The organism is Pseudomonas sp. PS02288 (assembly GCF_029959715.1).
Classification (GTDB): Bacteria; Pseudomonadota; Gammaproteobacteria; order Pseudomonadales; family Pseudomonadaceae; genus Pseudomonas_O; species Pseudomonas_O kuykendallii.
Genome location: NZ_JASCPA010000003.1, coordinates 1 through 56,376, shown reverse-complemented (window position 1 = coordinate 56,376; position 56,376 = coordinate 1). Strand labels below are relative to the sequence as shown.

Sequence of the window (56,376 nt, the reverse complement as noted above, 5' to 3'; positions counted from 1 at the left end):
CCATGCGGTTCGTAGGGTGCGCCGTGCGCACCGGCCGGTGTTGCGGTGCGCATGGCGCACCCTACGTCCATGTACGTCCGCGCCTTCGGCAGTTTGTAGGGTGGGCTTCAGCCCACCAAGGTTGCCGCAAGATCCGGTTGGTGGGCTGAAGCCCACCCTACGGCATGCGGTGTCCATGCAGTTCGTAGGGTGCGCCGTGCGCACCGGCCGGTGTTGCGGTGCGCATGGCGCACCCTACGTCCACGTACGTCGCGCCTTCGGCAATTTGTAGGATACGCGGCAGCGGCATCAGCCGGCGGTCTTTTCCTTGCCGCCGTGCGGCAGTTCGCCGACCGGGCAATCGGCGACGCCGATGCTGCGGCGGGTGAGTTTTTCCACGTCGTCGCGGGCCTTTTCGGCGTCCATCACCCAGGTGCGGTAGAACTCGAACGGGCAGTCGGCGACGCCGCGGTCGCCATCGCCGGAGTTGTACACGCCGGTGTAGCCGCGGTGCAGCAGCTTGAACAGGTGGTTCTGCGACTGGTCGTTGGCGCGCGCGTCGCGAATCTGCGAGATCGACAGCTGGGCGTACTGGATGCCCATTTCCTCCTCGCCGCACTCGCCGAGGGTGCGCCCGTCGAAGCCGATGATCGCCGAATGGCCGAAGTAGCTGTACACGCCGTCGAAGCCGGCGGCGTTGGCCACAGCGACGTAGCAGTTGTTGGCCCAGGCCATGGTTTTGGACATCAGCACCTGCTGCTCCTTGGCCGGGTACATGTAGCCCTGGCAGCGCACGATCAGCTCGGCGCCCTTCATCGCGCAGTCACGCCAGATCTCCGGGTAGTTGCCGTCGTCGCAGATGATCAGGCTGATCTTCATGCCCTTCGGGCCTTCGCTGACGTAGGTGCGGTCGCCCGGATACCAGCCTTCAATGGGACACCAGGGGATGCACTTGCGGTACTTCTGCACGATCTCGCCCGCATCGTTGATCAGGACGAGGGTGTTGTACGGCGCCTTCTCCGGCGACTCGTTGCGCTCGCCGGTGAGCGAGAAGATGCCCCAGGTTTTTGCCTCGCGGCAGGCGGCGGAGAAGATCGCCGTTTCCTCGCCGGGGATGGTCGCCGCGGTGGCCATCATCTCGTCGCGGTCGTACATGATCCCCATGGTGCTGTATTCGGGGAACACCACCAGGTCCATGCCCGGCAGGCCGAGCTTCATGCCCTTGATCATCTCGGCGATCCTGCGCGCGTTGTCGAGGACTTCGGCCTTGCTGTGCAGGCGCGGCATCTTGTAGTTGACGACGGCGACACCGACGGTGTCCGGGCTGCTGGAAATATCACCGTGACGCATGGGGCTCTCCTCGGATTTCGGGCGCGTTGAGATCGCGGGGTGGTTGGTGGGCTGAAGCCCAGGCTACGGAAGGCCCGGACGCAGCGATCCAGGCGCAGCCTCAGTGGCTGATCATCCACGGCCGTCCCGCCGGCTTGCCCTTGAGGGCGTGGGGGTTGGCCTTGGTCGGCAGGTTCGGCTTGCTCGGCGCGCAGCAGCTGCAGCCGGCCGCGTGTTTGCGCTTACTGGCGTACTCGGCGACGGTCTGCGGCGCATGGGCGGCGCGCTCGTTGGTCTCGATGGCGGCGCGGGTGTTGCCGGCCATGGTCGCCAGCCGCGGCGCGGAGCGGATCACCCGGCGGCTTTCGCCGGCGCAGTAGGGGCACGCGCAGGGCTGGTCGCGCTCGGCCATCGGCCGCAGCATGGTGAAGTCGCCGCATTCGGCGCAGTCGTATTCGTAGATCGGCATGCTCACCTCGGGGGTTCGGGACGCGCGCAGCGCCCCTTTGCCAATGCGGGTGTCCGCCACCCGGACCGCCCTGGCCGCCGTCCAAAGCACCAGGCCGCTCCGGGCGGAGAACTCATTTGTCCAGGGCGATCGGCAGGTCGATGCTGCCATCGAGGTGCTTGATCGGGCCGGACGCGCTCGGGTTGATGTCGAATTCGAAGATTTCCGTGGGCAGCCACAGCGTCGCGCAGGCGTTGGGGATGTCCACCACGCCGCTGATGTGCCCCTGCACCGGCGCCGAGCCGAGCAGCGAGTAGCCCTGGGCCGGCGAGTAGCCGAACTTGGTCAGGTAGTTGATGGCGTTGAGGCAGGCCTGCTTGTACGCCAGGTTGACGTCCAGGTAGTGCTGCTTGCCGGCCTCGTCTACCGAGATGCCTTCGAAGATCAGGTAGTTGTTGTAGGTGGGCACGATCGGGCTGGGCTTGAAGATCGGGTTCTTGATCCCGTACTTGGCCATGCCGCCCTTGATCAGCTCGACCTTCATGTGCACCCAGCCGGCCATTTCGATGGCGCCGCAGAAGGTGATCTCGCCGTCGCCCTGGCTGAAGTGCAGGTCACCCACCGACAGGCCGGCGCCGTCGACATAGACCGGGAAGAAGATTTTCGAGCCGCGCGACAGGTCCTTGATGTCGCAGTTGCCGCCGTGTTCGCGCGGCGGCACGGTGCGCGCACCGGTCAGCGCAGCCTTGTCGCGGGCCTCGCCGGTGAGCTTGCCCATGTGCGCGGTGGCGGCCAGCGGCGGGTTGGCCAGCGGCGGTACGCGGGTCGGGTTGGTGTCGATCAGCTCCTGCTCGCGCTTGTTCCAGTCGGCGAGCATCTTGTGGTCCGGCAGGCAGCCGATCAGGCCGGGGTGGATCAGGCCGGCGAAGTTCACGCCCGGAATGTGCCGCGAGCTGGTGAACATGCCCTTGAAGTCCCAGATCGACTTCTGCGCGTGGGGGAAGTGATCGGTGAGGAAACCGCCGCCGTTCTGCTGCGAGAAGAAGCCGTTGAAGCCCCAGAGCGAATCCTGCCGCGCGCCGATGTCGAGCAGGTCGACCACCAGCAGGTCACCCGGCTCGGCGCCCTGCACGCCCACCGGGCCGGACAGGTAGTGCACGGTGGAGAGGTCGACGTCGCGCACGTCACTGGCGTCGTCGTCGTTCTTGATCGCGCCGGCGGTCCAGTCGTAGGTTTCGAGGATGAAGTCGTCACCCGGCTTGACCCAGCAGGCCATCGGGATGTCCGGATGCCAGCGGTTGTGGATCTGCTCGTTGTCGGTGGCGGCCTGATTGAGGTCGACCTTGATCAGCGTTTCGGTCATGACAAAGCTCCTGGGACCTTGAGGGTTTCGGCGCAGCGGCCGGGTCGGGAGCTAGTCTTGATTCAGCGGGCGATGCGGGAAATACGTCGGATGACGTAGGCACAAGCGGCGCGCGCCAACGGCCTGAAAACGCCACGCGCAGGCCATTTTCGCGCGCCGGGCGCGGGGCCGCAAAGCCGCGCGGCATGCGGCGTTCAGGCCTCGCCGGCGCGCTTCAGCGCCTCGATCAGATCGACCTTGTTCATCCGCGAACGGCCGGCGATGTTGCGCTCGGCGGCGCGCCTGAGCAGCTCGGGTTTGGCCAGGCGGCCCAGCGACGGCTCGCGCTCGGCGGCGGTCTTGCGCGCGATGTCTTCCGGCTGCGCGGAATGTTGCTGGCCGCGACGACTGTCGGCGCGTTTCTTGCGCGAGGTGCGCGCGTACTCGGCGCGGCTCAGCGACGCGCGGGCACGCTCGGGCAGGTAGCGCTCGCCGGTTTCGCCGGACGGCTTGCCCGAGCGCGTGCCCCAGTCCTCCTCGGTCCAGTGCGCGAGGGCGTTGTCGGCCGGCTTGTCGCCGACGTAGCCGCCGCCCTCGCGCTGGTATTCGCGCACCGCCAACTGGGCCTTGCGCGCGGACCACTGGCCGGGCTTGCCCCCCTTGTCGCCGGCGGTGACACGCTGTTTGACGGTTTCCCACAGTGCCGGATCGGTTTTCTTCGCGGTACCGGACATGGCGCTTTCCTCCACGCTCTACCTGTGAAGGAAAGACCCCTGCGGCCCGCGCGACGTTCTGCGCCCAGGGACGAGCGGGCGTCGGCCGGACAGCCAGAGGGCGTAACGGGCTCAGACCGAGAGGTAGCGGCTGATGGTCTGCTCATCCACCTTGTCGCGGGTTTCCTCGACGACGAACTTGCCCTTCTCGATCACCAGGAAACGGTCGGCGATCTCCATGGTGAAGGACAGCACCTGCTCGGAGACGACGATGGTCAGGTCGCGCAGGTTGCGGATCTCCTTCAGCTTGTGGGCGATGTCCTTGATGATCGACGGCTGGATGCCTTCGGTGGGTTCGTCGAGCAGCAGCACCTTGGGGTTGGTCGCCAGCGCACGGGCGATGGCCAGCTGTTGCTGCTGACCGCCGGAGAGGTTGCCGCCCTTGCGCGAACGCATCTCGTGGAGCACCGGGAACAGTGCGTAGAGGTCGTCCGGCACCTTGCCCCTGGCCGACGCCGGCAGGCCGGTCTGGATGTTCTCCAGCACGCTCATGTGGGAAAAGATCATCCGCCCCTGCGGCACGTAGGCGATGCCACGCTCGACGCGCTGATGGGTGTCCAGCGCGGAGATGTCGGCGCCGTCGACGCTGATCTGCCCGCCCCATTGCGGCAGCACGCCCATCAGGCTCTTGAACAGGGTGGTCTTGCCCATGCCGTTGCGGCCCATGACCGCGACGATCTCTTTTTTCGCCACGGTCAGGTTCAACTCGTGGAGGATCTGGCTCTGGCCGTAGCCGGAAACGAGGTTGCTGATCTGGAACATGTGTGTCACTCCAACGTAGGGTGCGCCACGCGCACCATTGCGTATGTGTAGGAGCCAGCTTGCTGGCGATCCGCGGACCGTCAGTAGATCGATGGTCACTGACTCTTCGGTGCGCGCGGCGCCCCCTACAAAGCCGGTATCCCGGCCTCAGATCACCTTCGGATTGCTCTGCACCAACGCCATGCCGCCGTAGGGTGCGCCATGCGCACCGCTGGCCATGACGTGGCGGACTCTTCGGTGCGCACGGCGCGCCCTACAAAAGCCTGCATCGCGGGCCTCAATGCCCCAGGTACACCTCGATCACCTTCGGGTTGCTCTGCACGGATTCCATGCTGCCCTCGGCCAGCACCTTGCCCTGGTGCAGCACGGTGACCTTGTGGGCGATGCTCTTGACGAACTCCATGTCGTGCTCGATGACCAGCACCGAACGCCCCTGGCTGATGCGGTTGAGCAGCTCGGCGGTCTGCACGCGCTCGCTGACGCTCATGCCGGCCACCGGCTCGTCGAGCATCAGCAGCTCCGGGCCCTGCATCAGCAGCATGCCGATCTCCAGCCACTGCTTCTGCCCGTGGGAGAGCAGGTCGGCCTGCTTGTCGAGGAAGTCGCTGAGGAAGATCTCTCCCGCCACTTCCTCGACCCGCGCGATGACCTCGGGCGAGCGCTTGAAGAACAGCGCGCCGAACACCTTGCGCCCGCTCGGGTAGGACATTTCCAGGTTCTCGAACACCGTCAGGTTCTCGTAGATCGACGGGTTCTGGAACTTGCGCCCGACCCCGGCGCGGACGATGTCGAACTCCTTCATCCTGGTCAGCTCGCGGCCGTCGAACTCGATGCTGCCGGAGGTCGCCCTGGTCTTGCCGCAGATGAGGTCGAGCACCGTGGTCTTGCCGGCGCCGTTGGGGCCGATCACCACGTGCACTTCGTTGCGGTCGACGTAGAGGTTGAGGTCGTTGACCGCCTTGAAGCCGTCGAAGGACACGGTCAGCCCCTCGATGGCGAGGACCGGTTTGGCGGCCTGGAATCCTGCTGGGCTGTTCATGGCGCGGTCTCCAGTTCACGGGCGGGCGAGGCGGCGGGCGGCTTGGCGGCGAACACGCGAACCTTGGGCGGCGGCACGCCGAACAGCTGCTTGCCGAGCGGGAAGCGCGCGATCCATTTGCGCCCGTGGCTTTCCCAGAGGCCGGCGATGCCGTTGGGGAAGTACATGACCACGACGATGAAGAGGCCGCCCATCAGGTACAGCCACAGCTCGGGGAAGCTCTCGGAGAAGTAGGTCTTGCCGAAGCTCACCAGCAGCGTGCCGTACACCGCGCCGAGCAGCGACATGCGCCCGCCCACCGCGGCGAAGATGACCATCTCGATCGACGGCACGATGCCGACGAAGCTCGGCGACATGAAGCCGACCTGCAGGGCGAACATCGCCCCGCCGATGGCCGAGAAGGCCGCCGCCAGGCAGAACACGAAGATCTTGAAGCTGGCCACGTCATAGCCGGAGAAGCGCACACGTTCCTCCTTGTCGCGCATCGCCATCAGCAGGCGGCCGAGCTTGGAGGTCAGCACGAAGCGGCCGATGAGGATGCAGCCCAGCAGCAGGAAGGCGTTGACGAAGTAGAGGATGACCTTCGCCGAGTTGTCGCGGATGTCCCAGCCGAGCAGCGTCTTCAGGTCAGTGATGCCGTTGACGCCGCCGGTGAGGCCCTGCTGGCCGATGATCAGGATGGTCAGGATGGCCGCGATGGCCTGGGTGACGATGGAGAAGTACACGTCGCCGACGCGGCGCTTGAACATGGCGATGCCGATGATCAGCGCCAGCAGTACGGGCACCGCGACCACCGCGACCAGGGTGAAGCCGAAGCTGTGGAACGGCTGCCACATCATCGGCAGCTCGGTCAGCTGGTTCCAGTCCATGAAATCCGGGATGCCGGGGGTGGACTGGATCTTGGTGCTCTCCGGGTCGGACGCCTCCAGCTTGAGGAACATCGCCATGCAGTAGCCGCCGACACCGAAGAAGATGCCCTGGCCGAGGCTGAGGATGCCGCCATAGCCCCAGCACAGCACCAGGCCGACGGCGACGAAGGCATAGGTCAGGTACTTGCCGACCATGTTCAGGCGGAAGGTGTCCAGCGCCAGCGGGAACACCACCAGGATCAGCGCGGCCAGCACCAGCAGGCCGATGGCCCCCTGTTTGCCGCCGAGCAGGTTTTCGTAGGCGTTTTTCATCAGCAAATCTCCCGGCGGACAAAAAGTCGCTTTGAACCGTAGCGAGCAGCTCCAGCTGCAAGAAGCCCGGAGCGCAGTGACGAAGGCGTACATCGAGTACGTTGAGGAAACGAGCACTGCGCGACGCCGCAGATGGGGCGCGCAGTAGGTTGAAAGCGACTTTTCACTTCCGGACCTTTATCGAGAACAGCCCCTGCGGACGCAGCATCAGGATCAGGATCACCGCCGACAGGGTCAGCACCTTGGCCATCGAGCCGGAGAGGAAGAACTCCATGATCGATTGCGCCTGGGCGATGGTGAACGCCGAGGCGATGGTGCCGATCAGGCTGGCGGCGCCGCCGAAGACCACGGTGAGGAAGGTGTCGACGATGTACAGCGAACCCGCGGTCGGCCCGGTGGAACCGATGGTGGTGAAGGCCGCGCCGGCGACCCCGGCGACGCCGCAGCCGAGGGCGAAGGTCATGCGGTCGACCTTGCGGGTGTTGATCCCCACGGCGCGGCTCATCACCCGGTTCTGCATGGTGGCGCGCACGTGCAGGCCCCAGCGCGAGCGGTACAGCATGATGAACAGCGTGGCGGTGCAGAGCACGGTCAGGCCCATCACGAACAGGCCGTTCTTCGGAATGTCGATGGTCTCGGTGGGGTTCCACGAACCCATGATCCACTCCGGCATTTCCGCGCCGACCTCGCGCGCGCCGAAGATCGAGCGGAACGCCTGCTGCATCACCAGGGACAGGCCCCAGGTCGCCAGCAGGGTGTCCAGCGGACGGTGGTAGAGCTTGCTGATCATCGCCCACTCCACCAGCCAGCCCAGGGCGCCGGCGATGAAGAACGAAGCGATGATGGCGAAGAAGAAGTAGTACGGCTGCATCGCCGGTACGTAGTGCAGGGTCAGCGTCGAGATCACGTAGGTGGTGTACGCGCCGACGGTGAGGAACTCGCCGTGGGCCATGTTGATCACGCCCATCTGGCCGAAGATGATCGCCAGGCCGAGTGCCATCAACAGCAGCACGCAGAACACCGACAAGCCGTTGAAGCCCTGCATGACGGCGATGGCGCCGAAGTCGGATAGCCACTCCATGATTGGTCTCCTGGGTGGGGTGGTGGAATTCGTGGCGGAGCCGTCCCCCGTTCACCGGCCCTCTCCCGAGGGGAGAGGGGGGATGGGAGCCTGTCGACGGTAAGCGCGGCGCCCGTCGGTCCCCTCCCCTATCGGGGAGAGGGGGCTTGCGCTCGAAGCTCGCCGTCAAACCGTCACTGATAGCCTTTCGGGAACGGGTTCGGCTCGATCAGCTCGGACTCGTGGACCACCTTGAAGGTACCGTCGCCCTGGATTTCGGCGATGCGTGCCTTACTCCACAGGTGATGGTTCTCGTGGACCTTCACGTAGCCCTCCGGCGCGGTGGTCAGCTCGATGCCTGGGGACGCGGCGACGACCTTGTCGACGTCGAAGCTGCCGGCCTTCTCGACCGCCGCCTTCCACAGCCATGGGCCGAGGTAGCCGGCCTGGGTGACGTCGCCGATGACCGAGTCCTTGCCGTACTTGGCCTTGAATTCCTCAACGAATTTCTTGTTGTTGGGGTTATCCAGGGTCTGGAAGTACTTCATCGAGGAGTAGAAGCCCTTCATGTTCTCGCCACCGATGCCGAGCATTTCATCCTCGGTTACGGAGATGGTCAGCAGGGTCTGCTTGTCGCTGGTGATACCGGCGGCCTTCAGTTGCTTGTAGAAGGCCACGTTGGAACCGCCGACCACGGCGGCGAACACCACGTCGGGTTTCTTCAGCTTGATCTTGTTGGTCAGCGAGCCGAACTGGGTGTTGCCCAGCGGGTAATACTCTTCGCCGACGACCTTGCCGCCGAGCACGTTCTCGATGTGCTTGCGCGCGATCTTCATCGAGGTACGCGGCCAGATGTAGTCGGAGCCGAGCAGATAGAAGGTCTTGGCGCCCTTCTCCTTGGCGATCCAGTCGAGGCTGGCGAGGATCTGCTGGGTCGCTTCCTGGCCGGTGTAGATGACGTTCTTGGACTGCTCGAGGCCTTCGTAGAAGGTCGGGTAGTAGAGCAGGCCGTTGTCCTTCTCGAAGATCGGCAGCACGGCCTTGCGCGAGGCGGAGGTCCAGCAGCCGAACACGGCGGCGACCTTGTCGCTTTCCAGCAGCTTCTTGGCTTTTTCGGCGAAGGTCGGCCAGTCGGACGCACCATCTTCCTGGATCACCTTGATCTGCCGGCCGAGGATGCCGCCCGAGGCGTTGATCTGGTCGATGGCCAGGCGTTCGGCCTGGATGGAACCGGTTTCCGAGATCGCCATGGTGCCGGTCGCCGAGTGCAGCTGGCCGACGGTCACGGTGGTGTCGGTGACCGCCAGACCGGTGGTGTTGGCATCGTCGGCCTGCGCCATCTGGCCGAATACGCTGGCGGCCAGCAGCGAGATCGCCGCGGCGCCCAGCGCCAGCCGCCGGGGAAGGTGGCGTGTGGCTCCCGTGAGTCTTGATTCCATCGTCTTGCTCCTCTGGTGGTTGGCGCGATCGGCTCGCCTTGCGGGTGCCGGTCTCGGTTCGGGGCAAGAATGCGTTTGCGACGCGAACGGGGGGTATACGCAGATTGACGTAAGCGCATACGTCATCTGACGTACAGGCGCAGCGCTCTGCCTCGGGCATCCTGAGCCCCGCCACGCGCGCAGGCGTCCCGCCTCCTGTAGGCGGATGCAAGGTCCCGGTGCGCGCGGCGCACCCTACGGCGGCACGCTTCACGGAGCACTCGTAGGGTGCGCCATGCGCACCAGGGAACCACCGGACTCCCCGGCGCAGGAAAACCCCCGGGCGCGCGGCGCACCCACGGCAACACGCTTCACGGGCATTCGTAGGGTGCGCCATGCGCACCGCAGAGCTGCCCGACGGGTCACGCCGGGGCATGGAAGTTGCTGTCGAGAACCACCGCCAACCAGGAGCGCGCCCGTGCAGCCCACCGGCACTCAACGCATCGCCAAGATCCGCCGCGACTACAACAGCTGGGTCGCCGACGAGACGCTGGAAGACTACGCGCTGCGCTTCACGCCGAAGTCGTTCCGCAAGTGGTCGGAGTTCCGTATCGCCAACACCGCCCTGGGCGCGGTGTCGTTCCTCGCCCTGGAAGCGATCGGCGGCGCGCTGGCGATCAGCTACGGCTTCAACAACACGCTGTGGGCGATCATCGCCGTGGCCCTGGTGATCTTCCTCACCGGCCTGCCGATCAGCTACTACGCCGCCCGCTATGGCGTGGACATGGACCTGCTGACCCGCGGCGCCGGCTTCGGATACATCGGCTCGACCATCACCTCGCTGATCTACGCCAGCTTCACCTTCCTGTTCTTCGCCCTCGAGGCGGCGATCATGGCGCTGGCGCTGGAGCTGTACTTCAACATCCCGCTGGCGCTGGCCTATGTGATCTGTTCAATCCTGATCATCCCGCTGGTGACCTACGGCATCACCCTGATCAACCGCCTGCAGCTGTGGACGCAGCCGCTGTGGATCGTTTTGCTGTTCCTGCCCTACGTGTTCGTCATGCTGAAAAACCCCGAGGCGCTCAGCGACCTCACCGGCTTCGTCGGCCGTGAGGGCGAGGCCGGGCGCTTCAACCTGCTGCATTTCGGCGCCGCCTGCACCGTGGCGCTGGCGCTGGTCACGCAGATCGGCGAGCAGGTCGACTACCTGCGCTTCCTGCCGGCCAGGACCCGCGCCAACCGCAAGCGCTGGTGGGCGGCGATGCTGCTGGCCGGGCCGGGCTGGATCATCCCCGGCGCGCTGAAGATGTTCGCCGGCGCCTTTCTCGCCTTCCTCGCCCTGCAGCACGAGATTCCCATCGAGCGCGCCGCCGAGCCGACGCAGATGTACCTGGTGGCCTACGGCTACGTGTTCGACTCGCCGCAATGGGCGCTCGGCGCGATGGTGCTGTTCGTCATCGTCTCGCAGGTGAAGATCAACGTGACCAACGCCTACGCCGGCTCGCTGGCCTGGTCAAACTTCTTCGCCCGCGTCACCCACAGCCATCCGGGGCGCGTAGTGTGGCTGGTGTTCAACGTCGCCATCGCGCTGATGCTGATGGAGCTGGGCGTGTTCGAGGCCATCGAGCAGGTGCTCGGGCTCTACTCCAACATCGCCATCGCCTGGATCGGCGCGGTGGTCGCGGACCTTGTGATCAACAAGCCGCTGGGGCTCTCGCCGAAGCAGATCGAGTTCAAGCGCGCGCACCTGTACGACATCAACCCGGTCGGCGTCGGCGCCATGCTGATCGCCTCGCTGCTCTCGGTGGCGGCGCACGGCGGCCTGTTCGGCGCCCTCGCCCAGGCCGCGTCGCCGGCCGTGGCGCTGGGCTCGGCGCTGATCGTCGCGCCGCTGATCGCCTGGCTGACCAAGGGCCGCTACTACATCGCCCGGCAGCGCCAGCCGGAGCTGCTCTACCCGTACACGGTCAAGGGCAAGGTGCCCTGCGTGCTCTGCAGCAATGCCTTCGAGGAGCCGGACACCGCCTTCTGCCCGGCCTACGGCGCGCCGATCTGCTCGCTGTGCTGCTCGCTGGACGCGCGCTGCGGCGACCTCTGCAAGCCGCGCGCGCGGCTCGCAGAGCAGTTCGACGACCTGATCCACTGGATCTTCCCCAACGTCTCCATCCCGCGCCTGCACACCCGGCTGGCGCACTACCTCGGCGTACTGACGGTGATCGTCGCGCTGCTGTCCTGCGCTCTGGCGCTGGTCTACAGCCAGGTTTCCCAGGGCATCGGCGAGGCCTCGCCGGAAGGGGTGCAGACGCTCTACCAGGCGTTCCTAAAGGCGTTCCTGGTACTCACCCTGTTCGCCAGCCTGCTCGCCTGGTGGGTGGTGCTGACCCGCGAGAGCCGCCGCGTCGCGCAGGAGGAGTCGCACCGCCAGACGCAGTTGCTGATGCAGGAGATCGAGGCCCACCGGCGCACCGACGAAGAACTGCAGAAGGCCAAGGAGGCCAGCGAGTCGGCCAACGCGGCGAAGAGCCGCTACGTCACCGGGCTCTCCCACGAATTGCGCACGCCGCTCAACAGTATCCTCGGCTACACGCAGATCCTGCAGCGCGACGGCGCCATGGCAGTCCAGCACAAGGACGCCCTGGCGACCATATTCCGCAGCGGCTCGCACCTGCTCTCGCTGATCGACGGGCTGCTCGACGTGGCCAAGATCGAGGCCGGCAAGCTGAATCTGGAGCAGGTGGAAATCCCCTTCCCCGAGTTCGTCCGGCAATTGCAGCAGATGATCACCCCGCAGGCCCAGGAGAAGGGCCTGGGCTTTCGCCTCGACGTGCGCGGGCGGCTGCCCAGCGTGGTGCGCGGCGACGACAAGCGCATCCGCCAGATCCTCATCAACCTGCTCGGCAACGCGGTGCGCTTCACCGAGCGCGGCGAGGTCGCCCTCGCCGTCAGCTACCTGCGCGAGACCGCCACCTTCGAGATCATCGATACCGGCATCGGCATCGCGCCGGAACAGATCGAGCGGATCTTCCAGCCCTTCGAGCGCGGCGACCCGCTGCGCCAGGACAACGGCGTCGGCCTCGGCCTGACCATCACCCGCATGCTCACCTCGCTGATGGGCGGCGAACTGTCGGTGACCAGCCGCCCCGGCGAGGGCACCCGCTTCCAGGTGCGCCTGTTCCTGTCCGAGGTGCGCGTGCCGCAGGCCGTGGTGCACGTCGAGCACGACATCGTCGGCTACCAGGGCGAGCGCCGGCTGATCCTGGTGGTCGACGATCACCTGGAGCACCGCAAGGTGCTCTCCGGCATGCTCGCGCCGCTGGGCTTCGCCATCGCCGAGGCGAGCAACGGCCAGGAGGCGGTGCGCCAGGTCGCCCTGCTCAACCCGGACCTGATCCTGATGGACCTGTCGATGCCGCTGATGGACGGCTGGGAAACCAGCCGGATGATCCGCCGCAACGTGATGTCGCAGGCGCCGATCATCGTCATCTCGGCCAACGCCTTCACCGACGACCGCGAGCGCAGCGTAGGCGCCGAATGCAGCGATTACCTGGCCAAGCCGGTGCACACCCCCGAGCTGCTGGAGAAGATCAAGGTCCAGCTCGGCCTGCAATGGCTCAAACGCCCCACCGAAGCGCCGCCCGGAAACGGGCCCTGGCGGCTACCCAGCGACCAGGCCCTGGCCGAGCTCAGCGAGCTGGGCGCACAGGGCTACGTGAAAGGCATCGTCGAACGCCTCGACGCGCTGGAGGGTACCGAACCGGAAGCCGCCGCCTTCGTCGCCGGCATGCGCCAACTGGTCAAGCGCTTCCAGCTCAACGAATTCAACCGCCTGCTCAAGGATGCCCAGAGCCGGCGCCGTTCCGTGCCCGAACAGGAGATCGCCCGTCGTGATTGATTCCCAGCCGTCCGCCCCACCCACCGCCAAGGCCCTCCGGCCGGTCCACGAGCAGGGTGTGGTCCTGATCGTCGACGACGTTCCGGACAACCTCGCCCTGCTTTCCGACGCCCTCGACGAGGCCGGCTACATGGTGCTGGTCGCCCTCGACGGCGCCAGCGCGCTGGAGCGCATGCAGCGCCGCCGCCCGGACGTGATCCTGCTGGACGCAATGATGCCCGGCATGGACGGCTTCGAGACCTGCCGGCGGATCAAGGCGCAGGCCGGCATCGCGGATATCCCGGTGCTGTTCATGACCGCGCTGACGGACAGCGAGCACGTCGTCGAAGGCTTCGCCGCCGGCGGCATCGACTACGTGACCAAGCCGATCCGCCCCGACGAGGTGCTCGCCCGCGTCGCCGCCCACCTGCGCACCGCGCGCACCCTGCAGACCGCGCGCAACGCTCCGGGCGCCGCCCCGAGCCTGGACGACGAACAGGTCCGCGAAGCCCTCGCGGCACGCTTCCAGCTCACCGGCCGCGAAGTCGAAGTGCTGCACTGGGTCGCCTGCGGCAAGACCAACCGCGATATCGGCGACATCCTCGGCCTCAGCCCGCGCACGGTGAACAAGCACCTGGAGCACGTCTACGTGAAGCTCGGCGTGGAAACCCGCACCGCCGCGGCGGCCGTGGCGATGGCGACGGGCGGACGCTAGTCCTGCGCGGCGCCGGGCTCAGCGCAGGCGGTGCCGGTCGATCAGCCGGTCGTAGCTGCCGTCGGCCTTCATCTCCTCGATCGCGCGGTCGAAACCTTCGATGATCTCGGCGTAGTTCTTCAGGCTGCGCCGCACGAGGATGTGCAGGCCGTTCTCGGACAACGGCGGGGAAAGGAACTCCAGCCCCGCGCGCAGGCTGCGCAGCGAGCGACTGAAATGAAAGCCGGCGGCGTACTCATCCTCCACGGCCAGGTCGACGCGGCCGGCGGCGAGCATGTTGGCGGCGACCTCGAAGCTGCGCACGGGAACCCGCCTGAGCTTCTCGTCGGCGTCGAAGGCGGGGTCGTAGGCGTAGTCGCGCACCACGGCAATGCTGTAGGGATACAGGTCCTGGATACGCCGGAAGCTGATGTCGCTGCCCTTGCGCGCGAGCAGGCGCACCCGGTTCGACAGGTAGGGCGCGGAAAACGCCCCGTAGGTGGCGCGTTCCTCGCTGTACCAGGCGCTGATGACGACGTCGTACTGGTCCTGCTGGAGGCCGCGGATCGCCCGCGCCCAGGGCACCTCGACGTACTCGCTGTCGTAGCCGGCGCGCTTCAGCGCGGTGCTCACCAGATCGGTGGCCAGCCCGTTGTTGAGCAAGCGGTGATCGGTATAGGGCGCCCAGGCATTGGCCACCAGGCGCAAGGGTTCGGCGGGCGCCAGGCCGGCGTACAACAGACTGGCGAACAGCAGGGTTCTGGAAGCCCTGACCGGCCATGAGTCCGCGAGGCACTGCTTCATCGACACATGCTCCCTACTGGAACGACTTCGTGTAGGTGCGGATAACCGCGCCAATCTCGTGGCAAGAAGCAGGCCACGCCGGACGGCATTCGGCGGCGAACGGGCATCGGTTACCATGCGCGGCCGCCGGCACGCTTCCGGCCAGGCTTGTACGTGGAGGTCGACGGGTGCGCAATACGGATGTGGTGATCATAGGTGCCGGTGCCGCCGGTCTGATGTGTGCGTTGACCGCAGGCGCGCGAGGCCGGCGTGTGCTGTTGCTCGACCATGCGAACAAGGCTGGGAAGAAAATTCTCATGTCCGGCGGCGGCCGCTGCAATTTCACCAACCTCTACAGCGAGCCGGGCAATTTCCTCTCTCGTAACCCGCATTTCTGCAAATCGGCGCTGGCGCGCTACACCCAGTGGGATTTCATCGCCCTGGTGGAAGCCCACAAGGTGCCCTACCACGAGAAGAAACTCGGCCAGCTGTTCTGCGATGACAAGGCCGGCGACATCCTGCAGATGCTCCTCGACGAATGCCGGCAGGCGAACGTCGAGCTGCACCTGGACACGCCGGTGAACGTCATCGAGAAAAGCGAGGGCGGCTATCGGTTGCAGACCGGCCTCGGCGAGCTGCAATGCGCCTCGCTGGTGATCGCCACCGGCGGCCTGTCGATACCGACCCTCGGCGCCACTGGCTTCGGCTACCAGGTCGCCCGCCAGTTCGGCCACGAGGTGCTGCCGACCCGCGCCGGCCTGGTGCCCTTCACCATCACCGACAGCCTCAAGGACCTGTGCGGCGAACTCTCCGGCACCTCGCTGGACTGCGCGGTGAGCTGCAACGGCGAACGCTTCCGCGAGAACCTGCTGTTCACCCACCGCGGCCTGAGCGGGCCGGCGATCCTGCAGATCTCCTCCTACTGGGAGCCGGGCGACGTCGTCGAGATCGACCTGCTACCCGACCGCGACGCCGAGGCCTGGCTGCTGGAGGCGCAACGCGCCCACCCGGACCGTGAACTGAAGACGCTGCTCGCCGAGGTGTTCACCAAGAAGATGGCCGGGCTGCTCGCCGAACGCTGGTTCGTGTCCAAACCGCTGCGCCAGTACACCCCGGCCGAAATCGCCGAGATCGCTGCGCGCCTGGGCGGCTGGCGCCTGGTGCCGTCGGGCACCGAGGGTTATCGCACCGCCGAGGTCACCCTGGGCGGCGTGAGCACCGACGAGGTGTCGTCGAAGACCATGGAATCGCAGCGCTCGCCGGGGCTGTACTTCGTCGGCGAGGTGCTCGACGTCAGCGGCCATCTGGGCGGTTTCAACTTCCAGTGGGCCTGGGCCTCGGGACACGCCGCCGGGGAGTGCGTCTGAGCTGGCGAAGAAATCCGCCGAACGCGTGGCTTTAATTCGTTTTCGCTAGTCTGATGCCTATCCAACGGAGACCGAACCGAGCCATGCCCCGATCTTCCCTCAACCACACCCTGCGCCGCCTCTGGGGCCGCGACAAGTTCGCCTTCAGCCTGAGGGTGCTGATCGCGCTGACCGGCGCCATGGCGCTGTGCTGGTACGAGGAACGCCTGGAGCTGGTGATCCCGCTGTTCCTCGGGGTGATCGCCAGCGCCCTGGCGGAAACCGACGACAACTGGTTCGGCCGCCTCAAGGCACTGGCGGTGACGCTGGTCTGCTTCGCCATCGCCGCCAGCTCGGTGGAACTGCTGTTCCCCTACCCCTGGCTGTTCGTCTCCGGGCTGGCGCTGTCGACCTTCGGCATGACCCTGCTCGGCGCGCTGAGCGCACGCTACGCGACCATCGCCCAGGCGACGCTGATCCTGTCCATCTACACCATGATCGGCGTCGACCAGCGCGGCGGCAACGCCGGCAGTTTCTGGCACGAACCGCTGCTGCTGATCGCCGGCGCCACCTGGTACGGCCTGCTCTCGGTGGCGTGGAACGCGGTGTTCTCCAACCAGCCGGTGCAGATCGGCCTGGCCGTGCTGTTCCGCGAGCTCGGTCTCTACCTCAAGCTGAAGGCGTCGCTGCTGGAGCCGCTGCGCCAGCTCGACCTGGAGGATCGGCGCCTGGAACTGGCCAAGCAGAACGGCAAGGTGGTGAGCGCGCTGAACCAGGCCAAGGAAATCCTCCTGCACCGCCTCGGCGGCCGGCCGGGACCGAAGGTGAAGCGCTACCTGCGTCTTTATTTCACCGCCCAGGACATCCACGAGCGCGCCAGTTCCTCGCACTACCCGTACAACGCGCTGACCGAGGCGTTCTTCCACAGCGACGTGCTGTTCCGCTGCCAGCGCCTGCTGCACCAGCAAGGCTCGGCGTGCCAGGCGCTGGGCCGCGCGATCCAGTTGCGCCAGCCGTTCGAGCACGGTGAAAGCCAGCAGGCGCTGAGCGACCTGCAGGCCTCGCTGGACTACCTGCGCGCGCAGAACAATCCGACCTGGCGCAGCCTGCTGCGCTCGCTCGGGGCGCTGGCGGCCAACCTCGGCACGCTGGAGAAGAAGCTGGCTGACGCGAGCAACCCGGATGCGCCGCTGGATGAGCAGGACAGCACGTTGTTCGACCGTTCGCCGCGCTCCTTCAAGGACGCCGCCGAACGCATCCGCCAGCAGTTCACGCCGACCTCGCTGGTGTTCCGCCACGCGCTGCGCATGGCCATCGCGCTGGTCGCCGGCTACGCCATGCTGCACTGGATCCACCCCAGCCAGGGCTACTGGATCCTGCTCACAACGGTATTCGTCTGCCAGCCGAACTACGGCGCCACCCGCGTGCGCCTGGTGCAGCGGATCCTCGGCACCATCGCCGGGCTGGTCGGCGGCTGGGCGCTGATCACGCTGTTCCCCAACGCCCTGATCCAGTCGTTCCTGGCGGTGATCGCCGGGGTGCTGTTCGCCGCCACGCGCAGTTCGCGCTACACCCTGGCGACCGCCGCGATGACCCTGCTGGTGCTGCTCTGCTTCAACCAGATCGGCGATGGCTACGGGCTGATCTGGCCGCGCCTGTTCGATACCCTGGTCGGCAGCCTGATCGCCGGCGCGGCGGTGTTCCTGATCCTGCCGGACTGGCAGGGCCGGCGCCTGAACCGGATGATCGGCACCGCGCTGAGCAGCAATGCGCGTTACCTGCGCCAACTGATGCAGCAGTACCGCAGCGGCAAGCGCGACGACCTCGAGTACCGCATCGCCCGGCGCAACGCGCACAACGCCGATGCCGCGCTGTCGAGCACACTGTCGAACATGCTCATGGAGCCCGGCCATTTCCGTAAGGACGCCGAGCTGGGTTTCCGCTTCCTGCTGCTCAGCCACACGCTGCTCAGTTACCTCTCGGCCCTCGGCGCGCACCGCGGCAGTCTGCCCCAGGAGCTCTACGACGAACTGATCGAAAGCGCCTCGGTGCGTATCGCCGACAGCCTCGACCAGCTGGCCACCGCCCTGACCGAGCAGCGCAGCGTCGCCGTGCACGACGAGGAAGAAGAAGCGCTGGCCGCCCAGCTCGAACAATCCCCCGACGAACAGCACGACGTGCAGCGCCTGGTGAAAACCCAGCTGGCGCTGATCTGCCGCCAACTGGCGCCCCTGCGCACGCTCTCGGCGCATCTGCTGAAACCCGCCAAAGCCAATTGAGGGTGGTTCTCAGCCGCTGCGCGGCGAGAGAATTCCTCGACACTGCATGCTATTGTCCTCCACCGAAACCGGGTCTTGAGCCCGGTTTTTTAATGGAAGAAGCGCACGCGCCTGCCGCGGCCCCAGACCTGCGAGGACCCCATGTCAGTACCAGTGATTGCCGAACTACTGAAAAAACACGAAAGCGAGCTCCTTCAGGAGTGGATCGTGAGCCAGCGCGCCGCCGGTTTCCGCACCGACCTGATCGATGAAGGCACCGTACAGAACAACTCGCGCGAGCTGCTCAAGCTACTCAGCATCGCCGCGCTCAGCGGCATCGACGACCTCGGCAGCGCCGAGTGGAAGCCGGTGCGCAACATGATCGAGGCGCTGTCGCGCACGCAGAGCCGGCAAGGTTTCAGCCCCAGCGAAACCGCCACCTTCGTGTTCTCGCTCAAGGAGCCGCTGTTCGCCAAGATCCAGGCGAGCTGCGCCGATCCGGCAAGCGAAATGCTCAAGGCCAGCCAGTTGCTCGACAAGCTCGGCCTGTACAGCATGGAGAGCTACATGACCGGCCGCGAGTCGGTGATCCGCGAGCAGCAGGAGAGCATGCTCGAGCTGTCCACCCCGGTCGTCGAGCTGTGGAAAGGCGTGCTGGCGATCCCGCTGATCGGCTCGCTGGACAGCAACCGCACGCAGATCGTGATGGAAGCGCTGCTGGAAAAGATCGTCCAGACCGAATCCGAAATCGCCATCATCGACATCACCGGCGTGCCGACCGTCGACACCATGGTCGCCCAGCACCTGCTCAAGACCGTCACCGCCGCAAAGCTGATGGGCGCCCGCTGCATCATCAGCGGTATCCGTCCGCAGATCGCCGCGACCATCGTCCACCTGGGCGTGGAGCTGGGCGACGTGATCACCAAGTCGTCCCTGGCGGATGCGTTCTCCGTCGCGCTGAAAGAGCTCGATATACGTCTGGTCAAAGGCTCGCTGAGGTAAACGCCATGGTGGACAAGATCCCGATTCTGAAAATGGGAAAATTCCTGCTCCTGTCGATCCAGGTCGACATGCACGACCAACTGGCGATGGACCTCCAGGAAGATCTCACGCACCAGATCGTCCTGCACCGCTCCAAGGGCGTGCTGATCGACATTTCCTCGCTGGACATCGTCGACTCGTTCATCGGTCGCATGCTGTCGCACATCGCCCATGTCTCCCGCATCCTCGACGCGAAGATCATCGTCGTCGGCATGCAGCCGGCGGTGGCGATCACCCTGGTCGAGCTGGGCCTGTCGCTGGACGGCATCGCCACGGCATTGAACGTCGAGAAGGGCATGCGTCGCCTGGAACAAATGGTCGAAGACGACCTCAGCCTGGAGCTAGAAAGTGGGGAAGACCGAGATTTTTCCGCTGAAGCAGGAGACTGACATCGTCATCGTCCGACAGCGCGTGCGCAAAGCGGCGGAAGCCGTGCGGCTAGGTCTGGTTTCGCAGACCAAGATCGTCACCGCGGCCAGCGAAATCGCGCGTAACGCGTTGATCTACGGCGGCGGCGGCGAGTGCGTGATCGAAGAGACGACCAAGGACGGGCGCGGCGCCGTTCGCCTGGTGATTTCCGACCAGGGCGAAGGCATCGCGAACCTCGACCGGGCCATGGTCGATGGATACACCTCGGGCAGCGGCATGGGCCTGGGACTCGGCGGCGCCAAGCGCCTGGTCGACCAGTTCGCCATCGAAAGCCAACCCGGGCAAGGCACCCGCATCGAATTATGGAAGTGGCGTTGAACACCGACTGCTGTACCCGCTCGTTCGTGGTCAACGAGGTCGCCCATGTCGACGCGGTGCGCCGCGCGACCATCAGGCAGGCCGAGGCGCAGGGGTTCGACGAGGATGCCCTGGGCCGGCTGACCATTGTCATCCAGGAAATGGCCCGCAACCTGGTCAACCACGCCGGCGAAGGCGAGATCCTGCTCAACGGCGACGGCGGCACGCTGGACGTGCTGGCCGTCGACCGCGGACCGGGCATGGTCAACGTTGCCCAGTGCATGGCCGACAGCTACTCCAGCAAGGGCACCATGGGCGCCGGCCTGGGTGCGATCAAGCGCCTCTCGGACAGCTTCGACATCTATTCACAGCCGGGCCAGGGCACCGTGGTGCTGGCACGCTTCCAGCTCGAAAAGTCGCCGCCCTCGGCGCTGATCAGCGGCGCGCTGTGCCTGCCGCACCCCAAGGAAGAGCTCTGCGGCGACGCCTGGGCGATTCGGGACAACCGGGTGATGCTCTGCGACGGCCTCGGTCATGGTCCGCAGGCCAACGAAGCCAGCCAGCGGGCACGCCGGCTGTTCCTCGAGCACGACCCGAAGATCGGCCTGGTCGAACTCATGGAGCGCACCCACCATGCGCTGCAGAGCACTCGTGGCGGCGCCCTGGCGTTCGCCGAGGTGGACGTCGAACAGGGCCAGGTGACCTTCTGCGGCGTGGGCAACATCGCCGGCGCGCTCTACGCGGAACAGTCACGCGGCATGGTTTCTTCGAACGGAACGGTGGGCTACAAGGTCGGAAGGGTACAGACCTTCTCTTACCCCTGGGACGAGCACACCCTGTTGATCATGTCTTCCGATGGCATCACCACCAAATCCAGCCTGAACCCCTACCCCGGCATTCGCGCCCGCCACCCGGCCCTGGTCGCCGGCGCCATCATGCGCGACTTCCGCCGGCTGAACGACGACGCCACGGTGGTGGTGCTTCGTCATGCGTGACGCGCTGCCGATCTCCAGCGTACCCATCCTTTCCGAAATCGACGTGGTGCTCTGTCGTCAGCGCGCCAAGCAGATCGCCGGCTGGGTGGGCATGTCGCAGCTGGAGCAGATTCGCCTGGCCACCGGCGTGTCCGAGCTGGCGCGCAACATCTTCCAGTACGCCAGCCAGGGGAGATTCAATTTCTACCTGCAGCGCGACGCCCGCGGTCAGCTCAACGGCATCGCCTTCGACGCGATAGACCAGGGCAAGGGCATCGCCCAGCTGCAGGAGATCCTCGACGGCAGCTACGTCTCCACCACCGGTATGGGCGTCGGCCTGGTCGGCGCCAAGCGGCTGATGGACGATTTCCAGATCGAGTCCTCGACCAACGGCACGCGGATACGCGCGATCAAGTACATGGGCCAACCCCGACCATTCCCGGACGAGGCGCAGATCGTCGCCTTCCGCCAGCAGCTCAGCGCGGGCGGCGAGCTCGATCCGTACCGGGAACTGCAACTGCAGAGCGAGGACCTGCTGCTCACCAACAACGAGCTTCGCATCCGCCAGCAGGAGCTGGAGGACACCGCCCAGGAGCTGGAAAACACCAACAAGGGCGTGGTAGCGCTGTATTCCGAGCTGGAGAAGACCGCTCAGGAATTGAAGGAGGCCGGCGAATCGAAGAGCCGCTTCTTCTCCAACATGACCCACGAATTCCGCACCCCGATCAACATCATCGAGAACATCTCCAAGCTGCTGGCCAGTGGCGTCGACGGCCAGCTGAACGCCGAGCAACTGAAGCAGGTGAAGTTCATCAGCGACGCCGCCGCCGAGCTGGCCAACCTGATCACCGAGCTGCTCGACCTCGCCGAGGTGCAGTCCGGGCGCATCGAGATCGCGCCGACGCGTTTCAGCTTGTTCGCCTTCATGGAGGAGATCGAGACCCTGACGACCTCGCTGGCGATCCGCTATCCGGGCGTCACTCCGCTGATCCAGCTGCCGACCAGCGACGTGAGCCTGAACACCGACCACGGCCGGCTGTTTCAGATCCTGCGCAACCTGATTTCCAACGCGTTCAAGTACACCCCGGCCGGCAACGTGAAGATCAAGGTGTTCCAGCCGGACGACGCGCACCTGGAGTTCCTCGTCGAGGACACCGGCATCGGTATCTCCGCGGAGAACCAGGCGCGGGTGTTCGAGGAGTTCTGCCGGATCAAGTCGCCGAACCTGAAGAACATCGAGGGCACCGGCCTGGGCCTGCCGCTGGCGCAGAAGCTGGCGACCCTGCTCAACGGGCGCATCAGCCTGTCCAGCCGCGAAGGCCAGGGCAGCCGCTTCTACGTGCAGATTCCGCTGGAACTGGACGGTGAGGAAAGCGACGGCCGGGACCTCGACCTCAGCGGGACGACTATCCTGATCATCGATGACAGCGACGCCGACCGTTACCTGATCCGCCGCACCCTGGAACCCTACGATCCGGTGCTGATCGAGGCGGACAGCGCCCGCGCCAGCATCGACAAGCTCAACGCGGTACGCCCGGACATCATCTTCCTCGACCTCGAGCTTCCGGACATCAGCGGCGAGGACCTGCTCGCCAGCATGGACTGGAGCATGCACCAGCGGGTGGTGATCAACACGGCGAAACCGCTTGGCGACGAAGAGCGCGCCCGCCTGGAGCCCCACTGCCATGCGCTGTTGCTGAAGACCCAGGCGGATTATTCCGAACGCCTGCTGCAATGCGTCAGAGCCCTCGCGTGGAGGCAGGAATGAAGACCCGCAAGCGCATCCTTGTCATCGACGACACCGACGCCAACCGCTATGTGCTGAAGAAGATCCTCGCCACCCAGCCGTCCTACGAAATCATCGAGGCCGGCAGTGGCGAAGAGGGCCTGGCGCTGATGGACGCCGACGTCGACCTGATGATCATCGACATCAACCTGCCGGACATGACCGGGTTCGATCTCATCCAGGCCGCCGAGAAGAAGCTCGGCCGCGGCAAGCTGCCGTCGGTCATCAACATCTCCGCAACCTTCGTCACCGGCAAGGACAAGGCCACCGGGCTCAACAGTGGCGCGCAGGCCTACCTGACGCATCCGATCAACCCGGACGAAGTGGTCGCGACCATTTCTTCGCTGCTCAAGACCAACCACCGCATCGAACGCGTCGAACAGCAGCGCAACGTGGCGATTGCCCTCAGCCAGAACCTGCAGACCGAGAAGATCATGCTTGAGCGCTTCATGCGCTCGCTCAGCCACGACCTGCGCTCGCCGCTCACCGCCGCCTCGATGGTGGTAGGGCTGATGCAGAAGAGCCCTACCCGGCGCAGCGACGAGATGCTGGATATTCTCGAAAAGAACCTGCAGCGCATGAGCCAGATGATCACCAATGTGCTCGACATCTCCCACGTCAGCCTCGGTGGTGGCCTTCAACTCAACGGCGAGACCTTCACCGTCGGCATGCTGCTCGAGGGTGCGGTCGCCGATCTGCGCATCCAGATCGGCAACGAGCTGCGCGTCGACCTGGAAACCCCCGAAGAGCAGGTGTTCTGGGATCGCCATGCGTTCCTGCGGATCATCGACAACCTGGTGATCAACGCCGCCAAGCACGGCAGCAAGACCGCGCCGATCTTCATCGAACAGCGCCACCTCGAGGGCGAAATGCTGATCCGCGTACGCAATGGCGGCAGCATTCCCAGCGACGTGCTGGCGAACCTGGCGACGCCCTACTTCATCTCCACCAAGAGCGACGTGCAGGGTTGGGGGCTTGGCCTGCCGACGGTGAAGGCGCTGTGCGAAAGCTTCGGCGGGCGCGTCGAGTTCAGCAGCGGGGGCGAGGAAGTGATCGTCGACGTGTTCCTCCCGGTCAGCCTGCCGCGCGCGCGAACCTGAACCCGATGGACAAGGCCCGTCTGCGCGAGCGCCTGCTGGAGCGCCTGGAAAGCGACCTCGAACTGGCGCGCCGCGCCGCGCAAACCGCCTACGAGGCGGCGACCCACGAAGAGAACATCGCCGAAAACAAGTACGACACCCTCGGTCTGGAGGCGTCGTACCTGGCCGCAGGCCAGTCGCGCCGCGTCGAGGAAATCCACCAGGCCCTCGCCGCCTGGCGCCAGTTGCCGCTGCAACCCTACGCCGCGCCGCGCGGCATCACCCTCGGCACGCTGGTGCAACTGGCCGACGACAACGGCGACGAGCAGTGGCTGCTGCTCGGCCCCGACGGCGCCGGTCTCAAGCTCAGCGACGAGCAGCGCGACGTGCTGGTGATCACCGCCCGCTCGCCGCTCGGCGCCGCCCTGCTCGGGCAGCACGCAGGCGATGAATTCGAGCGTGAGATCGCCGGGCGCAAACGCCGCTTCGAGATTCTCGCGGCCTTCTGAGCCCCGCTACCCGCAAGAGCCCCAGGACGAAGGCACCGCTACGCAAATTCGCCGGCTCAGGATTTCGTCTGCAGGTCGCGCCAGGTCAGGTGGATGCGCAGGTCGAACTCCAGTTGGTGGTAGCCGGGCAGCATGTGCTCGCAGAGCTGGTAGAACGCCTTGTTGTGATCGAACTCGCGCAGGTGCGCCAGCTCGTGAACCACGATCATGTTGAGGAACTGCGGCGCCGTATCGCGGAACAGCGCGGCGATGCGGATTTCCTTCTTCGCCCTGAGCTTTCCGCCCTGCACGCGCGACACCGCCGTGTGCAGGCCGAGGGCCTTCTGCAACACGTCGAGCCTGGCGTCGTAGAGCACCTTGTCCAGCCCCGGCGCGTTGCGCAGGAACTCCTGTTTGAGCGCCATGGTGTAGGCGTACAACGCTTTGTCGCTCTGCACCGCATGGCGCTCGGGATAGCGCTGGCGCAGGTACTCCTCGAGGCGTTCCTGGGCGATCAGCGTGCGCACCTTTTCCTGCAGCGCGGGCGGATAGGCAGCGAGGTATTTCAGCGGCGTCATGGCGGGCGGGACGGGTAATCGGGGAGCGCGCAGTCTAGCAAGCGGCCGCCTTTCGCGGTCGACTCGACGACGGGGCGCAGCGGGTTGATCGACGTGAAAGTTTCCGGAACGGACCCTGGCGCTGGCGGTCGTATGCGGGGAATATTCAACCCCATCGAAAAATCCCCCTTAGCAGTCCCGGGCGCCACCAATGAGTCAGGCAAAAAGCAAAATCGTTCTGCTGGTCGAGGATGAGCCGGACGTCCGGCTTCTGCTCGCCGAATACCTCGAAGAAGAAGGCTACGACGTGCTGCAGGCCGCGTCCGCCGCGGAGGCGTTCGCAATACTGGCGAGCAAACCCCGCCTCGATCTGCTGGTCAGCGACTTCCGCCTGCCGGACGGAGTCTCCGGCGTGATGATCGCCGAACCCGCGCTCAAGCTGCGGCCGGACCTCAAGGTCATTTTCATCAGCGGCTACCCGGCGGAAATTCTCGACTCCGGCAGCCCCATCGCGCACCAGGCGCCGGTGCTGGCCAAGCCGTTCTCCTTCGACACCCTGCAGGACCAGATCCAGCGCCTGCTCGCCTGAGTCGCATGCCCCGGCGGCACCGCCTGAACTACGCTGCGCGCTTCTCCCCGAGCAAGGATGCTCCCGATGAAGCGCTGGATCGCCGCCACGCCGTTCTGCCTGCCTTTCACCCTGCTCGCCGCGCCCTGCCCCGACTGGCAGCCCGAGCGCGCCCGCGCCGAGCTCGACGGCCTGTCCCGCCGGATCGCCGAATGGGACGCCACCTACCACCGCCAGGGCCGCTCGCCGATCGCCGACGAACTCTATGACCAGGCCCGCGAACGGCTCGCCGGCTGGCGCGACTGTTTCCACGGGCAGGCGCCGCTCGCCGCCGATCCGCTGGCCGGCGCCGCCGGGCAGATCGCCCATCCGGTGCCGCAGACCGGTCTCGACAAGCTCGCCGACGAAGCCCGCGTCGAAGCCTGGATGGCCGACCGCGAAGGGCTCTGGGTGCAGCCGAAGGTCGATGGCGTGGCGGTGACGCTGATCTATCGCGACGGCCAGCTGCTGCAAGCGATCAGCCGCGGCGATGGCCGCTTCGGCCAGGACTGGACGGCGCGGGTGCGCGCGCTTCCCGGCGTGCCGGCGCGGCTGCCCGACAACCGCCGGCTGCTGCTCCAGGGCGAGCTGTACTGGAAGCTGACGGAGCACGTGCAGGCCAGCCACGGCAGCGCCGGCGCGCGGGGCAAGGTCGCCGGGCTGCTGGCGCGGCAGAGCCTCGGCGAGGCCGATGCCGCCGGCATCGGCCTGTTCGTCTGGGAATGGCCGGACGGCCCTGCCGACATGCGCGCCCGCCTCGACGAACTGCGCCGCCTGGGTTTCGCCGACAGCGCGCGTTTCAGCGAACCGGCGGCCTCCTTCGCCGAGGCTCGCAAATGGCGGGAGCACTGGTACCGGGCCGCATTGCCGTTCGCCAGCGACGGCGTGGTGATCAAGCAGGGCCGGCGTCCGCCGGGCGAGCGCTGGAGCGCCAGCGCACCGGCCTGGGCGATCGCCTGGAAGTACCCGCTCGCCCAGGTGCTCGCCGAGGTGCGCGCGGTGGAGTTCAAGGTCGGCCGCAGCGGGCGCATCACCCCGCTGCTGCAGCTGCAACCGGTTCAGCTGGATGACCGTCGCGTGCAGCGCGTGTCGGCCGGATCGTTGCGTCGCCTGCGCGAACTGGATATCCAGCCCGGCGACCAGGTATCGGTCAGTCTCGCCGGGCTGACCATCCCGCGCCTCGACGGCGTGGTCTGGCATGCCGCCGTGCGCAAGCCGCTGGAGCTACCCGCCGCCTCGCGCTATCACCCGCTGAGCTGCTGGCAGCCCACGCCCGACTGCCGCAGCCAGTTCGCCGCGCGCCTGGAATGGCTGGGCGGCAAGCACGGCCTGGGGCTCGCCGGAGTCGGAGCGGGGAGCTGGCAGACGCTGATCGACGCGGGACTGGTGGAGCACCTGCTCGACTGGATGGACCTGCGCGAGGGGCAGTTGCTCGCCCTGCCCGGCTTCGGCGAGAAGCGCGCCAAACGCCTGCTGGCGAGTTTCGCCGAGGCCCGCGCCCAGCCGTTCGGCCGCTGGCTGGGCGCCCTTGGCTTGCCGCCCAGCGGCGCGGCGAATCTCGGTACGGACTGGCAGCAACTGGCCGGACGCAGCCAGGCCGACTGGCAGCGCGAGCCCGGTGTCGGCCCGGGCCGCGCGCGTGCCTTGGTGGCCTTCTTCGCCGACCCGCAGGTCCGCGCCCTTCGCCAGCGGCTGAAGGAGGCCGGCGTGGCGGGCTTCTGACGGGCCGCGATCAGTAGTCGCGGAACTCCTTGTGGCAGGCTTCGCAGGCGTCTTCCACCTTCTGCAGCGGCGCGGCGACCGTCTCGGGCGCCAACGGCCCGCTGGTGCTGGCAGCGACCAGGGCGGCGGTGCTGGCTTCCAGGTCGCGGGCCAGTTCGTCGAAGCGCTCCTGGCGCTGCCACACCTCGTCACGCGCGTTGCTGTGCTCTTCCTTGACCGTCGGAAAGTGCTTCCACGGCTGGCGCGACAGCTCGTCCAGATGCGCGGCGCCGGTGGCGAACGCCTTGCTGTCGAACTTCAGCCGGCCGCGCAGCATGCCGCCGAGGTCTTCGCTGGTCTTCAGCATCTGCTTGAAGATCGCCTGGCGCTGGCCGAGCGGGGAGTTGGGGTCAATCTTGTTGCAACCACCGAGCACGAGCAGCGCGGCGAATACGATGAACAATGATTTGGAAGGCATGGGCGTTTTCGCGAGGGTTGGGCGGGACGCGGATTATCCGCCCCCGTCCGTGTCGCTGCCAAACTGATCCGTCGGCACGGCGCCCTCACCTGGCGACAGGTTGACGCAGGTCACGCCCGCCGCGGGAGACTCAACGGGCGGGATCGGTGGGCGCGTCCTCTTCCTTGAACTGGTCGCGGATGTAGGTGATTTCGCTCTTGCCGTGCGGCGCCGGCAGGCCGTCCGAGCCAAGGTTGACGAACACCATGCGCTCGATGGTCAGCAGGCTCTTGCGGGTGATCTTGTTGCGCACTTCGCAGCGCAGGGTGATCGAGGTGCGGCCGAATTCGGTGGCGGTGATGCCCAGCTCGATGATGTCGCTCTGCCGCGCCGAGCTGACGAAATTGATCTCGGAAATGAATTTGGTCACCACCCGCTGGTTGCCCAGCTGGACGATGGCGTAGATCGCCGCCTCCTCGTCCACCCATTTCAGCAGGCTGCCGCCAAACAGCGTGCCGTTGGGGTTGAGGTCTTCGGGCTTCACCCATTTGCGCGTATGGAAGTTCATAGACACTCCTGTCGGGGGTTAGGAATCGCCAGCATGATCGCAGGCCGGCGCCTGAGTGTCGCGACCGGAAATGCGATGGAAAAGTTCACAAGAACCTAATTGCCCTACTCCCGCGCATGGGTTTAAATCCCCGTCGATCATTTTCCAAGGACTTCACTCGGTATTGCCACCCTTCGCGCCGCCGAGCGACCCGACACTGAGGTTGAACCCATGCGTTTTCTGCCCCTTTCCGCCGCCGTTCTGCTTGCCGCCTTTCACCTGCCGGCCCAGGCACTGGACTTCGGCGCCCTCGCCAACGGCGTGGCAAGCGTCGCCAATGCGGTGAACGGCACCCCGGCCAACACCGCGAATACGGCAAATACGGTGAGCAGCACCGGCAACAGCGCCTGCGACGCCAAGCTTCGCGAGTACCAGGACCAACTGGCCCTGGCACAGGCTGCCGGCAAGGCCGCCAACAACAGCAACGTGCAGAAGCTCCTGCTGCAGGCCAACACCCTCTGCGCACAGACCGCCAGCACTCAGCAGCCGGTCCAGGCCGTCCCGGCCGCCGCCCCGCAGACCGCCCAGGAAACCGCGGTCAACGCCGGCGTCAAGCTGCTCGGCACCATGCTCAGCAAGTGACGGCGCGCGCCATCCGGCGCGCACCTTCGCTGCCCTATTGGGTAGTCGCGCCGGCATCGCTATAATCCTTCGCCTCACACGCCCGGTTTACGGTCGTGCCCGCCACCCGGGCGAGGGGCGCTGCAGCAGGCCGGGCCGCTTCGATCGATTCGAGGCAGCCTACCTGTCAGGCTCGCACGGGGCGTTTCCCAGACGCAGCAACGGCGCCCATTCGCACTCGAACGAATGGAGAACTCATCCCATGAGCGCTGTTTCTACGCCTGCCGGTTTCACCGATTTCAAAGTCGCCGACATTTCCCTGGCCGATTGGGGCCGCAAAGAGCTGATCATCGCCGAGTCCGAGATGCCGGCCCTGATGGGTCTGCGCCGCAAATACGCCGCCAGCCAGCCGCTGAAAGGCGCGAAGATCCTCGGCTGCATCCACATGACCATCCAGACCGGCGTACTGATCGAGACGCTGACCGCCCTGGGCGCCGAAGTGCGCTGGTCGTCGTGCAACATCTTCTCGACCCAGGACCAGGCCGCCGCCGCCATCGCCGCCGCCGGCATCCCGGTGTTCGCCTGGAAAGGCGAGACCGAGCAGGAGTACGAGTGGTGCATCGAGCAGACCATCCTCAAGGATGGCCAGCCGTGGGACGCCAACATGGTGCTGGACGACGGCGGTGACCTGACTGAAATCCTGCACAAGAAATACCCGCAGATGCTCGAACGCATCCACGGCGTCACCGAAGAGACCACCACCGGCGTGCACCGCCTGCTCGACATGCTCAAGGCCGGCACCCTGAAAGTCCCGGCGATCAACGTCAATGACGCGGTCACCAAGAGCAAGAACGACAACAAGTACGGCTGCCGCCACAGCCTCAACGACGCCATCAAGCGCGGTACCGACCACCTGCTGTCCGGCAAGCAGGCGCTGGTGATCGGCTACGGCGACGTGGGCAAGGGCTCGGCGGCCTCGCTGCGCCAGGAAGGCATGATCGTCAAGGTCAGCGAAGTCGACCCGATCTGCGCCATGCAGGCCTGCATGGACGGCTACGAGCTGGTTTCGCCCTACAAGGACGGCGTCAACGACGGCAGCGAAGGCTGCGTCGACGCCGCGTTGCTGGGCAGGATCGACCTGATCGTCACCACCACCGGCAACGTCAACGTCTGCGACGCCGGCATGCTCAAGGCGCTGAAGAAGCGCGCCGTGGTCTGCAACATCGGCCACTTCGACAACGAGATCGACACCGCCTTCATGCGCAAGAACTGGGCCTGGGAAGAGGTCAAGCCGCAGGTGCACAAGATCCACCGCACCGGCGCCGGCGGCTTCGACGCGCAGAACGACGACTACCTGATCCTTCTCGCCGAAGGCCGCCTGGTGAACCTGGGCAACGCCACCGGCCACCCGAGCCGGATCATGGACGGTTCCTTCGCCAACCAAGTGCTGGCGCAGATCTTCCTGTTCGAGCAGAAGTTCGCCGAACTCTCCGCCGAGAAGAAGGCCGAGCGCCTGACCGTGGAAGTGCTGCCGAAGAAACTCGACGAGGAAGTCGCCCTGGAGATGGTCAAGGGCTTCGGTGGCGTGGTCACCCGCCTGACGCCGAAGCAAGCCGAGTACATCGGTGTGAGCACCGAAGGCCCGTTCAAGCCGGACGCCTACCGCTACTGATCCACACCGAAGGGTGGGTTTTAGCCGCGCAGCGGCGTAACCCACCCTCGCTTACAACGGGTTTCTAGCGCGGTCTCGACTGTCGCCTGGCGGGTTACGCGCCGCGTAGAAACCATGATTAGCCTTCACGTATGGGGCCGGCGTCGCCAACCCGCCCTACGAAGAGAAGCGTCTCCATGACCCAGAAAAAAACCAACGTCAGCTTCGAGTTCTTCCCGGCGAAGACCGAGGCCGGGCATGAAAAACTGCTGGCCAACGCGCGCCGACTGGCCGCGGAACGCCCGCACTTCTTCTCCTGCACCTACGGCGCCGGCGGTTCGACCCGCGACCGTACGCTGAACACCGTGCTGCAGCTGGACGGCGAAGTGAAGGTGCCGACCGCACCGCATCTGTCCTGCGTCGGCGACAGTAAGGACGACCTGCGCAGCCTGCTCACGCAGTACCAGGCCGCCGGTATCCGCCGCATCGTCGCGCTGCGTGGCGACCTGCCGTCGGGCATGGGCATGGCCAGCGGCGAGCTGCGCTACGCCAACGAACTGGTCGAGTTCATCCGCCGCGAAACCGGCGACCACTTCCATATCGAAATCGCCGCCTATCCGGAAATGCACCCGCAGGCACGCGGCTTCGAGGACGACCTGGCGAACTTCGTGCGCAAGGCCCGGTCCGGCGCCGACAGCGCCATCACCCAGTACTTCTTCAACGCCGACGCCTACTTTTACTTCGTCGAGCGGGTGCGCAGGGCCGGCGTCGACACGCCGATCGTGCCGGGCATCATGCCGGTGACCAACTACAGCAAACTGGCGCGCTTCTCCGACGCCTGCGGCGCGGAACTGCCGCGCTGGATGCGCAAGCAGCTCGAAGCCTACGGCGACGACGTGCAGAGCATCCAGGCCTACGGCGAACAGGTGATCAGCGCAATGTGCGAACGCTTGCTGGCCGGTGGCGCGCCGGGGCTGCACTTCTACACCCTGAACCAGGCCGAACCGAGCCTGGCGATCTGCAGCAACCTGGGTCTCGGCGCCTGACCCGGCAGGGACTGTCCGGCAGCGCGACGCGAGCGGCCGCGATCCCTGGCGCATGACTTGCTTCCATCGCCCGCACGACCGCGGGCGCGGGTAACAGGAAAAGGGAGCTGTAGATGGCGAAAAGGATCTGCTGGGCATTGCTGTTCTGCACCGCCTGCGTGGTCGCGCAGGCCGATCCGCTGCGCATCGTCAGCGAAGCCTGGGCGCCCTACGTCTACGAAGAGAACGGCGTGGTGCGCGGCCTGGACTACGAGCTCACCGCAACGGTGCTCGAACGCCTCGGCATCACCCACGAGCTGCAACTGCTGCCGTGGAAGCGCAGCCTGGCGGAGTTCGACGAGGGCCGCGCCGACGCGATCCTCGACATCTTCCGCAACCCGGACCGCGAGCAAAGCATGGTGTTCATCGACGAGCCGCTGTCCAGCAGCGAGTTCGTGCTCTTCTACGCCCGCCAGCGACCGTTCCCGTACAGCGACCTGAACAGCCTGAAGGGCCTTCGCATCGGTGTGTCGCCGGGCTACTGGTATTCCAACGAAGCCTTTCGCCAATCCAAGGACTTCGTCCGCGAGAACGCCCCCAGCCATGCCGCCAATTTCGGCAAGTTGATGCTTGGACGCGTCGACATGGTGCTGATCGAGCGACGCGTCGGGCTGTACCTGGCGCAGCAGATGGGCATCCTCGATCAGTTGGACTACCACCGTCAGTTGATCAGCCACGACGACCTCTACCTGGCGCTGCGCAGAACCCCGGAGTTCGAGCGCCTGGCCGCACGCTTCACCGTCGAGCTGCGCAGGCTCAAGGCCGAACGCGCCGCCACGCCCGCGCGCTGATCGACAGCCTGCGTACAGCAAAAGGCCGCGAAGAACGCGGCCTTTTTCGTTTCTGCGGTGTCCGCCTCAGGGCTCCAGGCCGATGCCACGCAGAACCACCGCAGTGATGGTCTGCACCGCCTGCTCAAACTGCTGGTCGCTGAGCGGCTTATGGTCGTTCAGCGCCGTGACCTGGTAGTCGAAGTCAGCGTAGTGCTGGGTCGAGGCCCAGATCAGGTAGAGCAGCGCAAAGGGCTCAACCGGGCGGATGCGCTTCTCCTCGACCCACTGGCGAATCTTGTTCTCCTTGAACTTGGCGCCGGCGAACAGGTGCTCGTCGAGAATGTCGCGAAACAGCGGCGCGCCATGCATGATCTCGTTGGCCCACAGCTTGGAGCCGTGCGGACGGGTCCGCGAGTGGGTCATCTTCTCGCGCACATAGCTGGTCAGCACCACGCGCGGGTCGTCGAAATGCACGAAGCAGGCCCCCTCCAGCTCCCACACGCTGAGCAGGTTGACCAGCACCTCGCGGTACAGCTCGTCCTTGGTGGTGAAGTAGTAGTGCAGGTTCGAGCGCGGCAGCTCGGCGCGCTTGGCGATGTCGGCCATCGAGGTGCCGGCGTGACCCTGTTCGGCGAACACCTGCTCGGCGGCCAGGAGAATCTTCTCGACGTTCTTTCGGCGGATTTTGATCTTGTGATTGGTCATTCCATTCCAGGCCTGGCTCCCGTGGAGCAAAGACTACTCGAAACAGCGGTTGAGTTCGTAAGGCTCTGACGAGAGATATTCCCCCTCACGCCACACCCCTTGAGAATGATCGTCGTCAGATTGCCGCAGATTTCCTCCATCTCGCACTCAATGCCGCCGGGCTGGCCGAGAATCGAGCCGATCTGAGTGGCGAAGTCGGCGTAATGCTGGGTGCTCGACCACAGCAGGAAGATCAGGTGGATGGGGGCCACCGGGTCCATCTTGCCTGCTGCCGACCAGGCATGGAACACCTGCGCGCGACCGCGGAACCAGTCGCGGAAATCCTGATTGAAATGCGCCTCGAGGCACGCTCCACCGCTGATCACCTCCATGGCGAAGACTTTCGAGGCCAGCGGATTGCGCCAGGAGAATTCGAGCTTATTGCGGATGTAGCGCGACAGCGCTTCGGCCGGCTCGTCGTCGATGCACAGGGTATCGAAGCTCTGCGTCCAGAGTTGCAGGATGCGCCCAAGTACGGCCATGTAAAGCGTCTGCTTGTTGCCGAAGTAGTAGTGCAGGTTGGCCTTCGGCAGCCCGGCGCGCAGGGCGATCATGCCCATGCTGGCGCCCTTGAAACCGTATTCGGCGAAGGTCGCCTCGGCGGCAGCGAGGATCAGCGCCTCGTTGTCCTGGCGCACCCGCCCGCCACTGCGCTGCGCCAGACCGCTCATCGTGGCTGGGCCAGCCGCACCTGCCAGGTGTGGGCGCTGGCGAGCAGCTGCGCCTCGTCCTGGCGCAGCAGGCGGCGATCGTCGAGCAGTTGCTCGCCGGCGACCCAGACATGCCGCACGCAATCCCGGCCGCTGGCGTAGATCAGCTGCGAGACCGGATCGTAGAGCGGCTGCTGGGCCAGCCCCGAGAGATCGAAGGCGACCAGGTCGGCAGCCTTGCCCACCTCCAGCGAGCCGGCCACATCGCCCATGCCCAGTGCCCGCGCGCCGTTCAGCGTGGCCATGCGCAGCGCATTGTGCGCATTCAGCGCAGTGGCCGAACCGGCCACGGCCTTGGCCAGCAGCGCCGCGGTGCGGGTCTCGCCGAGCAGGTCGAGGTCGTTGTTGCTGGCCGCGCCGTCGGTGCCGACAGCGACGTTGACGCCTGCCTGCCAGAGTTTCTCGACGGGGCAGAAACCGCTGGCCAGCTTGAGGTTGGATTCCGGGCAATGCAGCACATGCGCGCCGCTGGCTTGCAGCAGGGCGATGTCGCTGTCGTCGATCTGGGTCATGTGCACCGCCTGGAAATGCGGCCCGAGCAGGCCCAGCCGCGCCACCCGCGCCAGCGGCCGCTCGCCGCCGGCCTGCACGGCGGTGGCGACTTCGTCGGCGGTTTCATGAACGTGCATCTGGATGCCGGCGTCGAACTCGGCGGCCAGCTCGCGCACCCGGATCATGCTGGCATCGCCCACCGTGTAGGGCGCGTGCGGGCCGAAGGCCATGCGCATCCGCGGGTGCCCGCGCAGGCGCTCGAACAACGGCAGGCCGGCGTTGAGCGCGGCGTCGATGTCCGCCGCACCAGGCACCGGGAAGTCCAGCACAGGGAGGGTGATCTGTGCCCGTACGCCGGTCGCTTCGACCAGCTCGGCGACCACTTCAGGGTAGAAGTACATGTCTGAGAAACAGGTGACGCCGCCCTTGAGCTGCTCGGCAATCGCCAGCGCGGTGCCGTCGCGGACGAACTCGGCATCCACCCACTGCTTCTCCGCCGGCCAGATGTGCCCCTCCAGCCAGGTCATCAGCGGCAGGTCGTCGGCCAGCCCGCGGAACAGGCTCATCGCCGCATGCCCGTGGGTGTTCACCAGGCCCGGCGCGAGCAACATGCCGGGCAGCTCGCGCACCTCGTCGGCGGCGTCGATGCTCAGCTCTTCGCGCGGGGCGATGCGGGCGATACGCCCGTCGCGCACCACCAGCCCGTGGCCGGTGAGCACCACGCCCGCCGGCTCGACCGGGACCAGCCAGGTCGGAAACAGAATCAGGTCGCTCACAGCATTCTCCTAGGGCCTGGCCCGGTAGATTTCCGCGTACAGCGGCCAGTGGTCGGACACGCCGTCGTCGTGTTTGCCGTCATCGAAGCGCGACGGCGAGCCCCACTTGTTCACCTGGTAACGGCTCTGGTGGGCGAGGCGGATGCTCGCCGGATCGACCTTCCAGCCGTTGAAGCCGGCGGCGGTCATCTGCGGCGGGAACAGGAGGATGTCGAAGAACGACCACTGGCGCAGCGCGTGGTAGTAGTAGCTGCCCTTGCATTCGGCGCAGCCGATCAAGTGCGAGACGCTCCAGGTACTGGCCAGGTTGCCGGCGATGTAGCGGTGCTGCCGTTCTTCGCCGGCGTTGATGTTGAAGTCGCCGCCGACGATCGGCAGCACGTCGGCCGGCAGCTGGCTCTTCAGCACCGCGAGGTAATCCACCGCCTGCCGGCGCAGGTAGCCGGGGCCGCCGCCAGACGGCAGGTGCACAGCGAACACCGAAGCCTTCTGGCCGCCCGGTAGCAGCAGGCGCACTTCGAGAATGCCGCGGGTCTTGCCGGTCTTGTCTGACCGGTCCTCGCCCTCGGCGTGGTACGGCACCTGGTGTAGGATCGGTGCGTCCCACTGTGGCAGGCGGCTGAGCACCGCGGTGTCGATGCCGCGCTCATCCCAGCCTTCGAGCAGCACGCGGGTCTGGTAGGCGGACTTGCCGAGGCGCGCGTTGAGCATCTCGACCACCTTGAGGTTTTCCACCTCGTCGAGCATCAGGATGTCCGGGCCGCGACCGTCATCGATCTGGCCGATCACGTCGGCCAGGCGGGTGAGCTTCTCGTCCAGCTTGGCCTCGGTCCAGTCGGTCTTCTCGCACTGCTCGCGCCAGGCCGGCACCGTGATCTTCGCGCAGGTCGCCAGGTATTCCGGGTGCGCCTGCTTGACCGCCAGCGGCAGGTAGGCGAAGTCGTCCTTGCCCTGGTCATGCACGGTGTCGAAGAGGTTCTCGACGTTGTAGGTCATCAGCGACACGCGCAGTTCGCTGGCGTCGTGGCTGGAGGTGGACATGCAACCGGCCAGCCCGAGGGCGGTCAGCAACAACAGGGGACGCAGGCGCGAGTAATTCATGGCGACTCACTTTCGTCAGGCAAAGGGGTGGCGCGCCGGCCCGGGAAAAATGCCGGCCGGCGGGTTATCGGTAGTGATGCGTCAGGGTGCCGGGCGGCCGGCTACCAGGGCGTCGTTGAGCAATTGCGCCAGGCGCACCGAGGCCAGTTCGACCTGCTGCTCGGCGACCGGAACGAACTTCTTCATGTAGCTGGCATTGATGGTGTTGCCATCGCGCTTATCGCCGCTGTCGCTCATCAGCTTGTCGCCGCGGCTGTAGTCTTTGCCGGTGCGGTTGTACTCCATGTTCTTCGCCGCGCTGTCGAAGTCGCCGTCATCGTCGTCGTACTGCTTGGTCGGCAGCTTCCGCGTGCTGACCGCCTTCGGGTAGATGTCGCCGTCGCGGACGATCCGACAGGCCTGCTGCGACCATGCCGCCGGGCTGTTCGAGTCGACTGCCGGCAGGTTCTTCTGCAGCTTGTCGGCGTAGGCCTTGACGTCCAGCTGCGCGGCGCTGAGAAGAAAATCGTCCCAGGTCTTGCGCAGGTTGTAGGTGCGACCGCCCGCCTTCACCGGGAAGTCGTAGCCGCCCTTGTCGTCCTTGAAGCTGTTGTTCAGCGGCGAGCTGGCGTCGGCGACGTGGTGAATGAGGAACAGCAGCGCCATCAGGCGGGCCTGGTTGGGCGCCTTGGGATCGGCCAGGGTGGCGCGGTTGCGCTCGATGGCGGCCACGGTACACACCCCATCCGGGCAGTCGCGCGGTGGCTGGTACTGGCAGTCGTCGACCTTGTAGATCACCAGCCGTTCGTTCTTGGTCTTCTCCCAGAGCGCCTTGGTCTGCGGGTTCTGGTCCAGACTGCCGGCCCAGTTGGCGACCACCGAGAAATCGCTCTGCTTAATCAGCCCGAGCAGCCGCGCCGCTTCGGCCTTGGCATCGGCATCCAGCTGGCGCTGCGCCAGCTCGCCGACCAGGGCAGTGCCCTGCTGGCCCCAGGCCAATACCTGGCCAGCCCACAGGCCGGCCACCAGCAGCAGGCCGTTACGCAAGGTTTTGCTCGCATTCATTTGCACGTTTCTCCTTCTGGAGGCGGCACGTCGTCGGCCGCCGTGGCGTTGATCAGGCCTGGCACAGCGCATCGAGGGTCAGGCGCAGCATGTCGTGGAAGTCTTCCTGGCGCTGCTCGGCGCTGAGCTTCTCGCCGGTGAGGATGTGGTCGCTGACGGTCAGCACGGTCAGCGCCTGCTTGCCCAGCTCGGCGGCGACGCCGTAGAGCCCGGCCGCCTCCATCTCCACGGCAAGGATGCCCATTTTGGTCATGCGCTCGAACATCACCGGGTCCGGCTCGTAGAACAGATCGGCGGAGAACACGTTGCCCACATGGATGGCCTGGCCGCGCGCGTCGGCGGTCCGCACCACGCGTTCGAGCAGCCGGTAATCGGCGATGGCGGCGAAGTCGAAACCGCCCAAGCGCTTGCGGTTGACCACCGAGTCGGTGCTGGCCCCCATGCCGATCACCAGATCGTGCACCTTGACGTGCGGCTGGGTGGCGCCGCAGCTGCCGACGCGGATGATGCGCTGCACGCCGAACTGGCTGAACAGCTCGTGGGCGTAGATCGACAGCGACGGGATGCCCATCCCGGAGCCCATCACCGAGATGCGCTGGCCCTGGTAAAAGCCGGTGTAGCCGAGCATGTTGCGCACGCCGTTGACCTGTACGACCTCCGACAAATAGGTGTCGGCGAGCATCTTGGCGCGCAGCGGATCGCCGGGCATCAGCACGGTTTCGGCGAAATCGCCCATTTGGGCGGCGATGTGAGGGGTCGGCATGTCAGACGCCTTCGATCAATGAGGAGGAAAGAAAAGACCGTCCATGGGAGCACGACGGCAGTCCGAAGAAGTCGGCCAGGCTCTGGCCGATGTCGGCAAAGGTTTCGCGCTCGCCGAGGCTGCCGGCGGCGACGCCGTTGCCCCAGGCGAGCACGGGGATGTGCTCGCGGGTGTGGTCGCTGCCCGGTGTGCTCGGATCGCAGCCGTGGTCGGCGGCGAGCATCAGCAGGTCGCCTGGCTGCATCTGCGCCAGCAGCTCGGGCAGGCGGCAGTCGAAGGCCTCCAGCGCGGCGGCGTAGCCGGCGATGTCGCGGCGGTGGCCGTAGAGCATGTCGAAGTCGACGAAATTGCTGAACACCAGGGTGCGGTCCGGCGCCTCGCGCAGGGCCTGCAGCGTGGCGTCGAACAGCGCGTGGTTGCCGTCGGCCTTGTACAGTTTGCTGATGCCCCGGTGGGCGAAGATGTCCCCGATCTTACCCACCGCGTACACCTGGCCGCCGGCCGCGCAGAGGCGGTCGAGCAGGGTTGGCGCCGGCGGCGGAACGGCGTAGTCGCGGCGGTTGCCGGTGCGCACGTAGTTGCTCGGGCCGTTACCGCGGAACGGCCGGGCGATGACTCGGCCGATGTTGTAGGGGTCGCACAGCTCGCGCGCCAGTTCGCAGAGCGCGAGCAGGCGCTCCAGGCCGAAGTGTTCCTCGTGCGCGGCGATCTGCAGCACGCTGTCGGCCGAGGTATAGAGAATGGGTTTTCCCGTCGCTACATGCTCGTCGCCGAGCTGTTCGAGAATGGTGGTGCCCGAGGCATGGCAATTGCCCAGGATGCCGGGCAGGTCGCCACGGGCGATCAGTGCGTCGAGCAGCTCGACGGGAAAACTGTTCTCGCGCGCCTCGAAATAGCCCCAGTCGAACAGCACCGGCACGCCGGCCATTTCCCAGTGGCCGGACGGTGTGTCCTTGCCACTGGAAAGCTCGCGGGCATAGCCGTAGGCACCGTCGACCTCGATGTCGGCACCGAAGCCCGGCGGGAATTCCCCGCCGCTCAGCGCCGCGGCATGACCGAGACCGAGTCGCGCCAGGTTCGGCAGTTTCAACACGCCGTGGCGTATCGCGTTGTCCGCCTCGCCACGGGCACAGGCCTCGGCGATGTGCAGCAGGGTGTTCGCCCCGGCATCGCCGAAGCGCTCGGCATCGGCGCTGGCACCGATGCCGAAGGAGTCGAGGACCAGCAAGAGGGTGCGCTTCATCACGCCTCCAGGCACAGGCGTGAGATCAGCGCCGGCACTTCGCGCGGCTCAATGGCGACCTGGTAGGCGGCCAGCACTGCAGAGGCGGCCTGCTCGGCCTGAGCCAGATCGCGGGCATGCACCATCGCCAGCGGGCGATTCGGACCGACGCGCTCGCCGGGAAAGGCCAGCTCGCTGAGGCCAACCGCCGGGTCGATGCTGTCCTGCGGACGCCGCCGACCGCCACCGAGGGCGACCACCGCGATGCCCACCGCGCGCGTATCGATGGATTGCACCAGTCCTTCGAGCGGGGCGTAGACCGGCATGACTACGGGTGCAGCCGGCAGGTAGTTATCCGGGCGCTCGACCAGGTCCGCCGGGCCGCCAAGGGCCTTGACCATCTGCGCGAAGCATTCCAGCGCGGCGCCGCTCTGCCAGGCCGCGAGCAGTTGCTCGCGGGCCAGCTCGGCGCTGCTCGCCAGGCCGGCGCAGAGCAGCGTCTGCTCGGCCAGGGCAAGAGTCACGTCCCACAGGCGCTGGCTGCGCACTTCGCCGCGCAGCAGGGCGATAGCCTCTTCCACTTCCAGGGCGTTGCCCGCCGAACGGGCCAGCGGCTGGCTCATGTCGGTGATCAGCGCGCGGGTGCGCACGCCGGCGCCGTTAGCCACCGCGACGATGCTCTCGGCCAGCGCCAGGGCATCGTCGGCCTGGGCCATGAAGGCGCCGTTGCCAACCTTCACGTCGATCAGCAGCACGTCGAGGCCGGCCGCCAGCTTCTTGCTGAGGATCGAAGCGACAATCAGGTCGATGGATTCCACCGTGGCGGTGACGTCGCGGATCGCATAGAGGCGCTTGTCCGCCGGGGCCAGGTCGTTGGTCTGGCCGATGATCGCGCAGCCGACCTGCGCCACCACCTCGTGCAGGCGCGCCATGCTCGGCTGGCTGTCGTAGCCGGGGATGCTGTCCAGCTTGTCCAGGGTGCCGCCGGTGTGGCCGAGGCCGCGCCCGGAGATCATCGGCACGTAGCAGCCGCACGCGGCCAGCAACGGTGCCAGCGGCAGGCTGACGAGGTCGCCGATGCCGCCGGTGGAATGCTTGTCGACCACCGGACCGGGCAGATTCCAGCTCAGCACGCGGCCGGAATCGCGCATGGCGGAGGCCAGGGCGATGCGTTCCTCGACGTTCATGCCCTTGAGCAGCACGGCCATGGCGAACGCCGCGGCCTGTCCTTCGCTGATGCTGAAATCGGTGATGCCGGCGACGAAGCGCTGGATATCGGCCTCGCTGAGCACCTTTCCGTCGCGCTTTCGACGGATCACTTCCTGCGGTAACCAGCCCATCAGTACGCTCCCCCCATCGCCGGTGGCGAGGCCTGGCCGAGCCGGCGCAACAAATCGTTCAGCAGGCTGGAGGCGCCGAAGCGCAGGTGCCGCGGAGTGATCCACTCGTGCCCGTTGAGGCGCTCGGCGAGCCACAGGTAGACCAGCGCCTCAGGCAGCGTCTTCATCCCGCCCGCCGGTTTGAAGCCCACCGCGCCGCCCGAATCGGCGATGCAGGCGAGCATGATTTCCGCCGCCTCGGCGGTGGCGTTGGTCCTGACCTTGCCCGTGCTGGTCTTGATGAAGTCGGCGCCCGCGGCGATGGCGTCCTGGCTGGCCCTGCGGATCAGCAGCGGATCGGCCAGCTCGCCGGTCTCAAGGATCACCTTGAGCAGCGCGCGCCCTTCGCAGAGTGCCTTGCAGGCCTGCACCAGGGCGATGCCGCTGGCGGCGTCGCCGGCCAGCAGCGCGCGGTACGGGTAGACCACGTCGATCTCGTCGGCGCCGTCTTCCAGCGCCTGCCGGGTCTCGGCGAGCACCTCGTCGGGCGCCGCGCTGCCGGCCGGGAAGTTGGTCACCGTGGCCACCGCCACGGCCTGGCCGCCCAGTGCGTCGAGGGTATGCCGCGCCAGCGCGACGAAACGCGGGAACACGCACACTGCGGCAACCGGGCCGGCCGGTGTCATCGCCTTGTGGCACAGCTCGACGATGCGCGCAGCGTCGTCATCGTCGTTCAGCGAAGTCAGGTCGAGCAGCGCAATCACCTTGCGCGCGAGGGTTTCATCGTTGTCGGTCATTTCTTATTCACACTAATGCAGTAAGTTCTGTTCATATCGAGACGAATACGCCAGCGATCGCCGCACTCATCAGGTTAGACAAGGTGCCCGCGACCACCGCTTTGAGGCCGAGCCGGGCGAGGTCCTGGCGACGATTGGGGGCCATTACGCCGAGGCCGCCGAGCAGGATGCCGATCGACGACAGGTTGGCGAATCCACACAGGGCAAAGGTGATGATCACCTGCGTGTGCGCGGAAAGTACCGACAACCCCTTGGCCGCCGCCTGGGACGGATCGATATGGGCGGCGAAATCGACATAGGCGACGAACTCGTTGAGCACCAGTTTCTCCCCGATGAAACCGCCGGCGGTCACCGCCTCGCTCCACGGCACGCCGAGCACCAGGGCCAGCGGCGCAAGCAGATAGCCGAGCAGCAACTGCAAGCTCAGGTGCGGTAAGCCGAACCAGGCACCCGCCCAGCCGAGGATGCCGTTGAGCAACGCGATCAGGGCGATAAAGGCGAGCAGCATGGCGCCGACGTTGAGCGCCAGCTGCAGGCCACCGGACGCCCCCAGCGCCGCGGCGTCGATAACGTTGACCGGCTTGTCGTCGAGGTCCACGGGGATATCGTCGGGGTCGTCGTTTGGCCTTTCGGTCTCCGGCTCCATCAGCTTGGCCATCAGCAGTCCGCCTGGAGCGGCCATGAAGCTCGCGGCGATCAGGTACTTGAGTTCGATACCGAGGCTGGCATAGCCGATCAGCACGGAGCCGGCCACCGAGGCGAGCCCGCCGACCATCACCGCGAAGAGTTCGGAGCGGGTCATCCGCGGGAGGAATGGACGGATCACCATCGGCGCCTCGGTCTGCCCGACGAAGATGTTGGCTGTCGCGGACATCGACTCGGTGCGGCTGGTCCCGAGCAGCCGCTGCAGCGCGCCGCCGAGGACGCGAATGACCAGATTCATCACACCGAGGTGATAGAGCACGGCAATGAAACTGCTGAAGAACACGATCAGCGGCAGCACCTTGATGGCGAAGACGAAACCGCCGTTGCCGAACACCTCGAACATCCGGCTGCTGCTCAGGCCACCGAAGAGGAAGTCGATCCCCTGGTTAGCATAGCCCTGCAGCGATGACACCGAATTGGAAACGCCGCTCAGCGCATCCTGTCCCCAGGGTACGTAAAGCGCGAACGCCCCAAGGCCGGCCTGGATCAGGAAAGCCCCGCCCACGGTGCGCAGACGAATCGCCCGACGGTTGCTGGACAGCGCCACCGCCAGCAGCAACAACACCACAATACCGATGAGACCCATCGATCACTCCCCATACGCACGACTCAAGTAGGCCCCCGGCGCTTGTGGCCGGTTGGGCGTGTGCCTTCAGAACTCGCTGAAGGCGCCGGGTAACAGTTGCTCCACCGTCCAGTCGCGCGTCGCCGTCTCGTCGTGCCCGACACAGAACACCGGGCAGCCCTTGTCGAGCAGTTCGACCATCACCTGGCGGCAGGCGCCGCAGGGCGAGATCAGCGCCACCTTCGGTGCATACACCAACATCGCCCGGAAGCTCTTCGGCTTCTCGCCCTGGCAGATGGCGCTGAACAGCGCGGTGCGTTCCGCGCAGTTGGTCAGCCCGTAGGACACGTTCTCCACGTTGCAGCCTTGGATGACCGCACCATCTGCGGTCATCAGTGCCGCGCCCACCGGGAATTCCGAGTGCGGGCACCAGGCCTTCTCGGAGGCCGCGATGGCCTCGGGCAGCAGGCGTTCGTACAACGCCTGCGATTCGCTGCTGCGTTTCATCGATCGCTCCCGGCTAGGCTCTCGCCGACCCTCTGAATGCGTTGTCCGGCCTCGACCGGCCCCGCCGGCTCCCCGGCCTGGTCGCGACCCTGCAGGTAGACGATCAGCGCTTCGAGGTCATTGAGCCCGGTGTCCAGCCGCTGGCCTGTCTTCAATACGGTGAAGTTGTCGCCACCGTCGGCGAGGAAGGAGTTCACGGTGATCCGGTATTGCTGCTCCGGCTGCACCGGTTGACCGTCGATCGTCAGGCTGTCGGCGATGACGTGCTGGCCCTTCGGCCGCGCCGCGTCCCAGCGATAGCTCAGCGACGCCGAAGGCTGCAGCGGATAGAAGCCCATGCTGCCGCTCTGCCACTGCTGCTCCAGCAGCTCGCGCAGCTGCGCGCCGGTCAGGGTGATGATGTTCAGCGTGTTGTTGAACGGCTGCACGCTCGCCACCTGGCCGTAGTTGACCTTGTCCTGGCCCTCCTCCAGCACCAGGTCCGTGCGCATGCCGCCGAGGTTCATCAGCGCCACCTGCGCACCGAGGGCACGGGTGGCCGCCAGTTGCGCATCGGCGATCAGATCGCCCATGGCGGACTCGCCGGCATCGTTGGTCTCGCGCTGCACCTGGCGCGCGCCCAAACGTGCCAACGGCTGGCCGAGCTGCGCCTGGCTGCGGGTTTCCACTTCCTTCTGCAGCGCGGCGATTTCCGGCGTGGCGCTGTAGCGCTGCGGATCGACCACCAGGTTCTCCGCCTTCACGTCGAGCAACTGGTGCTTGCGCGTGTCGATGATCAGGGTGAGATGGGTCATCAGGCGGCCGAAGGAGGCGCCCTGGGTGACCAGCTTGTCGCCGACGCGGCACAAGTAGCCCTGGTGCGTATGCGCGCTGACCACCACCTTGATCAGCGGATCGAGGCGCTTGACCACGTCGACCACGTCGCCGCCGAGCTGCTTGCAATCCGGCTGGTCGAAGCGTTCCGGGGTCTCGCCGCCCTGGTGGATGACCCCCACGATGGCATCGACCTTCTGTTCCTTCAGCTCCGGCAGCAGCGCGTTGATCGCGTCCGCTTCGTCGATGGTGTACAGACCGTCCATGCTCTTGGCACTGACGTAGGCGGAGACATCCTTCAGCGTCGCGCCGACGAAGGCGATCTTCGCGCCGTGCGCCTGCTCGATGCGGTAGGCCTGGAACACCGGCTTGCCGGTCTGCTTGTCCATCAGGTTGGCGGAGATGTACGGAAAGCTGGTGCCCTTGTAGGCCTTGTCGAACTGGCAGGCCTTGTCCGGCCGGGTCGACTCGCAACCGCCCGCGATCTGCCGCAGCAGCTCCGTCTTGCCCTGGTCCAGCTCGTGGTTGCCCACGGCGGTGAACTTCAGGCCGATCAGGTCGAGCGCATCCAGCGTCGGCTCGTCGGCCCACATCGACGAAATCGGCGGGCTGCCACCGATCATGTCGCCCGCACCGATCAGCAGCAGCTCCGGATCCTGCTGCCGCAGTTGCGCGACCAGACCGCTCAGCGCGCCGATCCCGCCGGCCTTCAGCTTGACCACGCCGCCCTCGGCGGCGGCATCCTGGTAGCTGAACGGATTGCTCAGCAGGTTGCCGTGGAAGTCGTTGATGGCCGCGACGTTGACTTCAACCGGCGCAGTCGCCTTCTCGCAGCCGGCCAGCAGCAGCGCTGCGAGCAACAGGGACAGCGGGCGAATTGCGGTACTCGCGTGCGACATGAGAACTCCCTGGATCACTCAGGCGTGCTGCAGGCTGGACGCCTGCGCGGCGACCGGCTTGGCGGCGAAAGCGGTCCCCATGCCGGCACGCAGCAGGAGCATTTTCAGGTGATCGTTGATCAGCTCGAGGCGATCCTGCAGGTGGCTGTTGCAGACCAGGCCGACCAGCGCGATGGAGATCCCCAGGGCGGTGGCGTACAGCGCGGTGCCGATGCCACGGGAAACTTCGCCCGGATCGGACACGCCGGCCTCGGCGAGTGCCTTGAAGGTGTCGATGATGCCGAGGATGGTGCCGAGCAGGCCGAGCAGCGGCGCACCGGCGACCACCGCCTCGAGAATCCACAGACCGTGCGAGAGCTTTCCGCGCATGGAGATGTAGATGGCCTGGCCGAGGTCTTCCAGTTCGTTGTGCGAGTGCAGGCCGACCCGCCCCTGGAACAGCTGGCGCAGCAACTGCAGGGGCAGGCTGTCGCGCTTGCGCAGGTCTTCGGGCAGTTCGTCGAAGCTGCGCACCTTGCTGTGCAGGGCGGCTTCCAGCTTGCGCGCCTTGCTCAGGTTGTAGGAGAAGAAAATACCGCGTTCCACGACCACGAAGGCGGCCAGCGCAGCCGCGCCGTACATGATGTAGAAGGTAATGTCGTGGAGCAGATCCATATTCATTGCAGGGTCACCTCTGTCAATCAGGCGGCGGACCGGCCGGCTGGCCGGTCCTTTCTCGGGATCAGAAGGAAGCTTCGAGCGAGACCGCGACGGTCTGCTCCTCGCCGATGGTGTAATACGGGGTTTGCGCGCCGGCGAAGGCGCTGCCTTCACCGTTGTAGCGAACCGAGTTGAAGGTCACGGTGCGTACGCCGCTCAGGTATTCGCGGTTGAACAGGTTGTTAACCGACAGACGTACCGTCGCGCTCTTCACGTATTCCTTGCTAACCGGAAGGCGATAACCGACGTTCAGGTCAACCACGGTGTAATGCGGAATGCTTTGGTCGTTGGTCAGGTCGCCGTACTGGTTATCGACGTACTTGCCGATCACGTTGCCGTAGAAACGCCCGTCGTCGTAACCGAGACTGAGGTTGAACATGTTCTTCGGAACGCCTGCCACCTGCTTGCCCTTGGTCGGCACGTAAACGCCGTAGTACAGCGTGTCGTTCTGCTGCTCCGCCTCGGTGTAGGTGTAGGAGGCGTAGTAGTTGAAGTCATGCGGCAACAGGCCGCTGAACTCGAACTCGACGCCACGGTTCTCTACCTCGCCAACGTTGAGCATCTCGTAGTCGCCCGTGACTTCGTCGCGGCTGGATACCTGGCGATTCTTGAACTTGAGGTAGAACAGCGTGGCGCTGAGGGACATGTCGTCGGTCGCATAGCGCCAGCCCAGCTCGTTGTTCCAGCTCAGCTCCGGTTTGAGGCTGATCGAATCCTCGGTGTTGTAGAGCACGTAGTTCTGCGGCGTACGCATGTTGCGGGTCAGGTTGTAGAACGCCTGGTTTTCTTCGTTGATCTGGTACTTGGCACTGAAGCTCGGCAGGAACTCGTGGTAGGTGGCGGTGCGCTTCTCGGGGACGTCGTAAAGGCTCGCCTTCATGTTGCCCTTGCGCTCCGAATGCTCGTAGGCGACACCACCGGTGAGCGTCAGATCGGGCGTGGCGTACCAGGTGTCCTGCACGAACAGTTTGTGCGCCGGGGTGATGGTGAAGTAGTTGCGCCCCTGAATGGTCTTTCCGTTGGCATCCACAGCGCCGTGCTTGCCCCAGATGTCGGTGGGGCTGCCATCGGACTCCAGCGCGATGAACGGCTGGGTCTGGCGCTGACGCGCGCGCTCGTACCAGTAGCCGACGTCCAGCGTGTGCTCGTCGTTCAGGGTCCAGGTGACCTTGGTGTTGATGCCTGGGCGCCAGGTCTCGGTGATCGAGGGGCGGTAGTAGCGGCCGCTGACCGGATCACCGTCGGCGTTGTATTGCCCCGAGGTCTGCAAGTTGCTCAGGTCGTAGTTGCCCGAGCTGTTGGTGGTGCTGTACAGCGTGGCCGGTGAGCCATAGGCGCTGTAGCTGCCTCCGTTCGCCCAGTAGTAGTAGGGCGCGACGGTAAGCAACACGTCGTCACGCAACTGGAAGCGGCCGGTCAGCGAGGTGGTCACGTTCTCGAACGGGTTGCGCGAAGTCTTGTAGCTGGCGGTAGTCAGCTTGCCGGTGGTCGGGTTGTAGGTCGGCACCTCGGGGAAGTCGTAGTCGTGGTCGGACTCGTACTGCGCCAGGCTGGGAGACACGTAGTTGTAGTTCTCCTGCTTGTGGTACTTGACGATGCCGTTGATGCTGTTGCCTTCGCCGAACTTGAACAGGCTGTTCAGCTCGAATTTCTGCGCATCCAGGTCGCCCTTGCCCTTCCACTTGTCGCTGTTGGTCTTCGAGGCCGAGATGTAGTTGGAAAGCCCCATGTACTCGCCGGTGTTCACCCGGACGAAGGTCTTGTCGAGATTGTTGCTGCCCACGGTCTGCTTGACGAAGACACCGAAGTCTTCGGTCGGACGCATGGAAACCAGACCGATGTTGCCGCCGGACGAACCGATGTGCGGGGCATCCATTTCCGAAGATCCCTGGGTGGCGAACACCTCTTCCAGGTTCTCCGGATCGCCCAGCAGGTTCGGGTACATGTTGTAGTTGCCCGAATCGTTCACCGGGATGCCGTCCATGGTCACGCCGATCTGATCGGACTGCATACCTCGCATGGTGAAGTTGAAGCCAGACAGGCCGGTACTGTCGTCGCTGGAAACGTTGATGCCGGGCGTGTACTTGAGCTTGTCGATGCCGTTGCTGGTAGGCGACATCTTTTCCAACGCTTCCTTGGTCACGGTGGAACGCCCCTTCGGCGCCTCCTCCTGGACCATCTGACCATTGCCAAGGCTCTTCCCGGTCACTTCGACATCACCGACGTCGACCGAATCCTCGGCCAACGCAGCGGCCGTCCATCCCCCGAGACCGGCTGCCAGAAACACCGCATAAATTGGGTTGAGTTTCACGTATTAACTCCTGGTTTTATTTCGGCAGGTGCTTGTTTTACTTATGATTTCTAGTTTTCTACGTTGTAGACGAAGGTGGCGGTGAAGCGATATCTGTCCTTGCCCCCGAAGGCCTCCGAAGGAAACGGATTGACCTTCTCCAAACGCCGCAGACTCGTCTGTGCCGCCTTGTTGAGCAGCATGTTCTTGGCCTTGGTCTCGATGCCCGAGTCCAGAACGTTGCCGCTTCGATCAACCATCAGCCAGATCACTACGTTGCCCTCCGGGCGCTGAAGCGAGGCTTCGCGACCGCGCGGGTACTGCTTGTAGCGCTCCAACTCCGCGCGCAGAGCAGCGGTGTAACGGCTTTCCAGCGCCGCCGCGTCGGCCTTCGGCGCGGCAGGTGGTGCGGGTACCGCTGCCGGCGCAGGTGTCGGTGCAGGCACGGCGGGAGGGGCCTTCGCCACTACTGGCTGTGCGGGTGGCGGTGTCGGTGTCGGCTTGCTCACCACTTGCGGCTTGGGCTTCGGCGGCTGCGGTTTGGGCTCCGGAGGCTTGGGCTTGGGTTTCGGCGGCGGCTCGGGCAGCTCGACCACAGGCTCCGGGTCGGGCTCCGGCGGCGGCTCGGGTATCGGTTCGGGCTCCGGCGGCGGCTCGGGAATCGGCTCGGGCGGCAGTAGTTCGGCCGGATCGATCAGCGCGACCTCGACGGTGCTGTCGTCATACTTGGGCGTGATCTTCAGGTCCGACTTCAGCGCGCTCTGCACGGCCAGCGCCAACAGGCAAATGGCGGGCAGGCTGGCGAGTGCTTTCCGGGATTTGAAAAAGATCGACATGACTTACAGCTTTCGCGTGGCGATCGAGACGGAAGAGAAGCCATTGCTCTTGAGCAGATCCATGACCGCCACCAGCCGACCGACTTCCACGTCCTGATCGCTGTTGAGGATGATCACCAGCTTCTCGCTGGTGTTCTCCAGCGTCTTCAGCTGGGCAACCAGGGCGTCTTCGGCGAGGTCCTGGCCATCGAGTTGCAGGCGGTCGTCGAGGCCGAGGGTGATCACCGCCTTGTTCTGCGGCTTCAACTGCTGCGCATGGGCCGCGCCGGGCAACTGGGTCTTGATGCCCAGGGCCGGAATCACGTTCAGGCTGATCAGTACGAAGAACACCAGCAGGAACATCATCACGTCGATCATCGGGATGATCTCGATATGCAGGCGCTTCTTCTTCGGCTCTTCCCAACTACGCATCGCTGATTACTCCACCGTTTCCTGTGTGCGCCACTCGATCGGCAGGCACGTCGTTTCGTTGCGATTAGCCAGAGCACAGAGCATGCCAAAGCTGACATCGGCGTCAGGAATACGATAGAAGCAGCGCGTTACAGTTTGATTAAAGGGCGCTGAGGGGAAAATTCGTCGGTGGTGCGGACTGAGAATCAGGCAAACGCCGCGAAGCCAAGGCTGTAAAAAGCCCGAAAATGATCATTCGATGATCAAGTCTGCACCAATAGCGACCGCTCCGTACAAGCCGAGAGCGAAATGACGGCGCTCGCAATGTATCTGACACTACTGTCAGGTATATAAGAGCACCGAAAGCCTCTCGTATCCGCCCGGATACCGTTATCGGCATGCAGCTTGCTCACGACCGAGGCTCATTTCACTGATCGCGAGGTCCTTGTGCGAACCCCAACCCTTTTGCTGATGACTGTTCTTTCACTGCTGCTGGTCGGCTGCGCGCCGCACAAGACACAGCCCGAGGTGCGCTGGATCGACGTTGCCGATGTCGCCGCCAGTGTTCTGGGCAAGGCGCCGATGGCGGTGGGCTTCGATATCGACGACACCGTGCTGTTCTCCAGCCCGTGCTTTCATTACGGCCAGCAGAAGTACTCGCCGGGCTCCGACGATTACCTGAAGAACACCAATTTCTGGACCGAAACCAATGCTGGCTGCGACCGCTACTCGCTGCCCAAGGACGTGGCGAGGAAGCTAATCGACATGCACCAGAAGCGCGGCGACACTCTCTACTTCATCACCGGTCGCCCGCATACCGAAGGCGAGCAACTGACCGCGATCCTGCAGCAGACCTTCGCCATCCGCGACATGCAGCCGGTGGTGTTCACCTCAGGCCCGGAGAAGACCCGCTTCATCCACGACCGCGGCCTGGGCATCTATTACGGCGACTCGGATGCCGACATCACCTCGGCCCGCGCCGCCGGTGCACGGCCGATCCGCGTGATGCGCGCGAGCAACTCCACCTACCAGCCGCTACCAGTGAACGGCGCGCTGGGCGAGGAAGTGCTGATCGACTCCACCCACTGACGCGCCGCTTCGCTGCAGGCGGGTACCACTGGGTGGTGCCCGCCTGGCGCCCGAGGCTGGCGGATGAACCTCGGACCTGACACACTGTCCCAGCACTGCGGCGTTGACAGCCTCTGTTATACTCCGCGCTCCCGCCAGGCTTACGCCCGGATGCTCGGCAACTCGCCAGCAGGACCGGACGGGATCACGCCCCACAACGCGTGCATTCAAGCCAGGCAGATCGCCCTACGGCCCAGCCCTAACTGACAGGATTCCCCATGTCCTTTGCTTCCCTCGGTCTCTCCGAGGCTTTAGCCCGCGCTGTCGAAGCCGCTGGCTACACCCAGCCCACTCCGGTGCAACAGCGGGCCATCCCCGCCGTGTTGCAAGGTCGCGACCTGATGGTCGCCGCCCAGACGGGTACCGGTAAGACGGGCGGATTCGCCCTTCCGGTCCTCGAGTTGCTGTTTCCAGGTGGTCACCCCGACAAGGCCCACCGCCACGGTCCGCGCCAGCCCCGCGTACTGGTCCTGACACCGACGCGCGAACTCGCCGCTCAGGTGCATGACAGCTTCAAGCTCTACGCCCGTGACCTGCCCTTCGTCAGCGCCTGCATCTTCGGCGGCGTCGGCATGAATCCGCAGGTACAGGCGCTGGCCAAGGGCGTCGACGTGCTCGTCGCCTGCCCGGGTCGTTTGCTCGACCTGGCGAACCAGAAGGCCATCGACCTTTCCCACGTGGAAATCCTGGTCCTCGACGAAGCCGACCGCATGCTCGACATGGGCTTCATCCACGACGTCAAGAAAGTCCTCGCCAAGCTCCCCGCGCAGCGGCAGAACCTGCTGTTCTCGGCGACCTTCTCCAAGGACATCACCGATCTCGCCGGCAAGCTGCTGCACAACCCGGAGCGCATCGAGGTCACCCCGCCGAATACCACGGTGGAGCGCATCGAACAGCGCCTGTTCCGCGTCCAGGCCAGCCACAAGCGCGCGCTGCTGGCGCACCTGATCACCCAGGGGGCCTGGGAACAGGTGCTGGTGTTCACCCGCACCAAGCACGGCGCCAACCGTCTCGCCGAGTACCTCGACAAGCACGGCCTGCCGGCCCAGGCGATCCACGGTAACAAGAGCCAGAACGCGCGCACCAAGGCCCTGGCCGACTTCAAGGCCAGCGCCATCCGCATCCTGGTCGCCACCGACATCGCCGCCCGCGGCCTGGACATCGACCAGTTGCCCCATGTGGTCAACTTCGAACTGCCCAACGTCGAGGAAGACTACGTTCACCGCATCGGCCGTACCGGCCGTGCCGGGCGCAGCGGCGAGGCGATCTCGCTGGTCGCGCCGGACGAGGAGAAGCTGCTCAAGGGCATCGAACGCCTGACCAAGCAGCGCATTCCCGACGGCGACACCCTGGGCTTCGACCCGAGCACCATCGAGGCGGAGAAACCCGAAGTGCGCGAGCCGCGCCAGCCGCGCAATGCGCGTCCGCAACGCGGCGAGCGCAAGGCGGAGTCCGGCGAGAAGAAGGAACAGCCCAAGGGCCGCAACCGTCGCGGCGGCGACAAGCCAAAAGCGCAAGCCCAGGGCGACGCGGCGGCACGCCCGACCCGCGCACCGCAGATCCCGGCCAACCGCGATCCGGAAGAGTTCCTCGACGACGACGTGGACAACTTCGGCAACCGCGCCGACTACGTCAGCCCGTACCAGGGCAAGGCGCAGAACCGCGGACGACGCCCCGCCAACGGGCAGCCCGGCCAGGGCGCACCGGCCGGCGGTCGTCCGGCCGGTGGTGGCGGTCAGGGCAAGCCGCGCGCGGCTGGCCAAGGCCAGGGTGGCCGTGGCAAGGGGCCGAAGCGTGACGACCAACGCGCCCGCCCGCAAGGCGGCCGCGACCGTGACGAATCGCGCCAGGAGCCTGCCGTTCGCGGCGCACGCGACAAGCAGCCGCTGATCGTGCACAAGGAATCGAAGGCCGACCGCCTGCCGACTCCCGAGCAGCTCGATCAACTGCCGCAGCGTCCGCGCGGCGAGAAGCCGGCGCTGCTGACCCGCAACCGCTGAAGCACTCCGTTACGCCGTCGCGCGGCAAAACGAAGAACGCCGGCCCTGGGCCGGCGTTTTCGTTGGTGCGTGATCGCTTACTTGCGCACACCTTCGAAGGTGAAATACAGCTCGACCGCGTTGGACTGCGGGCCGAGGTCCATCATCTTGCCGAAGTCCATGCGGTTGATGGTGGTGGAACCCTCGAAACCGGCACGGTAGCCGCCCCAGGGGTCCTTGCCTTCGCCGAGGAAGGTCGACTTGATCACGATCGACTTGGTCACGCCGAGCAGGGTCAGGTCGCCGGTCACGTCGGCAGTCAGCTTGCCATCGGCGTTCTTGCCGGTGGGCTTGACGCTGGTGGAGACGAAGGTGGCTTCGGGGAATTTGGCCACGTTGAGGAAGTCGCCACTGGAGACGTGCTTGTCACGCTCGGCATGGTTGGAGAATACGCTGGCGGTCTTCAGGGTGACGTTGATCTTGGCGTCTTCCGGCTTGGCGGCATCGAAGCTGAAAGTGCCGTCGAAGTCGCGGAAGGTGCCGGTGATGTAGCTGTAGCCAAGGTGGCTGACCTTGAAGTCGACGAAGGCATGCTGGCCTTCCTTGTCGATGGTGTAGTCGGCGGCCATGACGTTGCCGGCCAGCAATGCGCCAACGAGGGCCAGGGAAAGCAGGGATTTCTTCAGCATGACGAGTTCCTTCCAGTGAATATCAAGGTTTGGCTTTGCGGCCGAGCATGCGCACCAGGGTGGCATCACGGTCGATGAAGTGGTGTTTCAGCGCCGCCAGGCCATGAAGCCCGGCGAAGATCACCAGGGTCCAGGCGAGGTAGAGGTGGATATCGCCGGCAACGTCCGCCTGATTCGGCAACCCGCTGACCAGTGCCGGTACGTCGAACAGGCCAAACACCGGAATCCCCACGCCGTCGGCGGTGGAAATCAGGTAGCCGGCGATCATCACGACGAACAGAGCGACATAGAGGAACAGGTGGCCGGCCTTCGCGGCCAGGCGCGTCCGCGGCCCCTGGTTGGGCGTGGGAGGCGGCGGCGGGCTGACGAGACGCCAGACCACACGCAGCAGCATCACCGCCAGAAGCACCAGGCCGATGCTCTTGTGCAGGTCCGGGCCGGCTTTGCGCCACGCATCGTAATAGCCGAGGCCGACCATCCAGATGCCCAGCCCGAACATGCCGAACACGGTCAGCGCCACGCCCCAGTGCAGGATCACGCTGACCAGTCCATAGCGAGCGGGAGAGTTGCGCAGTTGCATCGTTGTCTGACCTTGCCTGTCGGAGAATGAGCAGAGATTACCTTCAAGATAATGGTTTAAAAGCGCAATAATCTGCTCCGAGATATCGAAGTATTAGATATCAAGATTTTTCAGGGGGCGTTCGCCCGGCTCATCGACGGACCGATCTGCTAGGCTTCGCGCTCTTTTTCGGAGGCCACCATGAGTCAGAACCACGACTGGATGCAGCGCGACCTCGCCGTACTCTGGCATCCCTGCACGCAGATGAAGGATCACGAGCGCCTGCCGGTGATCCCGATCCGTCGCGGCGAAGGCGTCTGGCTCGAGGATTTCGATGGCAAGCGCTACCTGGACGCGGTCAGCTCCTGGTGGGTCAACGTGTTCGGCCACGCCAACCCGCGGATCAACCAGCGCATCAAGGACCAGGTCGACCAGCTCGAGCACGTGATCCTCGCCGGTTTCAGCCACCAGCCGGTGATCGAGCTGTCCGAGCGCCTGGTCAAACTGACGCCCGCCGGGCTGGAGCGGGTGTTCTACGCCGACAACGGCTCCTCGTGCATCGAAGTCGCGCTGAAGATGAGCTACCACTACTGGCTCAACGTCGGCCGTCCGGAAAAGAAGCGCTTCGTCACCCTGTCCAACAGCTACCACGGCGAAACCGTGGCGGCGATGTCGGTGGGCGACGTCGCGCTGTTCACCGAGACCTACCGGTCGCTGCTGCTGGACACCCTCAAGGTGCCCAGCCCGGACTGCTACTTCCGTCCCGAGGGCATGTGCTGGGAGGAACACTCGAGGGCGATGTTCGCGCACATGGAGCGCACCCTCGCCGAGCACCACCACGAGGTCGCCGCGGTGATCGTCGAGCCGCTGATCCAGGGCGCCGGCGGCATGCGCATGTACCACCCGGTGTACCTCAAGCTGCTGCGCGAGGCCTGCGACCGCTATGGCGTGCACCTGATCCACGACGAGATCGCCGTCGGTTTCGGCCGCACCGGAACGATGTTCGCCTGCGAGCAGGCCGGCATCCGCCCGGACTTCCTCTGCCTGTCCAAGGCCCTCACCGGCGGCTACCTGCCGCTCGCCGCCTGCCTGACCACCGACGAGATCTACCAGGCCTTTTACGCCGAGTACGACACCCTGCGCGCCTTCCTCCACTCGCACAGCTACACCGGCAACCCGCTGGCCTGCGCGGCGGCGCTGGCGACCCTGGACATCTTCGAGGAAGACAAGGTGATCGAGGCCAACCGCGCCCTCGCCCTGCGCATGGCCGAAGCCACCGCGCACCTCGCCGACCACCCGCACGTCGCCGAAGTGCGCCAGACCGGCATGGCCCTGGCCATCGAGATGGTCCGGGACAAGCCGAGCAAGACCGCCTATCCGTGGCAGGAACGCCGCGGCCTGGCGGTTTACCAGCACGGCCTGTCGCGCGGGGCGCTGCTGCGTCCGCTGGGCAGCGTGGTGTACTTCCTGCCGCCCTACGTGATCACCCCGGAGCAGATCGACTTCCTCGCCGAGGTCGCCAGCGAAGGCATCGACCTGGCCACGCGCAGCCACGTCAGCGTGTCGGTGAACCGCGACCTGCATCCGAACCATCGCGATCCGGGCTGAAGCCGGCCACAGGACAGGCGGAACCCGCCTTCGCTCCGCAGGGCGGATGACGCTCTTTTCATCCGCCGTCACACCGCCCGGTGGATCGTTGAAGCGCGATCCACCCTACGAAACGCTCGACGAAGCTCTGCCCGGTGGGTTACGCGGCCTTCGGCATCGAGTAGGCCGGCGTATCGAGCGAGGCCGCTAACCCACCCTACGAAATGGCGCCCGAACCCACGGGGCAGTGCAAACGGCCAACGCGGCGCACAGCGCCCCGCAGGGTGCGCCGCGCGCACCAACGCATCACGCCGCCATCGGCAAAGCCGGTAGAATTGCGCCTCACCTCTCGCCGGCCCGGAACCCTATGCGCCTCTCCCGCTTCTTCATCGACGCCCCGCTCGCCCTCGGCCAGCACGAACTGCCCGAGGCCCAGGCCCATTACCTCGGTCGCGTGCTGCGGCTGAACGCCGGCGCCGCCGTGCAGCTGTTCGACGGCAGCGGCTTCGAGTACCTCGGCGAACTGGCGGAGGTCGGCAAGAAGAGCGTGCGCGTCGAACTGAACGAGCGCGTCGAGGGGCAGGCCGAATCGCCGCTGCGCGTGCACCTCGGCCAGGGCCTGTCGCGTGGCGAGCGGATGGACTGGGCGATCCAGAAAGCCACCGAGCTGGGTGTCGCCGAGATCACCCCGATCTTCAGCGAGCGTTGCGAAGTGCGCCTGAAGGAGGAGCGCGCCGACAAGCGCCTGGCCCACTGGCGCCAGGTGGCGATCAGCGCCTGCGAGCAATGCGGCCGCTCGCGGCTGCCGACGATCCATTCGCCGTTGCCGTTGGCGCAGTGGCTCGAGCAGACGCCGGCCGATCTCAAGCTGGTCCTGCATCCTTTCGCCGAGCCGCTGAGCAGCCACGCCAAGCCGACCAGCCTGGCCTTCCTCATCGGCCCCGAGGGCGGCCTCAACGACGACGAGGTCACCAGCGCCAGCCGTGCCGGCTTCCACCCCGCGCGGCTCGGCCCGCGTGTGCTGCGCACCGAAACCGCGCCAGTGGTGGCGCTGGCCGTGGCCCAGCAGTTGTGGGGCGATTTCTAGCTGAGATATCCGCGGCTGATAAAGGAAGCTCATCACGCGGGTTGCACCCGCCCTACGAAGCCAATATGGCCACTCCGGTCCGGTATGGTGGGCTTCAGCCCACCGGGTTCGTCGATGCCGGGCTGGTGGGCTCAAGCCCACCCTACGCACGCCCCTGCAGGAGCTCGCTCGCGATCAACGCGCCCCAAAAGCATCGCCAGCAAGCTGGCGCTTACAGTCCCGTAGGGTGGCTTCAGCCCACCAGCGTCCGACTCACCCACGGCCATGAAAAAGCCCCGCATGGCGGGGCTTTTTCA

51 protein-coding genes, 1 pseudogene and 1 riboswitch are annotated in these 56,376 nt (G+C 65.8%); of the genes and pseudogenes, 21 read left to right on the top strand and 31 right to left on the bottom strand.

Annotation, left to right across the window (positions count from 1 at the left end):
• Positions 1-288 precede the first annotated feature (288 nt).
• The 9 genes from QMX85_RS02620 to urtA form a co-directional block, all read right to left on the bottom strand.
• Entirely contained in the window at positions 289-1,329 is a 1,041-nt protein-coding gene (locus QMX85_RS02620; RefSeq protein WP_090223951.1) for an aliphatic amidase, read from the bottom strand.
• Between the two features lie 100 nt (positions 1,330-1,429).
• The gene (locus QMX85_RS02615; protein WP_282338642.1) at positions 1,430-1,777 is read right to left on the bottom strand and encodes a zinc ribbon domain-containing protein; all 348 of its coding nucleotides are present in this window, start codon (positions 1,775-1,777) and stop codon (positions 1,430-1,432) included.
• 112 nt (positions 1,778-1,889) lie between these two features.
• Positions 1,890-3,119, bottom strand: a complete 1,230-nt coding sequence (gene fmdA, locus QMX85_RS02610; protein WP_282338641.1) for a formamidase — start codon at positions 3,117-3,119, stop codon at positions 1,890-1,892.
• Between the two features lie 194 nt (positions 3,120-3,313).
• Positions 3,314-3,832 (bottom strand): Rho termination factor N-terminal domain-containing protein, encoded by a 519-nt coding sequence (locus QMX85_RS02605; RefSeq protein WP_282338639.1) that lies wholly within the window; start codon positions 3,830-3,832, stop codon positions 3,314-3,316.
• A 111-nt stretch (positions 3,833-3,943) separates the two neighbouring features.
• On the bottom strand, positions 3,944-4,633 hold the full coding sequence (gene urtE, locus QMX85_RS02600; protein WP_282338638.1) for an urea ABC transporter ATP-binding subunit UrtE: 690 nt from the start codon (positions 4,631-4,633) through the stop codon (positions 3,944-3,946).
• 277 nt (positions 4,634-4,910) lie between these two features.
• A complete protein-coding gene (urtD, locus tag QMX85_RS02595; RefSeq protein ID WP_090223960.1) occupies positions 4,911-5,672 on the bottom strand; it encodes an urea ABC transporter ATP-binding protein UrtD in 762 nt (253 codons plus the stop codon).
• Positions 5,669-6,853: an urea ABC transporter permease subunit UrtC gene (urtC, locus tag QMX85_RS02590; RefSeq protein WP_282338637.1), complete on the bottom strand. Its 1,185-nt coding sequence runs from the start codon at positions 6,851-6,853 to the stop codon at positions 5,669-5,671. Before urtC ends, urtD begins: the two co-directional genes overlap by 4 nt.
• Before the next feature lie 163 nt (positions 6,854-7,016).
• Entirely contained in the window at positions 7,017-7,934 is a 918-nt protein-coding gene (urtB, locus tag QMX85_RS02585) for an urea ABC transporter permease subunit UrtB (RefSeq protein WP_282338636.1), read from the bottom strand.
• Positions 7,935-8,107: 173 nt separating this feature from the next.
• Positions 8,108-9,352 (bottom strand): urea ABC transporter substrate-binding protein, encoded by a 1,245-nt coding sequence (gene urtA, locus QMX85_RS02580; RefSeq protein ID WP_282338635.1) that lies wholly within the window; start codon positions 9,350-9,352, stop codon positions 8,108-8,110.
• Between the two features lie 457 nt (positions 9,353-9,809).
• On the opposite strand from urtA, the gene QMX85_RS02575 reads away from it, so the two are divergent.
• Entirely contained in the window at positions 9,810-13,226 is a 3,417-nt protein-coding gene (locus tag QMX85_RS02575; protein ID WP_282338633.1) for an ATP-binding protein, read from the top strand.
• Entirely contained in the window at positions 13,222-13,920 is a 699-nt protein-coding gene (locus QMX85_RS02570) for a response regulator (protein WP_282338720.1), read from the top strand. The genes QMX85_RS02575 and QMX85_RS02570 overlap by 5 nt, the downstream gene beginning before the upstream one ends.
• Before the next feature lie 18 nt (positions 13,921-13,938).
• Here the strand turns inward: QMX85_RS02570 and QMX85_RS02565 are convergent, their stop codons facing one another.
• The gene (locus QMX85_RS02565; RefSeq protein ID WP_282338631.1) at positions 13,939-14,703 is read right to left on the bottom strand and encodes a transporter substrate-binding domain-containing protein; all 765 of its coding nucleotides are present in this window, start codon (positions 14,701-14,703) and stop codon (positions 13,939-13,941) included.
• Between the two features lie 167 nt (positions 14,704-14,870).
• Here QMX85_RS02565 and QMX85_RS02560 point away from each other — a divergent pair, with 167 nt between their 5' ends.
• From QMX85_RS02560 to QMX85_RS02520, 9 genes are all read left to right on the top strand, one after another.
• Complete coding sequence (locus QMX85_RS02560) at positions 14,871-16,049, top strand: NAD(P)/FAD-dependent oxidoreductase (protein WP_282338630.1); 1,179 nt, start codon at positions 14,871-14,873, stop codon at positions 16,047-16,049.
• A gap of 83 nt (positions 16,050-16,132) precedes the next feature.
• Positions 16,133-18,307: a YccS family putative transporter gene (yccS, locus tag QMX85_RS02555; protein ID WP_282338629.1), complete on the top strand. Its 2,175-nt coding sequence runs from the start codon at positions 16,133-16,135 to the stop codon at positions 18,305-18,307.
• 141 nt (positions 18,308-18,448) lie between these two features.
• Positions 18,449-19,288: an STAS domain-containing protein gene (locus tag QMX85_RS02550; protein WP_282338628.1), complete on the top strand. Its 840-nt coding sequence runs from the start codon at positions 18,449-18,451 to the stop codon at positions 19,286-19,288.
• 5 nt (positions 19,289-19,293) lie between these two features.
• Positions 19,294-19,716, top strand: a complete 423-nt coding sequence (locus tag QMX85_RS02545) for an STAS domain-containing protein (protein WP_175534267.1) — start codon at positions 19,294-19,296, stop codon at positions 19,714-19,716.
• Complete coding sequence (locus QMX85_RS02540) at positions 19,676-20,074, top strand: ATP-binding protein (RefSeq protein WP_090223973.1); 399 nt, start codon at positions 19,676-19,678, stop codon at positions 20,072-20,074. The genes QMX85_RS02545 and QMX85_RS02540 overlap by 41 nt, the downstream gene beginning before the upstream one ends.
• The gene (locus QMX85_RS02535) at positions 20,071-21,048 is read left to right on the top strand and encodes an ATP-binding SpoIIE family protein phosphatase (protein ID WP_282338625.1); all 978 of its coding nucleotides are present in this window, start codon (positions 20,071-20,073) and stop codon (positions 21,046-21,048) included. The genes QMX85_RS02540 and QMX85_RS02535 overlap by 4 nt, the downstream gene beginning before the upstream one ends.
• Positions 21,041-22,795, top strand: coding sequence for an ATP-binding protein (locus QMX85_RS02530; RefSeq protein WP_282338624.1), 1,755 nt, complete (start codon positions 21,041-21,043; stop codon positions 22,793-22,795). The genes QMX85_RS02535 and QMX85_RS02530 overlap by 8 nt, the downstream gene beginning before the upstream one ends.
• Positions 22,792-23,913, top strand: a complete 1,122-nt coding sequence (locus QMX85_RS02525; RefSeq protein ID WP_282338623.1) for a response regulator — start codon at positions 22,792-22,794, stop codon at positions 23,911-23,913. The genes QMX85_RS02530 and QMX85_RS02525 overlap by 4 nt, the downstream gene beginning before the upstream one ends.
• 5 nt (positions 23,914-23,918) lie before the next feature.
• On the top strand, positions 23,919-24,401 hold the full coding sequence (locus tag QMX85_RS02520) for a GreA/GreB family elongation factor (protein ID WP_090223979.1): 483 nt from the start codon (positions 23,919-23,921) through the stop codon (positions 24,399-24,401).
• A gap of 56 nt (positions 24,402-24,457) precedes the next feature.
• Here QMX85_RS02520 and QMX85_RS02515 read toward each other — a convergent pair whose 3' ends face one another.
• Positions 24,458-24,958, bottom strand: a complete 501-nt coding sequence (locus QMX85_RS02515; protein WP_282338621.1) for a M48 family metallopeptidase — start codon at positions 24,956-24,958, stop codon at positions 24,458-24,460.
• A gap of 190 nt (positions 24,959-25,148) precedes the next feature.
• Between QMX85_RS02515 and QMX85_RS02510 the strand changes: the two genes are divergently transcribed.
• Together QMX85_RS02510 and ligB are read left to right on the top strand one after the other, a co-directional pair.
• On the top strand, positions 25,149-25,526 hold the full coding sequence (locus QMX85_RS02510; protein ID WP_282338619.1) for a response regulator: 378 nt from the start codon (positions 25,149-25,151) through the stop codon (positions 25,524-25,526).
• A gap of 66 nt (positions 25,527-25,592) precedes the next feature.
• Positions 25,593-27,266: an NAD-dependent DNA ligase LigB gene (gene ligB, locus QMX85_RS02505; RefSeq protein WP_282338617.1), complete on the top strand. Its 1,674-nt coding sequence runs from the start codon at positions 25,593-25,595 to the stop codon at positions 27,264-27,266.
• 10 nt (positions 27,267-27,276) lie between these two features.
• On the opposite strand, the gene QMX85_RS02500 is transcribed toward ligB, so the two are convergent.
• Both QMX85_RS02500 and QMX85_RS02495 read right to left on the bottom strand, forming a co-directional pair.
• The gene (locus tag QMX85_RS02500) at positions 27,277-27,723 is read right to left on the bottom strand and encodes a cytochrome c (protein ID WP_282338615.1); all 447 of its coding nucleotides are present in this window, start codon (positions 27,721-27,723) and stop codon (positions 27,277-27,279) included.
• Positions 27,724-27,853: 130 nt separating this feature from the next.
• Positions 27,854-28,270, bottom strand: a complete 417-nt coding sequence (locus QMX85_RS02495) for a hotdog domain-containing protein (RefSeq protein WP_282338614.1) — start codon at positions 28,268-28,270, stop codon at positions 27,854-27,856.
• Between the two features lie 210 nt (positions 28,271-28,480).
• Here QMX85_RS02495 and QMX85_RS02490 point away from each other — a divergent pair, with 210 nt between their 5' ends.
• The 4 genes from QMX85_RS02490 (at position 28,481) to QMX85_RS02475 (ending at position 32,397) form a co-directional block, all read left to right on the top strand.
• Positions 28,481-28,891 carry a hypothetical protein gene (locus QMX85_RS02490; protein WP_282338613.1) on the top strand — a complete coding sequence of 137 codons (411 nt, stop codon included), beginning with the start codon at positions 28,481-28,483 and terminating at the stop codon, positions 28,889-28,891.
• 106 nt (positions 28,892-28,997) lie between these two features.
• Positions 28,998-29,107: riboswitch (S-adenosyl-L-homocysteine riboswitch) on the top strand.
• 25 nt (positions 29,108-29,132) lie between these two features.
• Positions 29,133-30,542 carry an adenosylhomocysteinase gene (gene ahcY / locus QMX85_RS02485; RefSeq protein WP_282338612.1) on the top strand — a complete coding sequence of 470 codons (1,410 nt, stop codon included), beginning with the start codon at positions 29,133-29,135 and terminating at the stop codon, positions 30,540-30,542.
• Positions 30,543-30,718: 176 nt separating this feature from the next.
• Positions 30,719-31,567 carry a methylenetetrahydrofolate reductase [NAD(P)H] gene (gene metF / locus QMX85_RS02480; RefSeq protein ID WP_282338611.1) on the top strand — a complete coding sequence of 283 codons (849 nt, stop codon included), beginning with the start codon at positions 30,719-30,721 and terminating at the stop codon, positions 31,565-31,567.
• 113 nt (positions 31,568-31,680) lie between these two features.
• The gene (locus tag QMX85_RS02475) at positions 31,681-32,397 is read left to right on the top strand and encodes a transporter substrate-binding domain-containing protein (protein WP_282338610.1); all 717 of its coding nucleotides are present in this window, start codon (positions 31,681-31,683) and stop codon (positions 32,395-32,397) included.
• Positions 32,398-32,463: 66 nt separating this feature from the next.
• On the opposite strand, the gene QMX85_RS02470 is transcribed toward QMX85_RS02475, so the two are convergent.
• From QMX85_RS02470 to QMX85_RS02395, 16 genes and pseudogenes are all read right to left on the bottom strand, one after another.
• On the bottom strand, positions 32,464-33,084 hold the full coding sequence (locus QMX85_RS02470; RefSeq protein ID WP_090223997.1) for a TetR/AcrR family transcriptional regulator: 621 nt from the start codon (positions 33,082-33,084) through the stop codon (positions 32,464-32,466).
• Between the two features lie 86 nt (positions 33,085-33,170).
• Positions 33,171-33,794: pseudogene (locus QMX85_RS02465) on the bottom strand (TetR/AcrR family transcriptional regulator); the annotation flags it as partial.
• Entirely contained in the window at positions 33,791-35,101 is a 1,311-nt protein-coding gene (locus QMX85_RS02460; RefSeq protein WP_282338609.1) for a TRZ/ATZ family hydrolase, read from the bottom strand. The gene QMX85_RS02460 and the pseudogene QMX85_RS02465, both read right to left, overlap by 4 nt.
• A gap of 9 nt (positions 35,102-35,110) precedes the next feature.
• A complete protein-coding gene (locus QMX85_RS02455; RefSeq protein WP_282338608.1) occupies positions 35,111-36,202 on the bottom strand; it encodes an endonuclease/exonuclease/phosphatase family protein in 1,092 nt (363 codons plus the stop codon).
• 81 nt (positions 36,203-36,283) lie between these two features.
• Positions 36,284-37,246, bottom strand: coding sequence for a S1/P1 nuclease (locus QMX85_RS02450; protein ID WP_282338607.1), 963 nt, complete (start codon positions 37,244-37,246; stop codon positions 36,284-36,286).
• A 52-nt stretch (positions 37,247-37,298) separates the two neighbouring features.
• Positions 37,299-38,009, bottom strand: coding sequence for a purine-nucleoside phosphorylase (gene deoD / locus QMX85_RS02445; protein WP_273233234.1), 711 nt, complete (start codon positions 38,007-38,009; stop codon positions 37,299-37,301).
• 1 nt (position 38,010) lies between these two features.
• Positions 38,011-39,252: a phosphopentomutase gene (locus QMX85_RS02440; RefSeq protein WP_282338605.1), complete on the bottom strand. Its 1,242-nt coding sequence runs from the start codon at positions 39,250-39,252 to the stop codon at positions 38,011-38,013.
• On the bottom strand, positions 39,252-40,571 hold the full coding sequence (deoA, locus tag QMX85_RS02435) for a thymidine phosphorylase (RefSeq protein WP_282338604.1): 1,320 nt from the start codon (positions 40,569-40,571) through the stop codon (positions 39,252-39,254). The genes QMX85_RS02440 and deoA overlap by 1 nt, the downstream gene beginning before the upstream one ends.
• On the bottom strand, positions 40,571-41,347 hold the full coding sequence (gene deoC / locus QMX85_RS02430) for a deoxyribose-phosphate aldolase (RefSeq protein ID WP_282338603.1): 777 nt from the start codon (positions 41,345-41,347) through the stop codon (positions 40,571-40,573). The genes deoA and deoC overlap by 1 nt, the downstream gene beginning before the upstream one ends.
• A 31-nt stretch (positions 41,348-41,378) precedes the next feature.
• Complete coding sequence (locus QMX85_RS02425) at positions 41,379-42,638, bottom strand: NupC/NupG family nucleoside CNT transporter (protein WP_282338602.1); 1,260 nt, start codon at positions 42,636-42,638, stop codon at positions 41,379-41,381.
• Positions 42,639-42,704: 66 nt separating this feature from the next.
• Positions 42,705-43,124 (bottom strand): cytidine deaminase, encoded by a 420-nt coding sequence (locus tag QMX85_RS02420; protein WP_282338601.1) that lies wholly within the window; start codon positions 43,122-43,124, stop codon positions 42,705-42,707.
• Positions 43,121-44,836 (bottom strand): bifunctional metallophosphatase/5'-nucleotidase, encoded by a 1,716-nt coding sequence (locus QMX85_RS02415; protein ID WP_282338600.1) that lies wholly within the window; start codon positions 44,834-44,836, stop codon positions 43,121-43,123. Before QMX85_RS02415 ends, QMX85_RS02420 begins: the two co-directional genes overlap by 4 nt.
• Before the next feature lie 18 nt (positions 44,837-44,854).
• On the bottom strand, positions 44,855-45,496 hold the full coding sequence (locus QMX85_RS02410) for a MotA/TolQ/ExbB proton channel family protein (protein WP_282338599.1): 642 nt from the start codon (positions 45,494-45,496) through the stop codon (positions 44,855-44,857).
• 61 nt (positions 45,497-45,557) lie between these two features.
• Positions 45,558-47,846: a TonB-dependent receptor gene (locus tag QMX85_RS02405; RefSeq protein ID WP_282338598.1), complete on the bottom strand. Its 2,289-nt coding sequence runs from the start codon at positions 47,844-47,846 to the stop codon at positions 45,558-45,560.
• A 50-nt stretch (positions 47,847-47,896) separates the two neighbouring features.
• The gene (locus QMX85_RS02400; protein WP_282338597.1) at positions 47,897-48,661 is read right to left on the bottom strand and encodes an energy transducer TonB; all 765 of its coding nucleotides are present in this window, start codon (positions 48,659-48,661) and stop codon (positions 47,897-47,899) included.
• A gap of 3 nt (positions 48,662-48,664) precedes the next feature.
• A complete protein-coding gene (locus tag QMX85_RS02395) occupies positions 48,665-49,072 on the bottom strand; it encodes a biopolymer transporter ExbD (protein ID WP_090224023.1) in 408 nt (135 codons plus the stop codon).
• A gap of 450 nt (positions 49,073-49,522) precedes the next feature.
• Here QMX85_RS02395 and aphA point away from each other — a divergent pair, with 450 nt between their 5' ends.
• Positions 49,523-50,140: an acid phosphatase AphA gene (gene aphA, locus QMX85_RS02390; RefSeq protein WP_282338593.1), complete on the top strand. Its 618-nt coding sequence runs from the start codon at positions 49,523-49,525 to the stop codon at positions 50,138-50,140.
• A 257-nt stretch (positions 50,141-50,397) separates the two neighbouring features.
• On the top strand, positions 50,398-52,179 hold the full coding sequence (locus tag QMX85_RS02385; protein WP_282338592.1) for a DEAD/DEAH box helicase: 1,782 nt from the start codon (positions 50,398-50,400) through the stop codon (positions 52,177-52,179).
• 77 nt (positions 52,180-52,256) lie between these two features.
• Here the strand turns inward: QMX85_RS02385 and QMX85_RS02380 are convergent, their stop codons facing one another.
• Both QMX85_RS02380 and QMX85_RS02375 read right to left on the bottom strand, forming a co-directional pair.
• Entirely contained in the window at positions 52,257-52,847 is a 591-nt protein-coding gene (locus QMX85_RS02380; RefSeq protein ID WP_282338591.1) for a YceI family protein, read from the bottom strand.
• 22 nt (positions 52,848-52,869) lie between these two features.
• Complete coding sequence (locus QMX85_RS02375) at positions 52,870-53,427, bottom strand: cytochrome b (protein WP_282338590.1); 558 nt, start codon at positions 53,425-53,427, stop codon at positions 52,870-52,872.
• Positions 53,428-53,607: 180 nt separating this feature from the next.
• Here QMX85_RS02375 and QMX85_RS02370 point away from each other — a divergent pair, with 180 nt between their 5' ends.
• Together QMX85_RS02370 and QMX85_RS02365 are read left to right on the top strand one after the other, a co-directional pair.
• A complete protein-coding gene (locus QMX85_RS02370; RefSeq protein ID WP_282338589.1) occupies positions 53,608-55,014 on the top strand; it encodes an adenosylmethionine--8-amino-7-oxononanoate transaminase in 1,407 nt (468 codons plus the stop codon).
• A gap of 346 nt (positions 55,015-55,360) precedes the next feature.
• Positions 55,361-56,080, top strand: a complete 720-nt coding sequence (locus QMX85_RS02365) for a 16S rRNA (uracil(1498)-N(3))-methyltransferase (protein WP_282338588.1) — start codon at positions 55,361-55,363, stop codon at positions 56,078-56,080.
• Positions 56,081-56,376: the final 296 nt, after the last annotated feature.

What these genes read in the sequence shown, in the direction of transcription:
- QMX85_RS02620 (WP_090223951.1), bottom strand. Translation starts at nt 1,329, where the DNA reads ATGCGTCACGGTGATATTTCCAGCAGCCCGGACACCGTCGGTGTCGCC.
- QMX85_RS02615 (WP_282338642.1), bottom strand. Translation starts at nt 1,777, where the DNA reads ATGCCGATCTACGAATACGACTGCGCCGAATGCGGCGACTTCACCATG.
- fmdA (WP_282338641.1), bottom strand. Translation starts at nt 3,119, where the DNA reads ATGACCGAAACGCTGATCAAGGTCGACCTCAATCAGGCCGCCACCGAC.
- QMX85_RS02605 (WP_282338639.1), bottom strand. Translation starts at nt 3,832, where the DNA reads ATGTCCGGTACCGCGAAGAAAACCGATCCGGCACTGTGGGAAACCGTC.
- urtE (WP_282338638.1), bottom strand. Translation starts at nt 4,633, where the DNA reads ATGTTCCAGATCAGCAACCTCGTTTCCGGCTACGGCCAGAGCCAGATC.
- urtD (WP_090223960.1), bottom strand. Translation starts at nt 5,672, where the DNA reads ATGAACAGCCCAGCAGGATTCCAGGCCGCCAAACCGGTCCTCGCCATC.
- urtC (WP_282338637.1), bottom strand. Translation starts at nt 6,853, where the DNA reads ATGAAAAACGCCTACGAAAACCTGCTCGGCGGCAAACAGGGGGCCATC.
- urtB (WP_282338636.1), bottom strand. Translation starts at nt 7,934, where the DNA reads ATGGAGTGGCTATCCGACTTCGGCGCCATCGCCGTCATGCAGGGCTTC.
- urtA (WP_282338635.1), bottom strand. Translation starts at nt 9,352, where the DNA reads ATGGAATCAAGACTCACGGGAGCCACACGCCACCTTCCCCGGCGGCTG.
- QMX85_RS02565 (WP_282338631.1), bottom strand. Translation starts at nt 14,703, where the DNA reads ATGAAGCAGTGCCTCGCGGACTCATGGCCGGTCAGGGCTTCCAGAACC.
- yccS (WP_282338629.1), top strand. Translation starts at nt 16,133, where the DNA reads ATGCCCCGATCTTCCCTCAACCACACCCTGCGCCGCCTCTGGGGCCGC.
- QMX85_RS02550 (WP_282338628.1), top strand. Translation starts at nt 18,449, where the DNA reads ATGTCAGTACCAGTGATTGCCGAACTACTGAAAAAACACGAAAGCGAG.
- QMX85_RS02545 (WP_175534267.1), top strand. Translation starts at nt 19,294, where the DNA reads ATGGTGGACAAGATCCCGATTCTGAAAATGGGAAAATTCCTGCTCCTG.
- QMX85_RS02530 (WP_282338624.1), top strand. Translation starts at nt 21,041, where the DNA reads ATGCGTGACGCGCTGCCGATCTCCAGCGTACCCATCCTTTCCGAAATC.
- QMX85_RS02525 (WP_282338623.1), top strand. Translation starts at nt 22,792, where the DNA reads ATGAAGACCCGCAAGCGCATCCTTGTCATCGACGACACCGACGCCAAC.
- QMX85_RS02520 (WP_090223979.1), top strand. Translation starts at nt 23,919, where the DNA reads ATGGACAAGGCCCGTCTGCGCGAGCGCCTGCTGGAGCGCCTGGAAAGC.
- QMX85_RS02515 (WP_282338621.1), bottom strand. Translation starts at nt 24,958, where the DNA reads ATGACGCCGCTGAAATACCTCGCTGCCTATCCGCCCGCGCTGCAGGAA.
- QMX85_RS02510 (WP_282338619.1), top strand. Translation starts at nt 25,149, where the DNA reads ATGAGTCAGGCAAAAAGCAAAATCGTTCTGCTGGTCGAGGATGAGCCG.
- ligB (WP_282338617.1), top strand. Translation starts at nt 25,593, where the DNA reads ATGAAGCGCTGGATCGCCGCCACGCCGTTCTGCCTGCCTTTCACCCTG.
- QMX85_RS02500 (WP_282338615.1), bottom strand. Translation starts at nt 27,723, where the DNA reads ATGCCTTCCAAATCATTGTTCATCGTATTCGCCGCGCTGCTCGTGCTC.
- QMX85_RS02495 (WP_282338614.1), bottom strand. Translation starts at nt 28,270, where the DNA reads ATGAACTTCCATACGCGCAAATGGGTGAAGCCCGAAGACCTCAACCCC.
- QMX85_RS02490 (WP_282338613.1), top strand. Translation starts at nt 28,481, where the DNA reads ATGCGTTTTCTGCCCCTTTCCGCCGCCGTTCTGCTTGCCGCCTTTCAC.
- ahcY (WP_282338612.1), top strand. Translation starts at nt 29,133, where the DNA reads ATGAGCGCTGTTTCTACGCCTGCCGGTTTCACCGATTTCAAAGTCGCC.
- metF (WP_282338611.1), top strand. Translation starts at nt 30,719, where the DNA reads ATGACCCAGAAAAAAACCAACGTCAGCTTCGAGTTCTTCCCGGCGAAG.
- QMX85_RS02475 (WP_282338610.1), top strand. Translation starts at nt 31,681, where the DNA reads ATGGCGAAAAGGATCTGCTGGGCATTGCTGTTCTGCACCGCCTGCGTG.
- QMX85_RS02470 (WP_090223997.1), bottom strand. Translation starts at nt 33,084, where the DNA reads ATGACCAATCACAAGATCAAAATCCGCCGAAAGAACGTCGAGAAGATT.
- QMX85_RS02455 (WP_282338608.1), bottom strand. Translation starts at nt 36,202, where the DNA reads ATGAATTACTCGCGCCTGCGTCCCCTGTTGTTGCTGACCGCCCTCGGG.
- QMX85_RS02450 (WP_282338607.1), bottom strand. Translation starts at nt 37,246, where the DNA reads ATGAATGCGAGCAAAACCTTGCGTAACGGCCTGCTGCTGGTGGCCGGC.
- deoD (WP_273233234.1), bottom strand. Translation starts at nt 38,009, where the DNA reads ATGCCGACCCCTCACATCGCCGCCCAAATGGGCGATTTCGCCGAAACC.
- QMX85_RS02440 (WP_282338605.1), bottom strand. Translation starts at nt 39,252, where the DNA reads ATGAAGCGCACCCTCTTGCTGGTCCTCGACTCCTTCGGCATCGGTGCC.
- deoA (WP_282338604.1), bottom strand. Translation starts at nt 40,571, where the DNA reads ATGGGCTGGTTACCGCAGGAAGTGATCCGTCGAAAGCGCGACGGAAAG.
- deoC (WP_282338603.1), bottom strand. Translation starts at nt 41,347, where the DNA reads ATGACCGACAACGATGAAACCCTCGCGCGCAAGGTGATTGCGCTGCTC.
- QMX85_RS02425 (WP_282338602.1), bottom strand. Translation starts at nt 42,638, where the DNA reads ATGGGTCTCATCGGTATTGTGGTGTTGTTGCTGCTGGCGGTGGCGCTG.
- QMX85_RS02420 (WP_282338601.1), bottom strand. Translation starts at nt 43,124, where the DNA reads ATGAAACGCAGCAGCGAATCGCAGGCGTTGTACGAACGCCTGCTGCCC.
- QMX85_RS02415 (WP_282338600.1), bottom strand. Translation starts at nt 44,836, where the DNA reads ATGTCGCACGCGAGTACCGCAATTCGCCCGCTGTCCCTGTTGCTCGCA.
- QMX85_RS02410 (WP_282338599.1), bottom strand. Translation starts at nt 45,496, where the DNA reads ATGAATATGGATCTGCTCCACGACATTACCTTCTACATCATGTACGGC.
- QMX85_RS02400 (WP_282338597.1), bottom strand. Translation starts at nt 48,661, where the DNA reads ATGTCGATCTTTTTCAAATCCCGGAAAGCACTCGCCAGCCTGCCCGCC.
- QMX85_RS02395 (WP_090224023.1), bottom strand. Translation starts at nt 49,072, where the DNA reads ATGCGTAGTTGGGAAGAGCCGAAGAAGAAGCGCCTGCATATCGAGATC.
- aphA (WP_282338593.1), top strand. Translation starts at nt 49,523, where the DNA reads ATGACTGTTCTTTCACTGCTGCTGGTCGGCTGCGCGCCGCACAAGACA.
- QMX85_RS02385 (WP_282338592.1), top strand. Translation starts at nt 50,398, where the DNA reads ATGTCCTTTGCTTCCCTCGGTCTCTCCGAGGCTTTAGCCCGCGCTGTC.
- QMX85_RS02380 (WP_282338591.1), bottom strand. Translation starts at nt 52,847, where the DNA reads ATGCTGAAGAAATCCCTGCTTTCCCTGGCCCTCGTTGGCGCATTGCTG.
- QMX85_RS02375 (WP_282338590.1), bottom strand. Translation starts at nt 53,427, where the DNA reads ATGCAACTGCGCAACTCTCCCGCTCGCTATGGACTGGTCAGCGTGATC.
- QMX85_RS02370 (WP_282338589.1), top strand. Translation starts at nt 53,608, where the DNA reads ATGAGTCAGAACCACGACTGGATGCAGCGCGACCTCGCCGTACTCTGG.
- QMX85_RS02365 (WP_282338588.1), top strand. Translation starts at nt 55,361, where the DNA reads ATGCGCCTCTCCCGCTTCTTCATCGACGCCCCGCTCGCCCTCGGCCAG.